General features: G+C 63.6%; 48 protein-coding genes (1 of these 48 running past the window's edge). 27 read left to right on the top strand and 21 right to left on the bottom strand.

Annotated features, from left to right (window positions below; all coding sequences use genetic code 11):
• Positions 1-571: amidohydrolase family protein (locus P24_RS10920; RefSeq protein WP_008944779.1), on the top strand; the 571-nt coding region annotated here is incomplete at its 5' end.
• An 18-nt stretch (positions 572-589) separates the two neighbouring features.
• Here the strand turns inward: P24_RS10920 and P24_RS10915 are convergent.
• Positions 590-1,531, bottom strand: a complete 942-nt coding sequence (locus P24_RS10915; RefSeq protein ID WP_008944778.1) for an AEC family transporter — start codon at positions 1,529-1,531, stop codon at positions 590-592.
• Positions 1,532-1,623: 92 nt separating this feature from the next.
• On the opposite strand from P24_RS10915, the gene P24_RS10910 reads away from it, so the two are divergent.
• Positions 1,624-2,799: an amidase gene (locus P24_RS10910; RefSeq protein WP_008944777.1), complete on the top strand. Its 1,176-nt coding sequence runs from the start codon at positions 1,624-1,626 to the stop codon at positions 2,797-2,799.
• On the top strand, positions 2,796-3,200 hold the full coding sequence (hpxZ, locus tag P24_RS10905) for an oxalurate catabolism protein HpxZ (RefSeq protein WP_008944776.1): 405 nt from the start codon (positions 2,796-2,798) through the stop codon (positions 3,198-3,200). Before P24_RS10910 ends, hpxZ begins: the two co-directional genes overlap by 4 nt.
• Positions 3,201-3,218: 18 nt before the next feature.
• Here hpxZ and P24_RS10900 read toward each other — a convergent pair whose 3' ends face one another.
• The 4 genes from P24_RS10900 to P24_RS10885 form a co-directional block, all read right to left on the bottom strand.
• Positions 3,219-4,913 carry a M48 family metallopeptidase gene (locus tag P24_RS10900; protein ID WP_083859704.1) on the bottom strand — a complete coding sequence of 565 codons (1,695 nt, stop codon included), beginning with the start codon at positions 4,911-4,913 and terminating at the stop codon, positions 3,219-3,221.
• A gap of 9 nt (positions 4,914-4,922) precedes the next feature.
• On the bottom strand, positions 4,923-5,285 hold the full coding sequence (locus P24_RS10895) for a hypothetical protein (RefSeq protein ID WP_147430927.1): 363 nt from the start codon (positions 5,283-5,285) through the stop codon (positions 4,923-4,925).
• 9 nt (positions 5,286-5,294) lie between these two features.
• Positions 5,295-6,941 carry a CHASE2 domain-containing protein gene (locus P24_RS10890; RefSeq protein WP_192813243.1) on the bottom strand — a complete coding sequence of 549 codons (1,647 nt, stop codon included), beginning with the start codon at positions 6,939-6,941 and terminating at the stop codon, positions 5,295-5,297.
• Positions 6,942-7,051: 110 nt separating this feature from the next.
• Complete coding sequence (locus P24_RS10885; RefSeq protein ID WP_008944772.1) at positions 7,052-8,665, bottom strand: alpha-glucosidase; 1,614 nt, start codon at positions 8,663-8,665, stop codon at positions 7,052-7,054.
• 319 nt (positions 8,666-8,984) lie between these two features.
• On the opposite strand from P24_RS10885, the gene P24_RS10880 reads away from it, so the two are divergent.
• The 7 genes from P24_RS10880 (at position 8,985) to P24_RS10850 (ending at position 16,475) form a co-directional block, all read left to right on the top strand.
• A complete protein-coding gene (locus P24_RS10880; protein ID WP_008944771.1) occupies positions 8,985-10,088 on the top strand; it encodes an NAD(P)H-dependent glycerol-3-phosphate dehydrogenase in 1,104 nt (367 codons plus the stop codon).
• Complete coding sequence (locus tag P24_RS10875; RefSeq protein ID WP_008944770.1) at positions 10,088-10,840, top strand: HAD-IIB family hydrolase; 753 nt, start codon at positions 10,088-10,090, stop codon at positions 10,838-10,840. Before P24_RS10880 ends, P24_RS10875 begins: the two co-directional genes overlap by 1 nt.
• Positions 10,837-12,354, top strand: coding sequence for a glucosylglycerol-phosphate synthase (gene ggpS / locus P24_RS10870; protein WP_008944769.1), 1,518 nt, complete (start codon positions 10,837-10,839; stop codon positions 12,352-12,354). The genes P24_RS10875 and ggpS overlap by 4 nt, the downstream gene beginning before the upstream one ends.
• A 142-nt stretch (positions 12,355-12,496) precedes the next feature.
• Positions 12,497-13,696: an ABC transporter substrate-binding protein gene (locus P24_RS10865; protein ID WP_237740189.1), complete on the top strand. Its 1,200-nt coding sequence runs from the start codon at positions 12,497-12,499 to the stop codon at positions 13,694-13,696.
• A 14-nt stretch (positions 13,697-13,710) separates the two neighbouring features.
• Positions 13,711-14,628 (top strand): carbohydrate ABC transporter permease, encoded by a 918-nt coding sequence (locus tag P24_RS10860; protein ID WP_008944767.1) that lies wholly within the window; start codon positions 13,711-13,713, stop codon positions 14,626-14,628.
• Positions 14,625-15,452, top strand: coding sequence for a carbohydrate ABC transporter permease (locus tag P24_RS10855; protein ID WP_008944766.1), 828 nt, complete (start codon positions 14,625-14,627; stop codon positions 15,450-15,452). The genes P24_RS10860 and P24_RS10855 overlap by 4 nt, the downstream gene beginning before the upstream one ends.
• 6 nt (positions 15,453-15,458) lie before the next feature.
• Positions 15,459-16,475: an ABC transporter ATP-binding protein gene (locus P24_RS10850; protein ID WP_008944765.1), complete on the top strand. Its 1,017-nt coding sequence runs from the start codon at positions 15,459-15,461 to the stop codon at positions 16,473-16,475.
• Here P24_RS10850 and P24_RS10845 read toward each other — a convergent pair.
• The gene (locus P24_RS10845) at positions 16,472-17,113 is read right to left on the bottom strand and encodes a uracil-DNA glycosylase (RefSeq protein WP_008944764.1); all 642 of its coding nucleotides are present in this window, start codon (positions 17,111-17,113) and stop codon (positions 16,472-16,474) included. The genes P24_RS10850 and P24_RS10845 overlap by 4 nt on opposite strands.
• Positions 17,110-17,757, bottom strand: coding sequence for a LabA-like NYN domain-containing protein (locus P24_RS10840; RefSeq protein WP_008944763.1), 648 nt, complete (start codon positions 17,755-17,757; stop codon positions 17,110-17,112). The genes P24_RS10845 and P24_RS10840 overlap by 4 nt, the downstream gene beginning before the upstream one ends.
• Positions 17,758-17,944: 187 nt before the next feature.
• Between P24_RS10840 and folK the strand changes: the two genes are divergently transcribed.
• The 12 genes from folK to P24_RS10780 all read left to right on the top strand — a co-directional run bounded on the left by folK (position 17,945) and on the right by P24_RS10780 (position 30,519).
• On the top strand, positions 17,945-18,445 hold the full coding sequence (gene folK, locus P24_RS10835; protein WP_008944762.1) for a 2-amino-4-hydroxy-6-hydroxymethyldihydropteridine diphosphokinase: 501 nt from the start codon (positions 17,945-17,947) through the stop codon (positions 18,443-18,445).
• A 90-nt stretch (positions 18,446-18,535) separates the two neighbouring features.
• Positions 18,536-18,949 carry a DNA-directed RNA polymerase subunit omega gene (rpoZ, locus tag P24_RS10830; protein WP_008944761.1) on the top strand — a complete coding sequence of 138 codons (414 nt, stop codon included), beginning with the start codon at positions 18,536-18,538 and terminating at the stop codon, positions 18,947-18,949.
• Between the two features lie 111 nt (positions 18,950-19,060).
• Positions 19,061-21,229, top strand: a complete 2,169-nt coding sequence (locus tag P24_RS10825) for a RelA/SpoT family protein (RefSeq protein ID WP_008944760.1) — start codon at positions 19,061-19,063, stop codon at positions 21,227-21,229.
• A 137-nt stretch (positions 21,230-21,366) separates the two neighbouring features.
• The gene (locus P24_RS10820) at positions 21,367-22,137 is read left to right on the top strand and encodes a pyridoxine 5'-phosphate synthase (protein WP_008944759.1); all 771 of its coding nucleotides are present in this window, start codon (positions 21,367-21,369) and stop codon (positions 22,135-22,137) included.
• Between the two features lie 112 nt (positions 22,138-22,249).
• A complete protein-coding gene (gene lepB, locus P24_RS10815) occupies positions 22,250-22,978 on the top strand; it encodes a signal peptidase I (RefSeq protein WP_008944758.1) in 729 nt (242 codons plus the stop codon).
• 15 nt (positions 22,979-22,993) lie between these two features.
• Positions 22,994-23,695 carry a ribonuclease III gene (rnc, locus tag P24_RS10810; protein WP_008944757.1) on the top strand — a complete coding sequence of 234 codons (702 nt, stop codon included), beginning with the start codon at positions 22,994-22,996 and terminating at the stop codon, positions 23,693-23,695.
• Positions 23,692-24,612 carry a GTPase Era gene (era, locus tag P24_RS10805; protein ID WP_008944756.1) on the top strand — a complete coding sequence of 307 codons (921 nt, stop codon included), beginning with the start codon at positions 23,692-23,694 and terminating at the stop codon, positions 24,610-24,612. Before rnc ends, era begins: the two co-directional genes overlap by 4 nt.
• 25 nt (positions 24,613-24,637) lie before the next feature.
• Positions 24,638-25,384 carry a DNA repair protein RecO gene (recO, locus tag P24_RS10800; RefSeq protein WP_008944755.1) on the top strand — a complete coding sequence of 249 codons (747 nt, stop codon included), beginning with the start codon at positions 24,638-24,640 and terminating at the stop codon, positions 25,382-25,384.
• Entirely contained in the window at positions 25,381-27,624 is a 2,244-nt protein-coding gene (parC, locus tag P24_RS10795; protein WP_008944754.1) for a DNA topoisomerase IV subunit A, read from the top strand. The genes recO and parC overlap by 4 nt, the downstream gene beginning before the upstream one ends.
• A 68-nt stretch (positions 27,625-27,692) precedes the next feature.
• Entirely contained in the window at positions 27,693-28,286 is a 594-nt protein-coding gene (locus P24_RS10790; RefSeq protein ID WP_202802385.1) for a biotin transporter BioY, read from the top strand.
• 172 nt (positions 28,287-28,458) lie between these two features.
• Positions 28,459-28,983 (top strand): TRAP transporter small permease subunit, encoded by a 525-nt coding sequence (locus P24_RS10785; protein ID WP_237740188.1) that lies wholly within the window; start codon positions 28,459-28,461, stop codon positions 28,981-28,983.
• A gap of 9 nt (positions 28,984-28,992) precedes the next feature.
• Positions 28,993-30,519, top strand: a complete 1,527-nt coding sequence (locus tag P24_RS10780) for a TRAP transporter large permease (protein WP_008944751.1) — start codon at positions 28,993-28,995, stop codon at positions 30,517-30,519.
• Positions 30,520-30,600: 81 nt separating this feature from the next.
• Here the strand turns inward: P24_RS10780 and P24_RS10775 are convergent, their stop codons facing one another.
• The 11 genes from P24_RS10775 to P24_RS10725 form a co-directional block, all read right to left on the bottom strand.
• Positions 30,601-31,707: a TRAP transporter substrate-binding protein gene (locus P24_RS10775; protein ID WP_008944750.1), complete on the bottom strand. Its 1,107-nt coding sequence runs from the start codon at positions 31,705-31,707 to the stop codon at positions 30,601-30,603.
• A 200-nt stretch (positions 31,708-31,907) separates the two neighbouring features.
• Positions 31,908-32,714, bottom strand: a complete 807-nt coding sequence (locus P24_RS10770; protein WP_008944749.1) for an arginyltransferase — start codon at positions 32,712-32,714, stop codon at positions 31,908-31,910.
• A gap of 9 nt (positions 32,715-32,723) precedes the next feature.
• Positions 32,724-33,668: an alpha-E domain-containing protein gene (locus P24_RS10765; RefSeq protein ID WP_008944748.1), complete on the bottom strand. Its 945-nt coding sequence runs from the start codon at positions 33,666-33,668 to the stop codon at positions 32,724-32,726.
• Positions 33,665-35,119, bottom strand: coding sequence for a circularly permuted type 2 ATP-grasp protein (locus P24_RS10760; protein ID WP_008944747.1), 1,455 nt, complete (start codon positions 35,117-35,119; stop codon positions 33,665-33,667). Before P24_RS10760 ends, P24_RS10765 begins: the two co-directional genes overlap by 4 nt.
• Before the next feature lie 136 nt (positions 35,120-35,255).
• Entirely contained in the window at positions 35,256-36,419 is a 1,164-nt protein-coding gene (locus P24_RS10755; RefSeq protein ID WP_008944746.1) for a flagellar motor protein MotB, read from the bottom strand.
• A gap of 44 nt (positions 36,420-36,463) precedes the next feature.
• Positions 36,464-37,324, bottom strand: a complete 861-nt coding sequence (gene motA / locus P24_RS10750) for a flagellar motor stator protein MotA (protein ID WP_008944745.1) — start codon at positions 37,322-37,324, stop codon at positions 36,464-36,466.
• A gap of 214 nt (positions 37,325-37,538) precedes the next feature.
• On the bottom strand, positions 37,539-38,762 hold the full coding sequence (locus P24_RS10745; RefSeq protein ID WP_008944744.1) for a threonine ammonia-lyase: 1,224 nt from the start codon (positions 38,760-38,762) through the stop codon (positions 37,539-37,541).
• Positions 38,763-38,810: 48 nt separating this feature from the next.
• Positions 38,811-41,186 (bottom strand): penicillin acylase family protein, encoded by a 2,376-nt coding sequence (locus P24_RS10740; protein ID WP_008944743.1) that lies wholly within the window; start codon positions 41,184-41,186, stop codon positions 38,811-38,813.
• Positions 41,187-41,256: 70 nt separating this feature from the next.
• Entirely contained in the window at positions 41,257-42,777 is a 1,521-nt protein-coding gene (locus P24_RS10735; protein ID WP_040707344.1) for a malonate--CoA ligase, read from the bottom strand.
• 124 nt (positions 42,778-42,901) lie between these two features.
• Positions 42,902-45,052 (bottom strand): TRAP transporter permease, encoded by a 2,151-nt coding sequence (locus tag P24_RS10730; protein WP_008944741.1) that lies wholly within the window; start codon positions 45,050-45,052, stop codon positions 42,902-42,904.
• A gap of 151 nt (positions 45,053-45,203) precedes the next feature.
• Entirely contained in the window at positions 45,204-46,202 is a 999-nt protein-coding gene (locus tag P24_RS10725; protein ID WP_040707342.1) for a TAXI family TRAP transporter solute-binding subunit, read from the bottom strand.
• 299 nt (positions 46,203-46,501) lie between these two features.
• Between P24_RS10725 and P24_RS10720 the strand changes: the two genes are divergently transcribed.
• Both P24_RS10720 and P24_RS10715 read left to right on the top strand, forming a co-directional pair.
• Entirely contained in the window at positions 46,502-47,434 is a 933-nt protein-coding gene (locus tag P24_RS10720) for an alpha/beta fold hydrolase (protein ID WP_008944739.1), read from the top strand.
• Between the two features lie 145 nt (positions 47,435-47,579).
• Entirely contained in the window at positions 47,580-48,434 is an 855-nt protein-coding gene (locus tag P24_RS10715; RefSeq protein WP_008944738.1) for a YheT family hydrolase, read from the top strand.
• Here the strand turns inward: P24_RS10715 and hemB are convergent.
• The 3 genes from hemB to P24_RS20710 all read right to left on the bottom strand — a co-directional run bounded on the left by hemB (position 48,424) and on the right by P24_RS20710 (position 50,634).
• Positions 48,424-49,389: a porphobilinogen synthase gene (hemB, locus tag P24_RS10710; RefSeq protein ID WP_008944737.1), complete on the bottom strand. Its 966-nt coding sequence runs from the start codon at positions 49,387-49,389 to the stop codon at positions 48,424-48,426. The genes P24_RS10715 and hemB overlap by 11 nt on opposite strands.
• A 230-nt stretch (positions 49,390-49,619) precedes the next feature.
• The gene (locus P24_RS10705) at positions 49,620-50,153 is read right to left on the bottom strand and encodes a PAS domain-containing protein (protein WP_040707337.1); all 534 of its coding nucleotides are present in this window, start codon (positions 50,151-50,153) and stop codon (positions 49,620-49,622) included.
• 235 nt (positions 50,154-50,388) lie between these two features.
• The gene (locus tag P24_RS20710; protein ID WP_083859697.1) at positions 50,389-50,634 is read right to left on the bottom strand and encodes a helix-turn-helix domain-containing protein; all 246 of its coding nucleotides are present in this window, start codon (positions 50,632-50,634) and stop codon (positions 50,389-50,391) included.
• A 171-nt stretch (positions 50,635-50,805) separates the two neighbouring features.
• Here P24_RS20710 and P24_RS10695 point away from each other — a divergent pair, with 171 nt between their 5' ends.
• The 3 genes from P24_RS10695 to P24_RS10685 form a co-directional block, all read left to right on the top strand.
• Positions 50,806-51,606 (top strand): S24 family peptidase, encoded by an 801-nt coding sequence (locus P24_RS10695; protein WP_083859694.1) that lies wholly within the window; start codon positions 50,806-50,808, stop codon positions 51,604-51,606.
• 96 nt (positions 51,607-51,702) lie between these two features.
• Entirely contained in the window at positions 51,703-52,848 is a 1,146-nt protein-coding gene (locus P24_RS10690; protein ID WP_008944733.1) for an isobutyryl-CoA dehydrogenase, read from the top strand.
• A gap of 22 nt (positions 52,849-52,870) precedes the next feature.
• On the top strand, positions 52,871-53,713 hold the 5' portion of the coding sequence (locus tag P24_RS10685) for an enoyl-CoA hydratase/isomerase family protein (RefSeq protein WP_008944732.1). 252 nt of this gene lie beyond the right edge of the window; only the first 843 of its 1,095 coding nucleotides appear in the window; the start codon lies at positions 52,871-52,873; its stop codon lies beyond the right edge, outside the window.

The following is a 53,713-nucleotide window of genomic DNA, read 5'->3' as shown; positions in this document are numbered from 1 at the left end:
GGATCACGCCGGCCTGCCGGTCATGGTGCATCTCGATTCGCCGCCGCCCTACCGCAGCGAGGTCATGCCGCGGCTGCGCAAGGGCGATATCCTGACGCACTGCTTCCGGCCCTTCCCGAACAGCCCGGTCGCCGGCGACATGAACATCCATGACGATGTGCTGGAGGCACGCGAACGCGGCGTGATCTTCGATATCGGCCATGGCAAGGGCAGCTTCGGCTTCGAGACCGCGCTGACGATGCTGAAGCACGGCTTCCTGCCGGATGTGATCTCCAGCGACGTGCATGTGCTGTCGATCCAGGGGCCGGCCTTCGACCAGCTCTCCACCATGTCGAAATTCATGGCCATCGGTGTGCCGCTGGTGGAGGTGATCCGCGCCAGCACGATCAACGCGGCAAAGGCAGTGAATCTCGACGATCGCGGCACGCTGAAGCCCGGCCTGCTGGGTGATGCGACGGTGCTGGAGGTCGAGGAGGGCAGCTTCGATTTCCGCGATTCGACCGGCGAGACGCACAAGGGCAAGCAGCATCTGCGCTGCGGCGGGATCGTGCTGAACGGGCGCTGGTGGTAGCGGGCGCGGGTGGTGAGGTCAGCGCACGCCCAGGAACGACAGCAGCAGGGTCATCGTCGCCACCGACAGGGTGGTGGACAGGATGATCGCGGTTGCCGCCTGCGCATCGCCGGCAGTGTAGCGCGCGCCGAACAGATAGACGTTCACGCCGACCGGTACCGAGGACACGATCACCGCGACATGCAGCCACAGCGGCTCCAGATCAAAGATGAAGTGGCCGATCAGGAACACCATCAGCGGGTGCAGCCCCAGCTTCAGAACCGTCATCAGCGTCGCCTCGCCCAGCACCGCGCCGCCGATGCGGTAGCCGGCCAGCGATGCCCCCATGGCGAAGATGGCGCAGGGCAGGGCGGCCCGGCCCAGCGTCGCGGTCAGCTGATCCACCACCTTCGGCAGCTCGAAGCCGCTGAAATGCCAGGCCAGCCCCAGCAGCACGGCGACGATGATCGGGTTGCGCACCAGCCCGTTGGCGATGTTGCGCGGAATCTGCCAAATCTCCTGTCGGTTGCCGCGCGAGCCCTCGATCAGGATGGTGATGACAGACATCAGCTGCCAGGAATGGAAAGCGATGATGAGGAACACCGGCAGCGCGCCTGCATCGCCATAGATCGTCAGGATCAGCGGGATACCCAGCAGCACCGTGTTGCCGAAGGCGCCACCCATGCCGACGATGGAGGCGGTCGCGAAATCGCGCTTGAACACATATTTGCTGACCAGCAGGCCGGTTGCCCAGGCGATGTAGCCGCCGCCGAAATAGGCGATCAGGAAGCCCCATTCGACTTCCTCGGGGAAGTCCTGCGTCGCCATGGCGCGGAACATCAGCGCCGGGATCGCGAAATTGAACACGAAGGTGCTGAGGCCCTTGGTGGCTCCCTCCGAGAACAGGCCGAATCGGGCGACGCCATAGCCCAGGAACACGATCCCGAAAACCGGGACGATGATATCGAGCAAGATCTCCATGAAGGGTCGCAATCCGGCTGCGGTTGGTTCGCTGCATCCTTCCGGCAGCTGTTCGTTTTGTCGAGGATCAATCACGCAGGGGAGGGTCGCAGGTGCAGGATCGGATAAACGCCTTCGTGCCGGGAACGTCGGTCAGGATCGAAGGCAAGCCGGGCGGGCCGCTCTCCGGCCTCAGCTTCGCGGCGAAGGATCTGTTCGATGTGGCGGGTCATCCGACCGGCGGCGGCAACCATGACTGGGCGAAGAACTATCGCGTTCCGACGGCGCATGCCTGGACGGTTCAGGCGCTGCTCGATGCCGGCGCCACGCTGATCGGCAAGACGATCACCGACGAGGTCTCGCTCGGTATTTTCGGCGAGAGTGCCTATGACGGCACGCCGCTGAACAGTGCCGCACCCGACCGGGTGCCTGGCGGGTCATCCTCTGGCTCCGCCGCCGCCGTGGCGGCCGGGCTGTGCGACACCGCGCTGGGGACCGATACCGGCGGGTCGGTGCGCGTGCCCTCCAGCTTCTGCGGGCTGTACGGCATCCGCCCGACGCATGGACGGGTCAGCGTCGCAGGTCTTATGCCGCAGGCACCGAGTTCCGATACAGCCGGCTGGTTTGCCCGCGACGCCGCAACCTTCGCGCGGGTGTCCGCGGTCCTGCTGCAGGAGGCGATACCGGAAGCGCTGCCCACGAAGCTGCTGATCGCGACCGACGCCTTCGGCTTCGCGGATGAGGCGCTCGCCGCCGCCCTGCGTCCGATGGTGGAGCGGCTCTCTTCGCTGCTCGGCGCTTCCGAGGAGGTGCTGATGGCGCCGCCGGGCCTGTCGGTCTGGGGGCGGGCGCAGCGCGTGCTGCAGCCCTATGAGGCGTGGCAGACCTTCCAGCCCTGGCTGGAATCCGCGAATCCGCGCCTGGCCTTTACCGTCGCGCGCGGGCTGATCGCCGGCTCGCAGGTGACGCAGGAGGAACGCAACTGGGCCAATCTGATGCGGCAGGAGGTGCGCGGCCGGCTGCGCTATCTGCTGCCGGCGGGCACCATCCTGTGCCTGCCGACGACGCCGTTCCCGGCGCCCTTGCGCGGGCGCAGCGTACCGGACCAGCAGGCCGACCGCGACCGCATCCTGTGCCTGTGCGCGCATGGTGGGCTGGCCGGCATGCCGCAGGTGAATTTGCCGGGCTCGATGGTGGACGGGCTGCCCATCGGCCTGTCGGTCCTGGGCGGCCCCGGTACCGACGCGACCCTGATTGCCGTAGCGAAAGCGATGGAGGAAAAGCGATGACCGACATGACCCCGAACATTCCCGAGGTGTTGGCCGAAGTGACGGCCTTGTTCGAGCGTTACGAGAAGGCGCTGGCGGAGAAGGATGTCGATGTGCTGGACGACACCTTCTGGAACAGTCCGCTGACCATCCGCTACGCCATGCACGAAAACGGCTATGGCTTCGATGAAATCCACCAGCACCGGGTGCGCCGGCCAAAGGGACCGGGCATCAAGGAAAAGCGGCTGCGCCTGGAGATTATGACGCTGGGCCGCGACTTCGCCACTACCAACCTGGAATTCAAGATCCGCGACAAGGATCTGATCGGCCGCCAGAGCCAGACCTGGGTGCGCTTCCCCGATGTCGGCTGGAAGGTCGTCGCCGCCCATGTCTCCACCATGGACAAGGCGCCGCTCTGGTAGCCGACCTACAGTCCGGCGCTAGCGCAGGGCCTGTAGCCAGCTCTGTGTCCTTGCCATGTCCGGGTCGCGGCCTTCCGCCGCGGTCCGGCAGATTTTCGCCACTTCGCGGTTCTTGAAGGCGCATTCGATGGCCAGTTCCTGCGCGCGCGCCTTTTCGCCCTTGCGCTGGTGGTGATGGATCAACGGCGGGTAGAGGGCCGCCGGGCGCTGGAATTCCTCCCAGGCGCTGGCCAGAACCCGCGCGGCGCTGTCCATGGAGCCGGCCTTGCGGTTCATCTTTTCCAGTTCGGTATAGACTGACAGCGGCACATAAGGGTCGTTCAGCGCCAGTTCAAGATTCTGCATCGCGCGGTCCCGGTGCCCCTGTTCCAGCCGCACCTTGTAGAAGGCATAGCGGGTCCAGGCGTGGTTCTTGTACGGGCCACTCACGGCGCTGCGGGCGGCTTTCTCGGCGGCGGACAGCTCGCCCTTTTCTGCAAGGTCCAGCGCCTCGCTGGCATCCTTGTAGGCCTCCGCGAATTCGATGAATTCCCTCGACTTGCGCACCTGTTCGAGCGGCAGGGCGGTCATGGCCGGCGGAATCTCGTCGGCATACTCCCGGTCGAAATAATCGCGGATGGATTCTAGCCTGTCCGTGGCGCTGCGATGATCGGCGGAGGCGCGATTGAGCGCGGTGCCGAATTCCAGCGTCGCCGCCTGCAGCACATTACCCAGCGCAGCACCGATATTGCCCTGGTTGGTTTGCTGCTGGATTTCCTCTTCCAGCGCCTTCCTGGCTTCCTGATAGGGATCGGGCTTGCTGGCTTCGATGAGTTCCGCTTCTTCCATCTTCTGCATCAGCGTGAACATGCCATCATAATTGTAGCCAGCGGCGATCAGCAGATCGAGCCCGAGCAGGTCCGCCTCATCCTCATGTTCGCGCGTCCAGCTGGGGAACAGTCCTTTGGAGGTCGCCGCCATGGTGGCCTCCGCCACGATCAGGATACGCGCGGCCTTGGCCGCCATCTCGTTGCCCTTGCCGACCTGCTGCGCGAGGCCTGAGGCAAGGCCCAGCATCAACTCTGCACCCGAGACGAGGTTGCCCTGGCGCTGCTCGAACCAGTCAAGGTCGTGATGGCCGCGCAGCACATGGCTGATTTCATGCGCCAGCAGGGCGGCCAGCTCGTCCTCGCTGTCCGCTTGCAGGATGGAGGCCATCGGGATGGCGATGGTGCCATCCGGCAGTGCCTTGGCTTCGCCATAGCGCTCGCTGGCGGTGACATAGACGGTGATCGGCGCACCGGTAATGGGCGAGGGTTCCAGCAGCCGCCGCGCGATGCCGGCAAGATAGGCGTCCAACGCCGGCAGAACGACGATTCCGCGTTCGTCCATGCGCAGCATGGTCAGGCCGGGAATTTCCTCGAATTCCGGCCGGATGGCATTTTTCGCCCCGATCTTGTCCTCGACAGAACTGACATCGTCGCCGCTGCCGCCGAAGCTGAAGCTGGACGGGGAGTCTGAGGATTTCTCCGCAGCTTCCCGCATCGCGGCTTCCAGCGGCGGCTTCCAGGCGCCGGGCGTCAGCGTGTCGATGAAGCGCCCGTCAAACTCGTCCTTGGTGTCGGTACTGGGCAGGATTCGGTCCAAAAAGGCGTGCGCGGCGTTGACCGGCCAGAGCGTGCCCAGTGCCAGGACGGCCGCGAGGACAAGTATCAAGGGGCGGGGAGATGTCATCGCTGGCTCCTAGGGCTTGCATTTTTCGAGGTTACCGCGTGTCGAGGCATAGCTCGACACCTGATCGCGGCAGCGGACCTCGACCGTGATTTTTTCGTCCGTTTCGACCTGGTGCGGCGCCAGCCAGTAAGGCTTGCCGCCGATCTCCACTTTCAGCCGGTTGTTCGGCGCGACTTCGAGGATGGCGATGGGCGTTTTTACCTGTTCGCCGGGCAGGGCCTCCACCCGTGGGCCATCGGCGGCCCCGTAAAGGTTCAGCTTCTTCGACTTAACAGCGAGCACCTGGGTCGGCTCCGCCATCGCTGGTGTCGCAACAAAGTGCAGCGTAATCACGCAGACGGCAGACAGGAGTGCGCGGGGAAAGAGCTTCATCGGTACCTCCTATGCAGATAGCCGGGAGCCGCCCCGGCGCGCGAGATAGCGCAGCAGGACAAGGCCACTCATGGCGGCCAGGCTCTTTGGCAGGTGGATGATGGTGCGGGCCGCTGTGGCGGTGAAGATGCCCCACAGGTTGATCGGGGCGAGTTTCAGCTGCTCGAAGGCGAACAGCGCGAGGGCGATCTTCGTGGCCCAGATTACGCCCAGGCCCATCAGGATGATAAGGGCGGTGAAGATCAGCCAACCGGCGGCGCCAAAAAGTACACGTCCGAAGCCCGCGCCGGATGGGAAGGAGAGCTTTGTTGCATCCAGTATCCTGAGGAAGATTGAGGTCAGGATCTGGATGATGATCAGCGTGACGATATTCATCGCCAGGCTGTGGGTCAGCGGCCCGAACAGGGTGGCGCTGTCATGGCGGACATAGCGGCTGCCGTCCGCCCCGTCGCCATAGACCAGAAGATTATCCAGTGCCATCGCGTGCCAGAACACGCCGGGCAGGGGCTGATGCGCCGGCAGGGCGATCAGATCGTCCGCCATGGCGAAGCTGCTGCCAATAAGGACGTACTTATCCGCGAGATGCCGTTCCAGCACATCGCCGCCCTGCCTGTGCAGGTCGCCCGCGGCAAGCGTCACATGCGGCGGGCAGGTCTGGCGATAGGGCGAACCGCTGGCCACATTCCTGGGGGCGATGCCGAGGAAGTCGAGGCCGGCCATCCCCAGAAAGGCGCCGATGACGCGCTGGATACGGCTTTCCGGCAGGTTGCGGCAGGCGAAGATGCCCGCCCCCTGGCTGCTGCTGCCGCGCGGCGGCCAGACCACTGACATAAGCTGGTTCGCGTCGTCATTGGCAATGCAGCTTTCGGGTGCTGCGAGATCGAGCCCCCTGCCGCTGCGAAACAGGGCGCAGGCCGCCGACAAACGGTCATTGCGGAAATCGTAGAGCGGATAATAGGCCGGGTTGTGCGTGACGCTGACCTCGGCGACGGACGGGCCGGGCAGATCGAAGATGATCGTGCGGTCCATGCCGTCACGTTTTTCGCCGCCCGAGAGGAACAGCGGCACCGGTTCGTCATGATAGATGATGTAATCATGCAGCACCGATTGCAGCCGGTCATATCCCGGCGCCTCCCGGCGGCTCAGGAAGCCGACATCGACAAACACCGTCTTCGGCTGGAAATCGAGGATCACCTCCAGCATGCGGGCATAGACGGAATAGGGCGGCGGCCAGACGCCCATCTCCGGCGATTCCTCGGCAAAGGATGCCAGATCCTGATCTGTCATCAGGATGACCGTGATGTCGTCGCGCGCCGTGTCGGGATAGTCTGGCCGGATGATCTGGTAGAAGAAGGCGTCCGATTCCAGCTGGGTTTTCTCGGTCAGCTCGAACGGGTCGAGAAGCGCGACCAGCAGGGTCAGCAAAATGGCGGGCAGGGCCGTCAGCCCGATAAGATCGGCCCAGCGGATGACCGGCGTGCCAAAGGGATACCAGTGCAGCGTGTAGACGGGCCGCGTCAGTGCCTGCCTCAGCCGGCGCCGCGCCCGCAGCACCTTGCGCAAGGGCCGGGACCGGCGGCGCGCCGGAGTGACTGACACTCCGGGATGCGTGGGCGAAGCACCGCCATTCGAGGTTTCGCCCTTGGCCACTGTCACGCTCCGTCCGGCAAGCCATCCGCGTGCCAGCCGGCACAAGACAAGGTTAGCCCATCTTTGGTTGTGAATTAACCATCAATACGCTTCAGGGTAAGATTTTTGGCCGGTGCCTATTTGAGCAGCGCAAAGAAGGCACCGAAGGGCGGCAGCTGTATCTGGCCATCCGTCACTTCGCCTTGTGGCAGGCCGTGGTTCAGCATCTCCTCCCGGACCGGTCCGGGAAGCGGCAGGGTGCGGGATGTGCCGTCAAGATTGAAGGCGGCAAGCAGCCTTTCCTCGCCCAGCGTCCGGGTGAAGGCCACTAGGTTTCGTTCCGTTGCCAGGAAGTCGATGCCGCCCAGGATCAGGGGCGCCTGGCCTTTTCGCCAGCGCAGGAAATTGCGGGTGAAGCTCAGTACCGAATCGGCGGTGGCCTCCTGCGCGCCGACGGAGCGGCGCAGATGCTCGTTCGGCACCGGCAGCCAGCCATCGACCGTGGAGAAGCCGGCATGCCGGTCATTATCGTCCCAGGGCATCGGCGTGCGGCAGCCGTCACGACCCGGAAAATCCGGAAAGAAGTTCAGGCCGTAAGGGTCCTTGATCTGCTCATAGGGGACATCGGCTTCGGGCAGGCCCAGCTCCTCGCCTTGATAGAGGAAGATCGTGCCGCGCAGGCAGGTCAGCATTGCGATCAGCAGCTTGCAATAGGCGTCTGGGGCATCGCGTCCGCCCCAGCGCGTGGCGACACGTGACACGTCATGGTTGCTGAACGCCCAGCTTGGCCAGCCATGCCGGCGGCTGTCGTGGAACGGGAAGAAGGTCTCCGGCAGCAGCTGCGTGTCCAGCGTCTCGCCCAGCAGCGCGAAGGAATAGGCGGTGTGCAGCGGGCCACCCAGGCCAGCATATTCCTGCATCACCTTCAGGCTGTCGTCGGCGGCGATCTCAGCAATCAGGACGATATCGCCATATTCCTGTGTCACGTTACGCAGATAGCGAAGAAAATCAAGAGCCTCCGGCTGGGTCTTGTCGTAAATATGAAGCTGCCGGTTATAAGGGTTGTTGGGCTTCACCCCGTCGGTCGGCGGTGCCTCCGGCGGGCGCGGCGGGTTGGCGCGCAGCAGCGGGTCATGCATCAGAAAGTTGCAGGCATCCAGCCGGAAACCGTCCACTCCACGTTCCAGCCAGAAACGGCATTCGGTGATCAGCGCCTCCTGCACCTCATGATTGTGCAGGTTCAGGTCCGGCTGCTCCGGCAGGAAATTATGCAGGTAATATTGCTCGCGGCGCGGCTCCCAGGTCCAGGCCGGCCCGCCGAACATCGACAGCCAGTTGTTCGGTGCGGTGCCATCAGGCCGGGGATCGGCCCATACATACCAGTCATCCTTGGGATTGCCGCGCGTGCGGCGGGATTCCTGAAACCAGCGATGCCGGATCGAGGTGTGGCTCAGAACCATGTCGATGATGACTTTCAGCCCGTGCCGGTGCGCGGCGGCCAGCAGCAGGTCGAAATCCTTCAGCGTGCCGAAGATCGGATCGACCTCCCGGTAATCCTCAATGTCATAGCCGAAATCGATCATGGGCGAGCGGTAGAAGGGGGATATCCAGATCGCATCGACACCAAGCTGGGCGACATAGGGAATGCGCCGCAGGATTCCGGGCAGGTCGCCAATGCCATCGGCGTTGCTGTCCTGGAAGCTTCTTGGATAAATCTGGTAAATAACGGCGCCACGCCACCAGTCGTTCATTAATCCTCCATAGAAAAATACAGCAATCGGCGTGCTGAATAATTAGATTATTCGGTAATCGATCTCAAAATATCCGCAATTAAAGTGTATATATTTTCATTCATTTATTTCGGTCTTTTCTCTGTGGAGCTCTTTCAGAAAGGGGTGAAACCGTAGGGGGTGGAAATTAACGAGGTTTCCACTATAATCATGGCAACCATCCTATTCGATATCGACTTTCAATGCTGCGCGACAAGGGAGAGCGGCCGTGACCGCCAACGGTTCAGCCATGGATACACGAGCCATGGATACACGAGAAGGCGAGGCCGACAACAGGCTTATGGCGGAGGCCCCGTTGGACAAGGTCGCGGTGATCGGCGCCGGGGCCTGGGGCACGGCGCTGGCGATGACGGCGCACCGCGCCGGTCGGCGCGTGTCGCTGTGGGCGCGGGAGGCCGACGTCGTTGAGGCGGTCGCGAGGGACCGCCGCAATCCGTTCCTGCCGGATTATCCCATACCAGCGGAGATTGCCGTCAGCGGCGATCTGTCCGCCGTGGTCGCGCAGGCCGGGCTGGTAATCCTCGTCGTGCCGTCGCAGTTCCTGCGGGGCATGGCGCGCGCTGTCGAGGCGGTGCTGGCCGCCGGCGTGCCGGTGGTGATCTGCGCCAAGGGCATCGAGACCGACAGCGGCAAGCTGATGTCTGATATCGTGGCGGAGGAAATGCCGGGCCGGCCGCAGGCCGTGCTGTCCGGCCCCAGTTTCGCGTCGGAAGTGGCGGAAGGCCAACCGACGGCGGTCACCGTGGCCTCCGAAGATGCTGCCGGCGGGGCAGAGGCGGCGAGTTCCAGCCTGGCGGCGAAGATCTGCCTGGCGCTCGGCAATGAGAGTTTCCGCCCCTACATCTCTGACGATCCGGTCGGTGTCGAAGTTGGCGGTGCGGTAAAGAACGTGCTCGCCATAGCCTGCGGCATTGCCGACGGGCTGGGTATGGGCTCCAACCCGCGCGCCGCGTTGATCACCCGTGGCCTGGCCGAGCTGAAACGCCTGGCCGAGGCGCTGGGAGGACGGCGCGAGACGGTGACCGGCCTGGCCGGCATCGGCGACCTGACACTGACCTGCTCCAGCACGCAGTCGCGCAACTTCTCCTTTGGCCGGGCGCTGGGGCAGGGGATGACCCCGGAAGAGGCACTTGCGGGTAAGAAATCGGTCGCGGAGGGGGCCGTGAATGCGCGCTCCGTTACCCAGCTCGCCCGCCGGCTTGGCGTCGAGATGCCGATCTGCGAGGCGGTGAATGCCATCCTGCATGACGGGCTGTCGATCCGCGACGCTGTGCAGGCACTGCTGACCCGGCCGATCAAGGCGGAATCCCGCGAACTGGAACCGCATGTAATCCTGCCGCACCCCTCGGCGGCGAATGATCTTCAAGCTAACGACATGGTGTAATGCAAAATCTCAATCTCATTCTGGCAACCGATCTTGACGGTACTTTTCTGGGCGGCAGCGACGAACAGCGCCGCGATCTCTACGAGCATCTGAATCAGCGCGACGACGCGCTGCTGATCTTCGTCACCGGCCGCGATCTCGACTTCATCCGCGGCCTCATCGCACAGCCGGGCATGCCACGGCCGCACTACATCATCGGCGATGTCGGCACCACCATTGTGAATGGCCAGGATTTCGCGCCGCTGGCCGAGGTGCAGGACGAGATTGGCGAACGCTGGGGCGATGCCGGCGACCGGGTGCGCAAGATGCTGGCGGACGAGCCGGGGCTGGAACTGCAGCCCACACCGTTTCACCGCCGGGTCAGCTATTACTATCAGCCGGATTCCCTGCGTCCCGAGACACTGCGCAAGATCGAGGAAGCCGGCTTCGACTGGCTGCTGTCGGCGGAAACCTTCCTGGATGTGCTGCCCAAGGGCGTGGCGAAGGGGCCGACGCTGCTGCGCACCGTCACGGCGCTGGGCCTGCCGCAGGACCGTGTGCTGGTCGCCGGTGACACGCTGAACGACCTGTCGCTGTTCGAGACAAAGCTGAAAGGGGTTGCCGTCGGCAATTCCGAACCGAAGCTGGTCGAGGCCATCGACGGCTATGACTGGGTCTATCGCAGCCCGCTGCCAGGGGCGGCGGGCATCGCCGATGCGTTGCGGCATTTCCGCATGCATCCGAAGGCACTGGAGGGGGAGAACATCTCATGACCAAATCGGATCTCGTCATCGTCTATCATCGCCAGCCCTATGAGGAGGCGGTGGAGAACGGTCGGCGGGTCTATCGGGAGAACAAGAGCCCGAACGGGATTGTCCCGACCCTGAAGAGTTTCTTCGGCCGAATTGCCGAGGGGCGCGGCGCCTGGGTTGCCTGGAAGCAGGTGTCGGCGAAGCAGCAGGAGAAGTTCGACCGCGTCATCCGCATCGAGGACAGCTACGGCAATTACGCGGTCTCCCGCCTGCCGCTGACGGCCGAGCAGGTGAAGAGCTTCTACCACGTCACTTCGAAGGAGGCGCTGTGGCCGATCCTGCACTCCTTCCCCTGGCTGTTCCGCTACGAGAATGCCGACTGGAATACCTTCCGCGAGGTGAACTGGCTGTTCGCCGAGGCCGCCGCCGCGCAGGCCGAGGACGACGCCCTGGTCTGGGTGCATGACTACAATCTGTGGCTGGTGCCGAAATATCTGCGGCAGATCAAGCCGTCGCTGAAGATCGCCTTCTTCCACCACACGCCTTTCCCATCTCCGGATGTGTTCAACGTGCTGCCCTGGCGGGCCGAGATTGTGGACAGCCTGCTGGACTGCGACCTCGTCGGCTTTCACATTCCGCGCTATTCCAAGAACTTCGCCGATGTCGCGCGCTCGCTGCGCGATGTTGAGGTGACGGAAACCGTACGCGTCGAGAGCGGCATGTCGCCGAGCGGGATGGCCTTGTCGGAGCCGGATGTGCCGGTGCGCCTCAGCCACAAGGGACGGAGCGTCAATCTCGATGCCTTCCCGGTCGGCACCAACCCGGAGATCATCACCGAACTGCTGAAGGGCGAGCCCAGCCGGCAGATCCAGAAGACCATCCGGGAGGAGCTGGAAGGCCAGCGGCTGATCCTGGCGGTGGGGCGGACCGACTACACCAAGGGCATGAAGGAAACCTTGCAGGCCTATGAACGGCTTCTGGAACGGCGCCCGGAACTGCATGGCAAAGTGAAGTTGCTGCTGGTCTCAGTGCAGGCGGCCAGCGGCATGAAGATCTACCGTGACACGCAGCGCGAGATCGAGGCGCTGGTCGGCCGCATCAATGGCCGTTTCACCAATCTGCGCTGGTCGCCGGTCTTCCTGTTCTCCAACGCCATCCCGTTCGACCGGCTGATTGCCTATTACAAGATGGCGGATGTCTGCCTGATCGCGCCGCTGCGCGACGGGCTGAACTTGGTCGCCAAGGAATATGTCGCGGCCAAGCAGGGCGATCTCGGCGTACTGGTGCTGTCGGAATTTACCGGCTGTGCCGTCGAACTGCCGCAGGCGGTCCTCGCCAATCCTTATTCGGCGCGAGCGATGGATGCCGCCCTCGACCAGGCGCTCGACATGCCGGAGGAAGAGAAGCGGGAGCGCATGCGCGCGATGCACCAGAATGTCCTGCATTACGACGTCTCGCGCTGGGCGCGCCATACGCTGGAACGCTTCGGCGAGATCGGCGAGGGGCTGCGCACCAAGCCGGAGGCGGCGGCCTGAGGCCGAGGCCTGCTGTAGAGGAGGAAAGAGGGACGGTTTCATGGGGTGTCCACCCGCCAGTATAGACGGCAGGGTTTTTGCCGTTCTTGCGGTGTCCTTGCTGGGCGTTTGCGGCCTTCCGGCCACGTCGTCCGCGCAGGGCGTGCAGATATCCATCTCCTGCGGTGCCGTCGGGGTGGAGCTGGAACTGTGCCGCGAAGGCGTTTCCGCCTGGGAGGAGCAGACCGGCAACCGGGTGGAGATCGTCTCCACCCCCAACTCCTCGACCGAGCGGCTGGCACTCTACCAGCAGATGCTGGCGGCCGGTGCCGACGATATCGACGTGTTCCAGATCGACATCGTCTGGCCGGGCATATTGGGCGGCTATTTCATCGACCTTGCGCCCTATAGCGACGGTGCGGAGAAGGCGCATTTCCCGAATCTGATCGAGAATGACACGGTGGATGGAAAGCTGGTGGCGCTGCCCTGGTGGACCGATGCCGGTGTGCTGTTCTACCGCCGTGACCTGCTGGAAAAGCATGATTTCGCGCCGCCGGAAACCTGGGCCGAACTGACCGCCATCGCCGGCACCGTGCAGCAGGCGGAACGCGAGGCCGGCAATGGTGATCTGTGGGGCTATGTCTGGCAGGGGCGGGCCTATGAAGGGCTGACCTGCAACGGGCTGGAATGGATCGATTCCTTCGGCGGCGGCACCATTGTCGCCGATGACGGCACGATCACCGTGAACAATTCGCGCGCGGCGGCGGCACTGGACCTTGCCGCCTCCTGGGTCGGCAGCATCTCCCCCCGCGGCGTGCTGAACTATGACGAGGAGGCCGCGCGCGGCGTGTTCCAGAGCGGCCGAGCCGTCTTCATGCGCAACTGGCCCTATGCCTGGTCGCTGGCACAGGGGCAGGACAGCCCGGTGCGCGGCAAGGTTGGCGTCGTGGCATTGCCCGCCGGATCGCCGGATGGCCAGCGCAGCGCCTGTCTCGGCGGCTGGCATCTGGCGGTATCGCGTTTCTCCGAACATCCGGCGGAGGCGGCCGATCTGGTGCTGTTCCTGACCAGCGCCGAGCGGCAGAAGGTGCGCGCGGTGCGTGGCTCCTACAACCCGACACGCCCGGCGCTCTATGAGGATCAGGAGGTGCTGGGCGTCAGCCCCTTCTTCGATACGCTGTACGAGACCTTCGAGACCGCTAATCCACGTCCGGCGCGGGCAACCGGCACACGCTACAACCGGGTGTCCTTCGCCTTCTCGCGGGCGATCCATGAAATCCTGTCGAAAGGCATCGAGCCCGCACCCCGCCTGGCCGAGCTGGAACGCGACCTGCTCCGGCTCAGCCGTGGCGGCCAGTGGTGAGGAGGGGGCAGAATATGACCAGTGACCTCACCCGCGCTCGCATCCGTTCTGCCTGGCTGTTCTTGGCGCCGATGCTGCTGGTGCTGGCGCTGGTCGCCGCCTGGCCGCTGGCACGCACCTTCTATTTCAGCCTGACCGATGCGGAGCTGTCGCGCTTCGGCGACTACGGCTTCATCGGCCTGGAGAATTTCCTGGCGGAGAGCAGGGGCGTCACCTACGGCATCCTGGCGGACCCGCTCTGGTGGGTTGCGGTCAAGAACACGCTGTTGTTCGCCCTGGTCTCGGTGTTTTTCGAGACGGTGTTCGGCGTCATCATCGCGCTGGTGCTGAATGCCAGCTTTCCCGGCCGGGCGCTGATGCGGGCCGCCGTGCTGATCCCCTGGGCGATCCCGACCGTGGTGTCGGCCAAGATGTGGGCCTGGATGCTGCACGACCAGTTCGGCATCGTGAATGATGCGCTGCTGCGGCTCGGCCTCATCTCGGCGCCGGTGGCCTGGCTGGCCTCCAGCGATCTGGCGCTGTGGTCGGTGGTGGCAGTCGATGTCTGGAAGACAACCCCCTTCGTCGCGCTGATGGTGCTGGCTGCGCTGCAGATGCTGCCACGCGACTGTTACGAGGCGGCCCGCGTGGACGGCATTCATCCGGTGAGGGTGTTCTTCCACGTTACCCTGCCGCTCATCAAGCCGGCGCTGATCGTTGCGGTGATCTTCCGGCTGCTGGATGCGATGCGGGTGTTTGACATCGTGTACATCATGACCGGCAATGCCGAGGCGACGATGACCATGTCGGTCTATGCCCGCCAGCAATTCGTCGATTTCCAGGATGTCGGCTTTGGTTCCGCCGCCTCGACACTGCTGTTCGCCGCCATCGCGCTGCTGACGGTGATCTATCTGATGGCGACCCGCGCCGATCTGGGCGGGAGGGCACGATGACCCGGCTGCTGAAAGGGGCGGGGTTCTGGCTGCTGGTCGCGGCGATCCTGTTCTACCTGCTGTTCCCGTTCTATTACGCGGTGCTGACCTCGCTGAAGAGTGGCTCGGCGGTGTTCCAGGTGTCCTACTGGCCGACAGAACTGGATTTCTCCAACTATGTCCGGGTTTTCACCGAACAGCCTTTCGCGCGGAACATCCTGAACTCGCTTCTGGTGTCTTTCGCTGTGGTGGCGCTGTCGCTGTCGCTGGGGCTGGGGGCGGCCTTCGCGCTCGGGCGGGTGCGATTCCGGGGCCGCTCGACGCTGTTGCTGACCATCCTCGGCGTGTCCATGTTCCCGCAGGTGGCCGTGCTGTCCGGCATGTTCGAGCTGGTGCGCGGCCTGGGCCTCTACAACAATCTGCTGAGCCTGGTGCTGTCCTACCTGATCTTCACCCTGCCATTCACGGTCTGGGTGCTGACTACCTTCATGCGCAACCTGCCGGGCGAGATCGAGGAAGCGGCGATTCTGGAGGGCGCCACGCCCTTCGTGCTGGTTACCCGCATCTTCCTGCCGCTGCTGTGGCCGGCGATGGTGACCACCGGCCTGCTGGCCTTCATCGTCGCCTGGAACGAGTTCCTGTTCGCGCTGACCTTCACGCTGACCAATACGCAGCGCACGGTGCCGGTCGCCATCGCGCTGATCACCGGCGGCAGCGAGCACGAGCTGCCCTGGGGCAACATCATGGCGGCCTCCGTCACCGTCACCGTGCCGCTGATCCTGCTGGTGCTGGTGTTCCAGCGCCGTCTGGTGGCCGGGCTGACGGCTGGCGCGGTCAAGGGATAGGGAAACATGGCGTCCGTCAGACTGGAAAAGCTCCGCAAATCCTTCGGCAGGACCGAGGTGATCCGGGATATCGACCTGGAGATCGCGGATGGCGAGTTCGTCGTCTTCGTCGGCCCGTCGGGCTGCGGCAAGTCCACACTGCTGCGGCTGATTGCCGGGCTGGAAGATGCGACCGGCGGCGATATCTGGATCGGGGAGGACAAGGTGACCGCCACGGAGCCGGCGAAGCGCGGCGTGTCCATGGTGTTCCAGTCCTATGCGCTCTACCCGCATATGACCGTCCGCAAGAACATCGCCTTCGGCCTCAGCCTGTCGGGTGCCGCGAAGGAGACGGTGAATGAACGGGTCGACCGTGTCGCCGGCATGCTGCAGATCGGCGAGTTGCTGGACCGCCGGCCGCGTGAGCTGTCGGGTGGGCAGCGCCAGCGCGTGGCCATCGCCCGCGCCATTGTGCGGGAGCCGCGCGTCTTCCTGTTCGACGAGCCGCTGTCTAACCTCGATGCCGCCTTGCGCGTGCAGACCCGTGTCGAGATTGCGAAGATGCATCAGGATCTGGGCGCCACCATGATCTATGTGACGCACGACCAGGTGGAGGCTATGACGCTGGCCGACCGCATGGTGGTGCTGAATGGCGGCCGGGTGGAACAGGCGGGGAAGCCGGCGGACCTCTACCACAAGCCGGATAATCTGTTCGTCGCGCGCTTCCTGGGGTCGCCGCCGATGAACCTGCTGCCGGTGAAGGCCGGGGCGGCCGGGCTTGATCTGCCGGGCCTGCGCAAGGCGGAGACTCTGGGGGTCCGCTCGGAGGACATCGCCTTTAACGCCGACGGGCCGTTGGAGGCGAAAGTGACGCTGGTGGAGGAGCTGGGCGAGACAAGGCTGGTGCATGCCACGCTGGACGATGGAACAGGACTCGCCTTCCGCCACCGCGAGGACCCGCCGCCAAAGCGGGGCGACAAGGTCAGGCTGGCGCTCGATCCGGCGCGCTGCCATTTGTTCGATAAGGAGGGGAAGCGGCTTTAGCCGATCTTTTTGGCAATCGCTCGGAACACATCCTCGAACATTTCCGGGGTTAGCCGTCCGGTGTTCGTGTTGTAGCGCGAGCAATGGTAGGAATCCGCCAGCAGCACCCCGCCGGGCATCTCATGCAGGGTGCCATGGCCGAAGGGATAGAGCACCTTGCGCACGCCATAGGCGGACAATACGGAGGTATGCGCGATGGAGCCCAGCGCCAGGATGACGCGCAAGCCGGGCAGGGCCGCCAGCTCCGACTTCAGATAGGGCCGGCAGGCATTGATTTCCGCCGGGGTCGGCTTGTTCTGCGGCGGCACACATTTCACTGCATTGGTGATGCGGCAGCCCGTAAGATGCAGCCCGTCGGCGGGATCGCGGCCATACTCGCCCTGCGCCCAGCCGAATTTCACCAGCGTGGGATAGAGCAGGTCGCCGGCATAGTCGCCGGTGAAGGGACGGCCAGTGCGGTTCGCCCCCTTTAACCCGGGGGCCAGCCCGACGATCAGCAGTTTCGCAGAGGCATCGCCGAAGGGCGGGACAGGGGCGTTGAAGAAGCCCTCATGCTTCTGGCGGTTCTCCGCCCGGAACGCGGCCAGCCTGGGGCAGATCTGGCAATCGCGTTCGGGCTGCAGGGCGCCCGGTATCACCGCCGGCCGCCGGTACGGTCCTGGAAGATCACCTCGGCCTCGTCCTCGCCATCCTCATCATCGAAGTCGTCGGGGCCGGCGAAGCGCTCCTGGCGGTCGTCGCGGCGCGGACCCTGATGCTGGCGGGCGATCTCGCCCTCGATATCCATCAGCTCGATGAAGCTGTCGGCCTGACGGCGCAGCTCGTCGGCGACCATCGGCGGGCTGGAGCGAACGGTGCTGACCACGGACACGCGCACACCCTTGCGCTGCACCGCCTCGACGAGCCGGCGGAAATCGCCATCGCCGGAAAACAGCACGATGTGATCGACATGCTCGGCCATTTCCATCACGTCTATGGCCAGCTCGATATCCATGTTGCCCTTCACCTTGCGGCGGCCGCTGGAGTCGGTGAACTCCTTCGTCGGCTTGGTGACCATGGTGTAGCCATTGTAATCCAGCCAGTCGATCAGCGGGCGGATTGGCGAATATTCGGCATCTTCCACCAGCGCCGTGTAGTAAAAGGCGCGAAGCAGACGACCCTTCTGCGAGAAATATCCGAGGAGCTTCTTGTAATCGATGTCGAATCCGAGCGCACGGGCGGCGGCGTAGAGATTCGACCCATCTATGAAGAGGGCGGTTTTTTCTTCTCTGTAAGAGATCATGTCCTGGCTTTCTTGAATATGAGCTTGGTCAAAAGAATTGAAGGTTAAATGCTTGGCTTTAACTTTTTTCTTTTCCCACGAAAATACTGATTTCCCATTTATCTAAGGTGCATAATTGGCTATGGCAAGGGCCGATGTCGGCTTTTGTCATGATGTCGGCAAAGCCGGGAACGGAGAACGGGACGCAATGATTCTGGTGGCGATAGGGTCCAACCTGCCGGGCGCAGGGTTCGATACACCGCGCGCGGTCTGCCTTGCCGCCCTGGAGATGCTGGAGCGTGATCCCGACATCCGGGTTGTCGCGCGGTCCCGGCTGTTCGAAAGCGCGCCGGTGCCGCTGTCGGATCAGCCCTGGTATGCGAATGGCGCCGTGCTTGTGGAAACTGCGCTGCCGCCAGCTGCGCTGCTGGCAAGGCTGCATGAGATCGAAGCGCAGTTCGGGCGCGTGCGGCAGGTCCGTAACGAGGCCCGAGTGCTGGACCTCGATCTGCTGGCCTATCATGATGTGCAGAATGACAGGGCGGAGGTGCCGCCGCTTCTGCCGCATCCACGCCTGCGGGAGCGGGCTTTCGTACTGCGGCCGCTGCTGGACATCGCGCGGGACTGGTGCCATCCCGGCGATAGCAGGGACATTCCCGCGCTGCTGGCGGCCCTGTCGCCCGGGCAGGCGCTTCACCCGATCCGCTAGGCGAGCATTTCTCAAGCTTTCCTTGTGTTGCGGTGCGGCAGCCGCTATATGTTTTCGTTCGTGACGAATTCCTACTTTCCGGAGAGTTGAATGGCCCGCGTTACGGTCGAAGATTGCGTTGAGCGGATTCCTAACCGGTTCGAGCTGGTGATGATGGCCAGCCATCGCGCGCGGCAGATCGCGTCCGGCGGATCGCTGACCATCGAACGGGACAATGACAAGAACCCCGTCGTGGCCCTGCGGGAGATCGCCGACGAGACCATCGAGCTTGAGGTGCTGAGCGAGGCGCTGGTGAAGCGCGAACAGCACACCCAGGAGCCGGATGAGCTGGTCGAGGACGATACGCTGGAGCTGATGGCGAGCGAGTCCGGTATTCTTGGCCCGCAGGGTGCCGATGACCGGCCGCGCGCCGCCGCCGAGGATGACGATTCCGAAGGCGAGGCCGAAGAGGCCGGCGCGCAGTTCGAGGATATCGACGACGATATGCTGCGCGACGAGCGCTGATTTTCTTATGCAAAGCCGGTCCTCCCTGCGCCATCGACATGGCAGGGAGGCCGGCTTTTCTTATATATTATGTATGAAAAGGTCTTCTCGTAACCGGCTGGACGGCGCGCCATGATGCGTCAATACGAATTGGTCGAGCGTGTTCGCTCCTACGATCCGCGTGCGGATGAGGCGAAGCTCGATCGCGCCTACGTCTATGCCATGAAGATGCACGGTTCGCAGAAGCGGGCCTCGGGCGATCCTTATTTCTCCCATCCCATCGAAGTCGCCGGCATCCTGACCGACCTGAAGCTGGATGGCGATTCTATCGTCACCGCGCTGCTGCACGACACCATCGAGGATACTGACGCCACGCTGGCGGATATCGAGCAGCTGTTCGGCAAGGAAGTCGCGCGCCTCGTCGATGGCGTGACGAAGCTGACCCGCATCGAGCTGCAGTCCGACCAGTCCAAGCAGGCGGAGAATTTCCGCAAGCTGGTGCTGGCGATGTCGGAGGATATCCGCGTCCTGCTGGTGAAGCTGGCCGACCGGCTGCACAATATGCGCACGCTGCACTTCGTGAAGAGCGAGGAGAAGCGCCGGCGCATCGCCCTGGAGACGCTGGAAATCTATGCGCCGCTGGCCGAGCGCATCGGCATCCACACCTGGAAGGACGAGCTGCAGGACCTGGCCTTCCGGCAGCTGCATCCCGACGCGCGGGAATCCATCGTCACCCGCCTGGCCTTTCTGCGCGAGCAGGGCGAGCCGCTGGTCAGCCGCATCATTGCCGAACTGAAGAAGCTTCTGGCCGAATATGGCCTACCGGGCATCGAGGTGTCGGGGCGGGAAAAATCGCCCTTCTCCATCTGGGAGAAGATGAAGCGCAAGAATGTCAGCTTCGAGCAGCTCTCCGACATCATGGCGTTCCGCGTCATCGTGGATTCGGTGGAGCATTGCTATCAGGCGCTCGGCATCATCCATGCGCAGTTCCCCACCGTGCCCGGTCGCTTCAAGGATTACATCTCGGTGCCGAAATCGAACGGCTACCGCTCGCTGCACACCGGTGTCATCGGGCCGGAGCGCCAGCGCATCGAGATCCAGATCCGCACGCGCGACATGCACCAGACGGCCGAACTGGGCGTGGCCGCGCACTGGGACTACAAGCAGCACAGCGGCGAGCATCAGAAGGAAGGCCGGAAGTACCGCTGGATACGCGAGCTTCTGGATATTCTGGAGAGTGCGGCCGGTCCCGAGGAGTTTCTTGAGCATACCAAGCTCGAAATGTACCAGGATCAGGTGTTCTGCTTCACGCCCAAGGGCGACCTGATCTCGCTTCCGCGTGGTGCCACCCCCATCGACTTCGCCTATGCCGTCCATTCCGAGATTGGCGACCGCTGCGTCGGCGCGAAGCTGAATGGCCGCCTCGTGCCGCTGCGCGCGCAGCTGAAGAATGGCGACCAGGTGGAGATCGTCACCTCCAAGTCGCAGTCGCCGTCGCCGACCTGGGAAGAATTCGTCGTCACCGGCAAGGCCAAGGCCTGCATCCGCCGCTTCATCCGCCAGCAGAAGCGCGACGAGTTCATGACTCTGGGGCGCACGATCACGGAAAAGGCGTTCCGGCAGGAGGGCATTCCCTTCACCGAAAAGGCGCTGGAGCGCGCGCCGCAGATCTTCAAGCTGGAGAAGCTGGACGATCTGTTCGCGCAGGTGGGCGAAGGGCTGCTGACCGGCCTGCATGTCGTCCACACGCTGTTCCCGGAGACCAAACGCAACCGGCCGGAGGCGAAACCCGCCGACGGCAAGGTGGTGCCGATCGCGCGGGCGCGCAACAAGGCGCGCAGCCGCGATGGCGCGGTCCCGATCCGCGGCCTGATCCCCGGTATGGCGATGCATTTCGCCAAATGCTGCCACCCGCTGCCTGGCGACCGTATCGTCGGCATCGTCACCACCGGCAAGGGGGTGACCATCCACACCATCGACTGTGAGGTGCTGGAGCAGTTCCACGACACTCCGGAACGCTGGCTGGATGTCGCCTGGGACGAGCCGGGCGAGGGGGCGGACCGTCATGTCGGCCGGCTGTCGGTCATCATCTCGAACGAGCCCGGCAGCCTTGGCAATTTGACCATGACCATCGGCAAGAATCGCGGCAATATCAATAATCTGAAGATTACCAACCGCTCGCAGGACTTCTTTGACATTCTGGTTGATGTCGAGGTTGAGGATGTGAAGCACCTGACCAACATCATCGCCGCGCTGCGCGCCAGCCCGATGATCAACTCCGTTGACCGCGCCCGGGGTTAGCGCTCAAAGACCGCGATTGTCCTGATGACATCGCTGGATGCGCGGCAGGCCTGCGGCAGGCGGGGCCTGCATGGCCTTTCCAATATCGGCTCCCTCATCATATCCTTGGCATTCCATTCGACCTGCGGAGAATGACCATGTCGGCCAATGCTGCTATCCGCCATCTGCGACTTGGCGTGAACATCGACCATGTGGCGACCATCCGTAATGCGCGCGGCGGCGGTCATCCCGATCCGGTGCGGGCGGCGAAGCAGGCCGCGCAGGCGGGTGCTGACGGCATCACCGCGCATCTGCGCGAGGACCGGCGCCACATCTCCGACAAGGATATCGACCGGCTGGTGGGGGAGATCGACCTGCCGCTGAACCTGGAGATGGCGGCAACGGAGGAGATGCTGGCCATCGCCTTGCGTCACAAGCCGCATGCTGCCTGCATCGTGCCGGAAAAACGTACCGAGGTGACGACCGAGGGCGGGCTGGATGCCGCCCGGCTGAAGGGCGAGCTGATGCGCTATACGCAGGAGCTGGGCGCTGCCGGCATCCGGGTGTCGCTGTTCATCGAGCCGGAGACGGCGCAGCTGGAGGCTGCTGTGGCCCTCGGCGCGCCGGTGGTGGAGCTGCATACCGGTGCCTATTGCGAGGCAACCGGGGCGGAGCGTGACCGCCATCTGGCCCGCATCGTTGCCGCCGCCCGGAAGGCGGAGGAGCTGGGGCTGGAATGCCATGCCGGCCATGGCCTCAGCTTCGATACGGTAGGGCCGGTGGCCGCCATCCCGACGATCCACGAGCTGAATATCGGCCATTTCCTGATCGGCGAGGCGATCTTCAGCGGGCTGGACAGCGCCATCAAGCGCATGCGCTCGCTGATGGACAAGGCCCGCGCCGAGGCGATTGGCGAACGCTCGGCCTGATCGCATTCTTTTGCCTGCAACCTTGTGATAGGGGCGCTTTTCGGGCATATGCTTGGGAAGCTCGTCCTTCGCCTTCCGCGAAGGCTATCCCCAACAGCATGGTTCTGGCACAGTGAGCAAATCTGGAGGGATCGGCGAAACGATCCGCACAGTCGTTTATGCGATACTCATCGCGCTTGGTATCCGCACTTTCGCCTACGAGCCGTTCAACATCCCGTCGGGGTCGATGATCCCGACCCTGCTGGTGGGCGATTACCTGTTTGTCAGCAAGTTTTCCTACGGCTACAGCCGCTATTCGCTGCCCTTCGGTCTGCCGCTGATCCCAGGGCGTATCCTGTTCACCGAGCCGGAGCGCGGCGATGTCGTGGTGTTCAAGCTGCCGCGCGATAACGAGACCGACTACATCAAGCGCATCGTCGGCCTGCCGGGGGATCGCATCCGCATGGTTGATGGCCGGCTCTACATCAATAATGAGCTGGTGAAGCGCGAACGGATCGAGGATTTCGTGCCGGAGGAGGCGCCCAACGTCCGCGTGACACAGTTTATCGAGACGCTGCCGAATGGCCGTCGCCACCGCATCCTCGAACGGTCGGACAATGGCATGCTGGACAACACGCCGGAATATGTCGTTCCGGCCGGCCATTATTTCGGCATGGGCGACAATCGCGACGATTCGGTGGACAGCCGCGTGCTGGCCGGCGTCGGCTATATTCCGCGCGAGAATCTGGTGGGCCGGGCGGATGTGCTGTTCTTCTCCACCAACGGCACGGCAGCCTTGTGGGAAATCTGGAAATGGCCCTTCGCGATCCGGTACGATCGGCTGTTCGATGGAATCCGCTGACCGGATGGCTTGACCATGGCGCAGGGCGCCACTGACACCGATATAGAGACGCTCTCTGCACGGCTGGGGCATGATTTCGCACGGCCGGCGTTGCTGACCGAGGCGCTGACCCATCTGAGCGCTACGGAGCGCCGCTCGGCGGCCTATGAGCGGCTGGAATTCCTGGGCGACCGGGTACTGGGGCTGGTCGTCGCTGAGGCGCTGTTGGAACGTTTCCCGAAGGAACGTGAGGGCGACATCGCCAAGCGGCATGTCGGGCTGGTGCGGCGCGAGGCGCTGGCCCAGGTGGCCAGGACAATCCGGCTGGGCGATCATCTGAAGCTGTCGCGCAGCGAGGCCGATGCCGGCGGGCGCGACAATGATGCGCTGCTGGCGGATGCGCTGGAGGCGGTCATCGCTGCCCTCTACCTCGATGGCGGGCTGGAGGCGGCCCGAAGCTTCGTGCTGCGCGAGTGGGAAGTGCAACTGGCGGATTCCGGCCGCCCGCCGCAGGATGCCAAGACGGGTCTGCAGGAATGGGCGCAGGGGCGGGGGCTGCCGCTGCCCAGCTACCGCGAGGTCGGGCGGGAAGGGCCGGCACACCAGCCGGTCTTCACCGTCGAGGTGACGGTGAAGGGCCAGGAACCAGCCGAGGGTACCGGCCCCTCGAAACGTGTTGCGGAACAGCAGGCAGCGCAGGCGCTGCTCGACAGGGTGACAAAGGGAAAAGGCACATGACCGACACAGCGGCTCCGGCCGGTACGCGCTGCGGCTATGTCGCGCTGGTCGGCGCGCCGAATGCCGGCAAATCCACGCTGATGAACGCGCTGATCGGCGGCAAGGTGTCCATCGTCAGCCCAAAGGTGCAGACCACCCGCACGCGGGTCACCGGCATCATCGCGGAAGGTGACAGCCAGATCATCTTCGTCGATACACCGGGCATCTTCGTGCCGAAGCGGCGGCTGGACCGCGCGATGGTGCGCGCCGCCTGGGACGGGGCGAAGGACGCGGACCGGATCGTGCTGCTGGTCGATGCCTCGCAGGCCCGGCTGGATGAGGATAGCGAGCGGATTATCGCCGAGCTTGAGAAGTCCGGCCAGACGGCCATGCTGGCGCTGAACAAGATCGACCTTGTGAAGCACCGTGAGGTCCTGCTGGCCAGGGCTCAGGCGCTGAATGAACGCTTCCCCTTCACCCGGATTTTCATGATCTCGGCGGCGACGGGTGACGGCATTGCCGATCTGCGCGCCCATCTCGCCGGCGAGATGCCGGAAGGACCGTGGCTCTATCCCGAGGATGAGATGACCGACATGCCGCTGCGCCTGCTGGCGGCGGAGGTCACCCGCGAGAAGCTGTTCCTGAACTACCATCAGGAAGTCCCTTACGGCCTCACCGTCGAGACCGAGAAGTGGGAGGATTTCAAGGACGGGTCGGTGAAGATCGACCAGACCATCTATGTCCAGCGCGACAACCACAAGGCCATCGTGCTGGGCAAGGGCGGGCAGGCGATCCGCCGGGTGCGCGAACAGTCACAAAGCGAGCTGGAAGCGATGATGGAGCGCAAGGTGCATCTCTTCCTGTTTGTGAAGGTCCGCGAATCCTGGGATGAGGACCCGGAGCGCTTCAAGCCCTGGGGGCTGGAATGGAACGCGTGAGCGGCCTGGCGACACCAGCTGACTGATGGACTGGACCGACGACGGAATCGTGCTGAGTACGCGGCCGCATGGCGAAGGCTCACTCGTCCTGTCGCTGCTGACAGTGGATCGTGGCCGCCATGCCGGGTTGGTGCGCGGCGGCGGATCGGGGCGCCAGCGCGGCATGTTCCAGCCGGGCAATCTGGTCCGGGCGAGCTGGCGGGCGCGCCTGGCTGAGCATCTGGGCAATTACAGCTGCGAGCTGCTACAGGCTCATGCCGCGGCCTATCTGGAAGACCCGCTGAAGCTCTCTGCGCTGGCCTCGGCCTGCGCCGTCGCCGATGGCGCGCTGGCCGAGCGGGAGCCGCATCCGGCGGTCTATGAGGGGTTGCTGGCGCTGATCGGGCTGCTGGACAGCGCGGTCTGGGCCGCCGCCTATGTGAAATGGGAAACCGGCCTGCTAGCCGATCTGGGCTTTGGGCTCGATCTTTCGCGCTGCGCCGCCACCGGCCTGAACGACGACCTGGCTTATGTCAGCCCGCGCACCGGCCGCGCGGTGTCGCTGTCGGCGGGCGAGCCTTACCGCGACCGGCTGCTGCGGCTGCCGGGCTTCCTGATCGGCCGAGGCGACGACACGCCGGAGGAAATACTGCACGGGCTGGATCTCACCGGCTTCTTTCTGGACCGGCATGTGTTCGGCCTGAATCATAAGCCGCTGCCGGCGGCGCGCATACGATTCATTGACCGGCTGCGGCAGTCGGCTACTATATCTGGTGGAGGTGTGACCGAATGACCAAGAGCCAGACAACCGGCGAAATCCGCGATACAGGCCTGGCGGAGGCGCTCAGCGAGCGCTACCTGTCCTATGCGCTCTCGACCATCATGTCGCGGTCGCTGCCCGATGTGCGCGACGGGCTGAAGCCGGTGCATCGCCGCCTGCTGTTCGCCATGCGCCAGCTGGGGCTGGTATCCAGCCAGGGACACAAGAAGTCGGCCCGCGTGGTCGGCGATGTCATCGGTAAATATCACCCGCATGGCGATTCGGCGATCTATGACGCGCTGGTCCGTCTGGCGCAGGATTTCGCGCAGCGCTATCCGCTGATCGACGGGCAGGGCAATTTCGGCAATATCGACGGCGATAACGCGGCGGCCATGCGGTACACCGAGGCGCGGCTGACACCGGTGGCCGAGCTGCTGCTGGAAGGCATCGACGAGGATGCCGTCGATTTCCGCCAGACCTACGACGGTGAGACGGAGGAGCCGGTGGTGCTGCCGGCGGCCTTCCCGAACCTGCTCGCCAATGGCAGCCAGGGCATCGCGGTCGGCATGGCGACAAGCATTCCGCCGCATAATGTGGCGGAGCTGTGCGGCGCGCTTAGCCATATCGTGAAGGAAGAGATGCTGGGCGGCGGCGGCCCGGTCTCCACGGCGTCGCTGCTGGCCCATATCAAGGGTCCGGACTTCCCGACCGGCGGGTCGATCGCCGAGGCGCCGGAGGCGATCCTGCAGGCCTATGAGACGGGGCGCGGCAGTTTCCGCGTGCGCGCCCGCTGGCAGGTCGAGAAGCTGAATCACGGGCTGTTCCAGATCGTCGTCACGGAAATTCCCTATCAGGTGCAGAAGTCCCGCCTGGTCGAGAAAATCGCCGAGCTGATGCAGGCGAAGAAGCTGGCCATGCTGGGCGATGTGCGCGACGAATCGACTGCCGATGTGCGCCTGGTGCTGGAGCCGAAATCGCGCAATGTCGATCCCGCCGTGCTGATGGAGAGCCTGTTCCGGCAGACCGAACTGGAAAACCGCATTTCGCTGAACATGAACCTGCTGGACCGCGAAGGCGTGCCCCGGGTCATGACCCTGCGCGAGGTACTGCGCGACTATCTGGCGCATCGCGAGGAGGTGCTGCGGCGCCGGACCGCGCACCGGCTGGAGCATATCGCGCGCCGGCTGGAAATCCTGGGCGGCTACCTGATTGCCTATCTGAACCTGGATGAGGTGATCCGCATCATCCGCGAGGAGGATGAGCCGAAGCAGGAGCTGATGACCCGCTTCGATCTGTCCGACCTGCAGGCCGAATCGATCCTCAACATGCGGCTGCGTGCCCTGCGCAAGCTGGAGGAAATCGAGATCCGCAAGGAGTTCGATGCGCTGACGGAAGAGCAGGCCGACCTCACCGACCTGATGGCGAAGGAACCCCGGCGCTGGAAGATCGTCGGCAAGCAGATCGCCGATCTGCAGAAGCGTTTCGGCCAGGATACGGCGCTGGGCAAGCGCCGCACCGACATCGAAGGCCCGCCCTCGGAAACGGTGGTCCCGCTGGAGGCGATGGTCGAGCGCGAGCCGGTGACCGTGCTGTGTTCCGCCAAGGGCTGGGTGCGCGCGCTGCGCGGCCACAATCTCGATGTTGCGGAGACCAAGTACAAGGAAGGGGACGAGGCGCGCTTCGCCATCCCCTGCGAGACGACGGACAAGCTGCTGGTGTTCACCGCCGATGGCCGGTTCTTCACCATCGGCGTGGACAAGCTGCCACGGGGCAGGGGCTTCGGCGAGCCGATCCGGCTGATGATTGATCTGGCGCAGGACAAGGACATTGTCGCCCTGATGGTCCACAAGCCGGGCCGCAGGCTGCTTGTGGCCTCCGATGACGGGCGCGGCTTCCTGGTGAAGGAAGAGGATGTGCTGGCGCAGACCCGCACCGGCCGGCAGGTCGTGAATCCGGGCGATGGGGCGTCGGCCACCATCTGCATCCCGGCGGAGGGTGACAGCGTTGCCGTGGTCGGCAGCAACCGCAAGCTGCTGATCTTCGCGCTGGAGGAAATCCCGGAGATGCAGCGCGGGCGCGGCGTGATCCTGCAGAAATATGCCGGTGGCAAGCTGACCGACGTGAAGGTGTTCAACCTGGCAGACGGCATCAGCTGGACCCTGAATGGCGGCCGGGTGCGGACCGAGACGGATCTGCTGACCTGGCGCATGAAGCGTGCCGGGGCAGGCCGCCTGGTGCCGCGCGGCTTCCCGCAGAACAATCGCTTCAACTGACGGCGCGCCGGCGCTATAAGGCCGGAACTTTCCGGCTGCAAGCCGGGCGTAAACGGGAGACATAAAAGATGACGAGCATGACCGGATCTCAGGCGCTGGTGCAGCGCTATTGGCCCGCGCGCGAACAGGCCGGAATGGCGCAGGGCGCTATCCGGGCGCTGGCACTGATCGCCTTCGGCAGCCTGTTCCTGGCCGTCATGGCGCAGGTGAAGGTACCGATGTGGCCGGTGCCGATCACCTTCCAGACCTTCGCCGTCCTGCTGCTGGGCCTGACCTATGGCGCGCGGCTGGGCACCGCGACCATTCTGGCGCATGTCGCGCAGGGTGCCATGGGCCTGCCGGTCTTTGCCGGTGGTGCGGGCGGCATCGCCGTGCTGATGGGGCCTACCGGCGGCTATATTGCCGGCTTCGTGCTGGCAGTCATGCTGACCGGCTGGCTGGCGGATCGCGGCTGGTCGCGGCGCATCCTGCCGGCCATCGCCGCACTGGTGCTGGGCAACCTGGCGATCTATGCGCTGGGGACCGGCTATCTGAACAGTGCCTTCATTGGCGACTGGCAGAAGACCCTGGCGGTCGGCGTTCTGCCCTTCCTGGTGGGCGATGCGCTGAAGATCGCCCTGGCGGTTTCGGTGCTGCAGCTGGGATGGCGCAGCCGGAATTGAAGCGATTGAAAGGCCCCGCATCAGTCGGGGCCTTTCTCTTATGGCTTTTTCAACGCCATTTCGCTAAATAGCTGCGCATAATATATCGCTGCATCCGCCGGCAAGAGCGGACAGCGGACAGTGGGTTGGTGAGTTGCGAGCGGGAGGCCATGTGAGCGCCCTGGAGTTTTTTGTGCGTCTGGTAGACTCGATGAACGAGTATATCGGGCGTTTCGTGTCCTGGTTTACCCTGGCCACGGTTGTCATCTGTTTCGTCGTCGTGGTCCTGCGCTATGCCTTCGGTATCGGCATATTGTGGCTGCAGGAACTGTATGTGTGGTCGCATGCCATCGTGTTCATGGTGGGCGCGGGCTACACCATGCTGCACGGCGGCCATGTCCGGGTCGATATCTTCTATGACCGGCTGGATGTCCGGAAGAAGGCCTGGACCAATATCTTCGGAACCATCGTCTTCCTGCTGCCCTGGCTGGCCGTGGTGGCCTATTACGGGGTGGGTTTCTTCGAGGCGTCCTACAGGGTCGGCGAATCCTCGCCGCAGGGCGGCGGCATGCCGGCGCTCTATGTGCTGAAGAGCCTGATCCTGGTGTTCTGCTTCCTGGTCGGCTTGCAGGGGCTGGCGCTGATGGGGCGCAGCATCCTGATCCTGAAGGGCCATGCCGGCTTCCTGCCGGAACCCGAAGAATTCACCAAGCGCTAGGACAGCACGATGGATAAGGCTCTTCTCGGCGAACTGATCGCCATGCTGATGTTCATCGTCACGATCTTCATCGTGCTGGTGGGCTACCCGGTTGCCTTCACCCTGGCCGGCACGGCGCTGATCTTCAGCGTCCTCGGCCATTTTCTGGGCGTCTTCGACTATGCCTTCCTGACCAGCCTGCCGGCCCGCTATTTCGGCACCATGATCAATGAGGTGCTGGTCGCGGTGCCGCTGTTCGTCTTCATGGGCGTGATGCTGGAACGCTCTCGTATCGCCGAGGCGCTGCTGGAGACGATGGGCCAGCTGTTCGGCACGCTGCGCGGCGGCCTCGGCATCTCGGTGATCCTGGTGGGCACGCTGCTGGCCGCTTCGACCGGCATTGTCGGTGCCACGGTCGTTACCATGGGGCTGCTCAGCCTGCCGGCGATGATGCGGGCGGGTTATGATCCGAAGCTGGCCAGCGGCATCATCTGCGCCTCGGGCACGCTGGGGCAGATCATCCCGCCCTCGACCGTGCTGATCTTCATCGGCGACATGCTGCAAGGCGCCAACCAGGCCGCGCAGCTGGCCAAGGGGAATCTGGCGCCGGATCCGGTGTCGGTCGGTGATCTGTTCGTTGGCGCACTGCTGCCAGGCCTGCTGCTTGTAGGGCTCTACATCATCTGGATTCTGATCCGCTCCGTCGTCAGCCCGCAAAGCTGCCCGGCCATTGAGATGACGGCGGCACAACGCCGTGGCCTGCCGTTGCGTGTGATCAAGGTGATGGTGCCGCCGCTGCTGCTCATCATCGCGGTGCTCGGCTCGATCCTTGCCGGTTTCGCCACGCCGACCGAATCGGCCTCCGTCGGCGCGGTCGGCGCGACCATCCTTGCGGCGGCCAACCGTCAGTTCAATCTCGGCATCCTGAAGCAGGTCATGCGCTCGACGATGACCATCACCTCGATGGTCTTCATCCTGCTGCTGGGTGCCTCTGTCTTCTCCGTCGTGTTCCGCGGCCTTGGTGGCGAGAAGGTGGTGGAGGACGTGCTGTCCAGCCTGCCGGGCGGCCAGTTCACCGCGATCCTGGCGGTCATGGCGCTGATGTTCCTGCTGGGCTTCTTCCTGGATACCTTCGAGATCATCTTCATCGTGGTGCCGATCACGGCCCCGGTGCTGCTGATGATGGGGGTCGATCCGGTCTGGCTCGGCGTGATGATCGGCGTGAATTTGCAGACCAGCTTCCTGACGCCACCCTTCGGCTTCGCGCTGTTCTATCTGCGCGGTGTGGCGGCAAAACTGGTCAGTACCGGAGCGATCTATCGCGGCGCGGTGCCGTTCGTCGCGATCCAGGTCATTGCCATCGCCATCCTGTGGGAGTTCCCGTCGCTGGCGACCTGGCTGCCGGAGATCGTGTTCGGCGAACCGGCGCCAGCGGCCGGCGTGCCGGGCTCGGACCAGCCGCCGCAGAGCCTGGAGGATATGCTGAAGGGCACCCAGGACACGCTGACGCCTGGTGGCGGGGACAGCTTCTCGGACCCGACCAGCCAGTTCAAATAAGCGCCGGCACCACCGAAAACAGGCAAAAGAAAACCCGCCCCGGTTGCCCGGGGCGGGTTTCTTGTTGGCGTGATGCCGCGATCAGCCCGGATATTTGAAGGGCAGCGACCGGGCGTTGGTGTAGCCCTGTTCCGTGATGCGGGTGTAGCTCATCAGCAGGCGGCGGGCCTTCAGATACTCCTCGGCGATCTTCTTCACCATCGGATCGTTGCTGGCCAGAATCTCTTCCATCAACTCGCCGGACTTGGTGCCGAAAGCCTCCAGGATCTCGCGCGAGAACTGCTTCAGCTGCACGCCATGATCGCGGATCAGCGTCTGCAGGGCCGGGCCTGAGCGCTGGTTGAACTCGGCCACCATCAACTCGTTCTCGGCGGCGCAGCAGGATTCGACGAGAATCTTCAGGTCATTCGGAAGCGCGTCGAACTTCGCCTTGTTGAAGGTCGCCTGGATGCCCGGGGCCGGCTCGTGGAAGCCCGGATAGTAGTAGAATTTTGCGACCTGGTGGAAGCCGAGCGACAGGTCGTTATAGGGGCCGACCCACTCGGTGCCGTCGATGGCGCCAGACTGCAGGGCCGGGAAAATCTCACCGCCCGGCAGCAGCACAACGGTGGCACCCAGCTTCTGCAGCACCTGGCCACCCTGGCCCGGCATGCGGAACTTCAGCCCCTTCAGATCGTCAACACTGGTGATTTCCTTGCGGAACCAGCCACCCATCTGCACACCGGTATTGCCGGCATGGAACGCCTTCAGGTTGAAGGGCGCGTAGAACTCGTCCCACAGCTGCTGTCCGCCGCCCCACTTGATCCAGGCGTTCAGCTCATGCGTGGTCATGCCGAACGGCACGGTCGAGAAGAACGGCGTGCCGGCCGACTTGCCCATGTGATAATAGGCTGCGTCATGGCCCATATCGGCGGTGCCGCTGGACACGGCGTCCCAGACCTGAAGGGCGGGGACCAACTCGCCGCCGGCGAAAACCTTGATGGTCAGGCGGCCGTCGCTGGCATCGGTGATGCGCTTGGCCAGGCGTTCAGCACCCGTGCCGAGGCCCGGAAGCCCCTTCGGCCAGCTGGTGACCATGCGCCATTCCATCTTGCCCTGGCTGAGGGCCGGGGCCGGGAAGGCCGCGGCGGTAGCCGCGACGCCAGCACCGCCAAGCGCAGCGCTCTTCAGAAATTTACGACGTTCCATACGTTTGCTCCCTGTTGCTGTCGGGTCTTGTGACCCGCGGTCTTGCTTATCTGCCGTGCGGTTTCTTGAGCCCGCAGAATCAAATATGCGCACGGATTATATTCGGTCCGAAAGCCGCCGCAACTGGCGACCGCGTCCGTGGGTGAAGTTTGTGGCAAACTTTATCCGCTGTCACGGATATAGGGGGCACGGATATAGGGTCACGGATATAGGCCGGGATTGGCGAACATGGTGGGGGCCGGCCGGTCGGTGCCGCAGCGCGACACTTCGGGGTTCTCCGGGTCCAGCAGTTCCCAACCATTCATGCCAAGGCCTTCCAGCGGCCTGAAGCGGGTCTTGTAGGCCATCTTCTGGCTGCCCTTGATCCAATAGCCGAGATAGAGATAGTCCAGCCCGGCCTGGAGGGTGCGGTTGACGGCATCCAGAATCATGAAGGTGCCGAGCCCGTGGCGCGGCGCCGCCGGATTGTAGAAGCTGTACACCGCCGACAGCCCGTCGCTCTGACGGTCCGCCAGCATGACCGCCACCAGCTTCTGGTCACGGTCGCGATATTCCACCAGCCAGGTGTCGATGGGCGACACCTCGACCATGTCCCGATAATCCTCATAGGTCATGAAGGACATCTCGCCGCCGAGATGCCGTCCGGCCTGATAGGCGGTGAACAGCCTGTACTGCTCCCAGCTGGCCGATGCGGGAACCGCTTCGCCATGCAGGTGGGCATTGGCGCGCAGAATCCGACGCTGGCTGCGGCTGGGCTGGAAATCGCGGGCGCGCAGGCGCACCGGCACACAGGCCTGGCATCCGGGGCAGGCCGGCCGATAGACCAGGTTCTGGCTGCGCCGGAAACCGGCGATGGCAAGCTGGTCATAATGCGCCTGGGTGACCGCCTTGCCCAGATCGGCGACCAGCCGCCGCTCCACCCGGTTGTTCAGGTAGGGACAGGGCATCGGCGCGGTCCGGAAGAAATAGACCGGCGCGGTCAGAATGTTGCGGTCTCCCAGGAACATGTCGTGCTCCTATACGAAAAATTCGCGCTGGATATCGCCGGCGATATCCATGGCCTGACGCTGAATCCAGTCCGCGAACTCGTGCAGCCCTTCCTTCAGGACGCTGTCGATCTTCTGCTCGTCGAGGGCGGCCCGGACCTCGTCCAGCCGCTCCAGCGCCGCCGCGCCACCGCGCAAGCCGTAGCGGCTGCGCATCCGGTGCAGCAGATCATCCACCATATGAAAGCACATGGTGACCGACCGTGGGAAGCTGCTGTCGAACAGCAGGAAGTCGGCAACCAGCGCCGGGCTGAAGCCCCGCGAATGCGCCCGCCGGAAAGCGTGGTAGCCGGCGACGGAACGCAGCAGCGCGTTCCACTGGCTGGTGTCGATGGCGGCACCCAGCGCCTGATTCGAGGGCGCCAGAAGATGGTACTTGATATCCAGGATGCGCGAGGTCTGGTCGGCGCGTTCCAGATATTTTCCAAGTAGATAGAAGTACCAGCTGGCATCGCGGTAGAAGGTACCCTCCGTGATGCCGAAATGGGTCTGGCAGTTTTCCTTGATCTGCGCGCAGGTCTGCGACACGCCGGCCATGGCGATGTCGGCCTGGGTCATCGCGTTCATATTGTTGTAGAACACGTTGATGTGGGTCCACATCTCGGTGCTGATCAGCGGCCGGAGCGTGCGCGCATTTTCCCGCGCGGCGCGGATCGACGACAGGATCGAGCTGGGATTGTCCCGATCCAGCAGGTAGAAATCGAGCACCGCCTTGGCGTTTGCCTGGGCATGACGTTCGTAGAAGCGGGCGTCGTCGGAATAAATGGAGACGACGGAACTCCAGTTAACGCTGCCGCTGCGATCACGCGTGAAGGTTTCGTGCACATCGAGGATACGGGCGAGATTCTCGGCCCGCTCCATATAGCGGGCCATCCAGAACACGCACTCGGCGTAACGGGAGAGCAGGACCGTCACGATTCCAGCACCCAGGTATCTTTGGAGCCGCCGCCCTGCGAAGAATTCACGACAAGCGATCCACGTTTCATGGCTACCCGGCTGAGACCGCCGGGCAGCACCCAGGTCTTCTGGCCGGTGACGGCGAAGGGGCGGAGGTCGACATGGCGTGGTTCCAGCGCCTGTTCGATCAGGGTTGGGCAGACTGACAGCTTCACCATCGGCTGACTGATGAAATTGGCCGGGTCCTTCAGCAGTTTCTCCCTTGTGTCGGCCAGCTCCTCAAGGCTGGCGCGCGGACCGATCATCACGCCATAGCCGCCCGATTCACCGACCGGCTTCACCACCAGCTGGGACAGGTGGTCCAGCGTGTAGCGCAAACCCTCGGGCTCCCGGCAGATATGGGTCTCGACATTGTTCAGGACCGGGTCCTCGCCGAGATAATATTTGATGATGCGCGGCATGTAGGCATAGACGGCCTTGTCGTCGGCAACGCCGGTGCCGACCGCATTCGCCAGCCCGAGATTGCCGGCGCGGTAGGCACGCATCAGGCCGGGTACGCCCAGCATGCTGTCCGGGCGGAACACCTCTGGATCGAGGAAATCATCGTCGATCCGGCGGTAGATCGTGTGAACCGGCTGCAGGCCGGAGATGGTGCGCATATAGACGCGGTCGTTCTCGACAACCAGGTCGCGGCCCTCGACCAGGGGCACGCCCATCTCTCGGGCCAGGAAGATGTGCTCGAAATAGGCCGAATTGTAAGTGCCGGGGGAGAGCAGCACGACAGTCGGGTCCTGGATGTCGGCCGGGGCAATGTCGGCGCAGGCTTCCAGCAGCATCTGGCCGTAATTGCCGACGGGACGGATGCCAACGCCGCCCATCAGGTCGGCGAAGGTGCGCTGCATCATGTGGCGGTTTTCCACCACATAGGATACGCCGGACGGGCAGCGCCCATTATCCTCCAGCACCAGGAACTCTCCGGCCTCGTCGCGTACCAGATCAACGCCGCAGACATGGACGTAGGTATCGTGGGCGACTTTCACGCCGACCATCTGCTGGCGGAAATTCTTGTTGCCGAAGATCAGATCGGCCGGCACGACGCCGTCCTTCAGGATCTTCTGGTCGCCGTAGATATCCTTCAGGAACAGGTTGAGCGCCGTCACCCGCTGGATGACGCCACGCTCTAGATGATCCCAGTCGGCCGCCGACAGGACGCGCGGAATCACGTCAAAGGGCAGGATACGGTCGATGGCGTCGCTTTCCGAATAGACGGTAAAGGTGATGCCAAGGTTGAACAGTTCGCGCTCCGCGGCACGGGCGCGGCGCACCAGCTCTTCCGTGCTCATACCCTGCAGTCGTTCGATCAGGCCGGCATTGTGCGTTGCAGGCCGGTCCGATGTGCCAAATAGCTCGCAGTAATAGCCTGAGGCTTCATAGTCGGAGAGCAGGGGCTGCGTCGCTGTTCCGTCCATCCTCACCTTTCCTCTCCGGGGCGGGCCGAACGCCACCCCGCGCCGCCAGCCATCCTGGGCGGCATCGGCGGCTGTTAAAATATATATTAAAGGGTTGGCTGAAACCGCCTGACAATCAAGCGGTTTCCGTCAGAACCTAGCGGGGCGCGGGCGCCTGGGCCTGCTGCGGGCGGGCCGGTGCCTCGGCTGCGGCGGTATTGGTGCGTTCACGATAGACCTGGTCGCGCAGCAGCACGATGCTGATGCGGCGGTTCTGTGCCGAGCGCGGGTCTTCAGGCACGAACGGGTCCTTGTCTGCCTTGCCGATAACCCAGCCGATACGGTCTTCCGGCAGGCCAGCATTGACCAGCGCACGCCGGCTGGCATTGGCGCGGTCGGCCGACAGTTCCCAGTTGGTGTAGCCATTGCCGGCGCGATAGGGCAGGGCGTCGGTGTGCCCGGTGATGGTGATCTTGTTGGGCAGGCGGCCGATGACCTGGCTGACCTTCTCCATCAGCTGCTGGGTGTAGTCGTACATGTTGGAGCCGCCCAGCGGGAACATGGCGCGCTCTTCCTGATCGACGATCTGGATGCGCAGCCCTTCGGGCGTCTGCTCAACGACGATATTCTCGTTCAAACCGGACAGGGAGGGGTCTGATTCGATAGCTGTGCGCAGCTGTTCCTCGGCGATCTCGAACTGCTGGCGCTCGCGCTCGGCCATGGCCTGTTCAAGCTGCTGTGCGTTCAGCTGCGCCTGGCGGCTCTTGCCGCTCCCGGATTCGGTTTCAGGCCCCTGGCCGACATTGGGCTCCTGGCCCTGGCCGCGGTTGCTCAGATCGCCGTCGGCTTCCTTGTCGCTGCTGCCGCGCCCCTTTTCCGGGCCGGACCCGATCTCGGAATAGCGGCTGCCGCTTTCCAGTTCCTGGCTGCCGAACTTGGATTCAATGTTCTCCGGATCGTCGGAATCCGGCTCGTTGGCCTCTGTGCGCTCGGCCTGCGGCCGGGTCTGCGCCGGGGTCGAGATCATCGGCGGCGAGGAGGCAGATTTCAGCGCGCCGGGCACGGTGACGGAGGTGCCGCCCAGCACACCGCCCGAACCGGACCGGCTGGAGCGCGAAATGGCGCTGGGATCGAAATAGTTGGAGATGCCCATCTTCTGCTCCTCCGTGGTTGCGTTCAGCAGCCACAGCAGGAGGAAGAACGCCATCATCGCGGTCACGAAGTCGGCATAGGCAACCTTCCAGGCGCCGCCATGGTGGCCGCCATGGCCACCCTTCTTGACCTTCTTGATGATAAGTTCTGGATGGTTGTCGCCAGCCATTCCGGTTCCGCTTTCCTATTCTTCCCTGATAGCCGTCCGCCGCCCTAGACGGGCGGCAGGGCGGCGACCGCCTCTTCAACTTCATAGAAGGTCGGGCGCACATGGCTCCACAGGGCCTTGCGGGCGAATTCCACCGACACGGCAGGGGCATAGCCGGACAGATGGGCCAGCAGTCCGGCCTTGATAACCGCCAGATACTTGGCATCCGCCTCGTTGGTGTTCTTGATGGCGCCAGCCAGCGGGCCGACGAAGCCGTAACACAGCAGAATGCCGAGGAAGGTGCCGACCAGCGCCGCGCCGATCAGTCCGCCCAGCACTTCCGGCGGCTCCGTGATCGAGGCCATGGTCTTGATGATGCCCAGCACGGCGGCCACGATACCCAGCGCCGGCAGGCCGTCCGCCATGGTCTGCACCGCGCCGCCGACGGTTTCGGCTTCATGGTGGTGGGTTTCCAGCTCCTCGTCGATCAGCGATTCCATCTCGTGCGGATTATCGGTGCCCAGCGTCATCATGCGCAGATAGTCGCAGAGGAATTCCATCGCATGATGGTCGGCGGCGAATTTCGGGAAGGACTGGAAGAGGGAGCTTTCCTCCGGGCGCTCGACATGGCTTTCGATCGCCAGCATGCCCTTGGTCTTGGCCAGCTTGAAGATGGCGTAGAGCAGGCTGAGCAACTCCAGATAGTCTTCCTTCTTGTATTTCGGCCCCTTCATCGCAATGCCGAAGGCCTTGCCGGTCTTGCCGAGGATATGCTTCGGATTGGCGACGACATAGGCGCAACAGGCGCTGCCGAAAATGAGGGTGAACTCGAAGGGCTGCCACAGCAGACCCATCTTGCCGCCCATCGCCATATAGCTGCCGAAGCAGAAGACCAGCACGCCAACCCAGCCGATTATGATGAACATGCCGTTGCTTCCTCTGTCTTGCCCATCCGCTCAGGATGCCCGTTCTGGACACCCGCCGCCCGCTCTGTCCGCGCCTTGATAAGGAGTCTTCGTTAATATTCTTTTATCACAAGAAACGATCGACGTCTTATCCTCGCGAAAAAGCGTGGCGCGGTACTTGCGCGCACCGATAATAAACGACGAAGCAAGGGTTATGCCATATACGGTATTAACCTCATTCTTCTGGCGTGGCACCGCCCAGAAGCCGTGTCGGAAAGCCAGCCTTATTAAGCCTTTCCACGATCTCGCGCACATGATCTGAGGTGCGCGTCTCGATGACGGCATCCAGCTCGGCCAGCTTCACCGGCACATTGTAGAACAGGCGCTGGTGGTAGATTTCGACGATATTGCCGCCGCTGTCCCCGATCAGTCCGGCAATTTTTGCCAGGGTGCCGGGGCTGTCGCTGATCTCGCTGCGGATGCGCACCAGCTTGCCGTCGCGGGCGAGACCGCGCAGCAGCACGGAAGACAGCATCCGCGTATCGATGTTGCCGCCGCAGATGACGGCGCCGACGCGGCGACCGCGAAACCGCTCCGGATGGGCCAGCAGTGCTGCTATTCCAGCCGCGCCCGCGCCCTCGGCGACAATCTTCTGGATTTCGACCAGCAGCTGGACGGCACGCTCGATGGCGCTCTCCTCCACCATCAGGATGTCGTCCACATGCTGGCGCACGATCTCCAGCGGCAGCGCGCCGGGAATCTTCACGGCAATACCCTCGGCCAGAGTCTGTCCGCCCGATGTCGGCGTCTCGCCGTGCAGCGCCTGATACATGGAGGGATATTGCGCGGCTTCGACGCCGATGATCTCGATGCCGGGCTTCAGCGCCTTGGCGGCGGTCGCAATGCCGGCGATCAGCCCACCGCCGCCAATCGGGACCACGAGGACATCAAGGCCCGGATTGTCGGCGAGCATTTCCAGCGCCAGCGTACCCTGGCCAGCGACGATGTCCGGGTCGTCATAGGGATGCACGAAGGTCAGTTTTTCGGCATCCGCCAGGTCACGGGCAAAGGTCGCGGATTCGCTCAGCGTCTCGCCCTTGAGAACGACCCGTGCGCCATAGCGGCGCGTCCGCTCGACCTTCATGAAGGGCGTGTTCTCCGGCATGACGATGGTCGCGGGGATGCCCAGTTCGCGCGCGACATAGGCAACGCCCTGCGCATGATTGCCCGCCGACATGGCGATCACACCATTGCGCGTGGCTTCCTTCGGCAGGCGGCTCATCTTCACAAAGGCGCCACGTGACTTGAAGGAGCCGGCACGCTGCAGATTCTCCAGCTTCAGATGCAGGTCGAGGCCCAGCTCCTCGTTGAGGCCAACCGCCGGGACCAGTGGGGTACGGACAAGCTTGCCTGCAAGCAGGGCGGCGGCTTGTTCGATATCGTGCAGCGTGACGGTCATGCCTAGCCTGAAATGGGTATCGGGATCGGATCGCGCAGCATAGTCCGATCAGGGGGCGGGTGTCAGGCGCAGTTCCCGCATGGCTTGTCCCTGTGGGGCAGTGACGCGCAGATAGCGCCCCACGCTCCAGTCCCCGGCCAGATCGTCATAATGCGGAGAGAAGGGATTGGCGGACTGCCCCGGCGCCTGGATGAACAGCGAGTCGTCGAGGCTGGACAGGTCGAATACCGCGCGCAGGCCGGCCCCATGCACATGGCGATAGGGGGCATCGTCGTTGTCGAGGCGGCTGGTCCCGCGATTGACCGTGGTGTTGCTGCCATCGGTCTCGACCACCACGTCGAACAGCGGGCCCAGCAGCGGAATGCGCCCCAGCACCATGCCGGAGAAACGCGCGCGATGCGCATCGCCCCAGCGCCACGCCATCATCTCCGCCCCATAGTCCGCCGAGAGTTCCGTTATCGCGTCGTCCAGCGCCGCCCGCGCAATATCGGTGCAGCTTTCCTGCCGGTCCGCTGTCGAGATGTCATCGCACCAGCCGCCATCGCCACGCAGCATGCCGGCAAGCTGATGATTGGCGAGCCATGGCACTTCCTGACCGCTAGGCGCAAACTCGTCCGCCAGCAGCCGTTTCGGCAAGTGCCGGAGCCAGCCGTGATACAGCAGCGGTTCCGGCCGGTCTCGCAGCATCTGCCCATCCCAGCCGGACAGCAGCTGGCGGGCCGGGCCGTCCGGCAGCATCGGCAGGATCACCGCCAGCAGTTCCGGCGCGGCGAGATCCAGCGCGTCATATTGCAGCGCTGTCATCGCCTGCACATCGGCCTTGTTTCCGCTCTCCAGCTGTTCGGCAATGCGACGGGCGCGGTGCGGCGTGTCGAAGCTGCGACCCAGATAATGCGGATAGTCCGGCCCGGTGACATCATTGTTGGCATTCATCACCCGGCCGGAAGGCGGGTTGAAATGCTGCGGCAATTCCTCGAAGGGCAGGAAGCTGGCCCAGTCATATTCCCCGGTCCAGCCGGGGGCTGGTAGGAAACCATCGCCGAACCGGCGGACCGGTACCTTGCCGGCGGTCACCATGCCGATGGAACCCTCGATATCGGCGAAGGCGATGTTCTGCTGCGGCGCATGGAAATCGCGCAGCGCCGTGCGGAAATCCACCGCGCTTTCCGCGCGGTTCATACGGAACAGCGCCTCCGCCGTGCGGTCATCGGGGTCAAGCAGGGTGGCGGAGAGGGCGAGGGCAAATTCCTCCGGTTTGCCATAGGCGGCGAGCGCCTGCCGGCTGCCGCCATGCGTGTCGGAGACGATCGGGCCATGCCGGCTGGCGCGGATCGTGACCGTAACCTCCTCACCGCCGCGCAGCTTTATGATCTCTTCGCGGCTCTCGAAGGGAACGCTGCCTTCGGGAGCCAGGTATCGGCCGGCATCCGCCGGGTCGATCTTCTCGATGAAGATGTCCGACGTATCGCCATGGGTGGTGGTGAAGCCCCAGGCGACTTTTCCATTGTGGCCGATCAGATGCATCGGCACGCCCGGCACGGTGGCGCCGGCCAGGGTGAGGCCGGGCACTTCGATCCGCGCCAGGTACCACAGCGCCGGGTTGGTCAGGCCGAGATGCGGATCGTTCGCCAGCAGCGGCTTGCCGCTAGCCGTGCGGTTGCCATCCAGCGCCCAGATGTTGGAGGCACGCCGGGGCGTCAGTGCCGGGGGCAGGGCCGCCAGCACGCGCGCTGCGAGGCCGGATGGCAGCGGCGCCATCGCTGCCGGAACATGCTGTGCTTCAGGAACGGTGCGCCAGAGCTGCTCGATCTGCTGTGGCGTGAAATACGGGGAGAGCTGGGCGCGCTTCAGCTCGGCGTGCCAGTTGCCAGTCAGCTGCATTGCCATCAGCTTGCCCCAGACCAGGCTGTCGGCAGGTCGCCAGGGTTCCGGCTGCTGGCGCAGCAGCACGAACTCCGGCGGCAAGGCGCCTTTATGGGTATCCAGCCAGGTGTTCACGCCCTCGGCATAGGCGTCCAGCACCTCCCGCAGAGCAGGCGACGCCTGTTCCACGCCGCGCTCCGCCAGGCGATAGAGGCCCAGCGTGCGCATCAGCCGGTCATATTCCAGCGTGGCGGCGCCAGTCAGTTCCGACAGGCGACCGGCGCCGAGACGGCGCATCTGCTCCATCTGCCACAGCCGGTCCTGGGCGTGGACATAGCCGAGCGCGCGGTAGGCATCGGCTTCGCTGGCCGCGCGGATGGTCGGGACGCCGTGTTCGTCGCGGATCACCGAAACATCGGCGGTCAGGCCGGGCAGGGGAGCATTGCCCTCTAGCTGTGGCAGCGAAGTGCGTAGCCAGAAGAAGAAGCCGGTTCCGGCGACAACCAGCAGCAGGAGCAGGATGCCTGCGGCGAGTCCGATTCGTTTCAGCCAGCGCCGCATGCCTGTTGCTCCCTTCTCCGCGTTCCCCGGAGATATGGGAGGAAAAACAGAAATGTCAGCGGGTTACCGGCTATTTTGCAAACAGCTCCTTGTACTGATCGCGCAGTAGGTTCTTTTGCACCTTGCCCATGCTGTTGCGCGGCAGTTCGGATACGAAGAATACCTGCTTCGGCACCTTGTAACCGGCGAGGCGGCCTTTCAGATGGGCGATGGCAGCCTCCGGCGCGGGCGGCGTCTGCCCGGCGCGTGCCGTCGCCACGGCGACCACGGCCTCGCCGAAATCCGGGTGCGGCACGCCGATGACAGCGGATTCCTCGACGCCGTCCAGCTGGTCGATCTCTTCCTCGACCTCCTTCGGATAGACGTTGAAGCCGCCGGAGATGATGAGGTCCTTGGCGCGGCCGGAAATCCAGACATAACCGCGTTCATCCACTCGTCCGACATCGCCGGTGATGAAGAAGCCATCCTCGCGGATTTCCGCCTTGGTCTTTTCCGGCATGCGCCAGTAGCCCTTGAAGACGTTGGGGCCGCGCACCTCGATCACGCCGGTCTCGCCGACGGGCAGCGCCGTGCCATTCTCGTCGGCGATGCGCACCTCGACATCGGGCAGGGCCATGCCGCAGCTGCCGGCCAGCCTGTCGCCCTCATAGGGATTGGAGGTCAGCATGCCGGTCTCGGTCATGCCATAGCGCTCCAGAATGGCCTGCCCGGTGCGCTCGCGGAACTGGTTGAAGGTGTCGGCCAGCAACGGCGCAGAACCGGCGACGAACAGCCGCATATGCTTGGTCAGGTCGCGGGTGAAGCCCTCATGTGCCAGCAGCCGGACATAGAAGGTCGGCACGCCCATCATCACGGTGGCGCGGGGCAGCAGCTTCACGATCTCGTCGGCATCGAACTTCGGCAGGAAGATCATCGAACTGCCGTTCAGCAGGATGCAGTTGGTGGCGACGAACAGCCCGTGGGTGTGGAAGATCGGCAGCGCGTGCAGCAGCACGTCGCCGGGCTGGAAATGCCAGACCTTGTGCAGCGTCAGCGCGTTGGAAGCCAGGTTCCAGTGCGTCAGCATGGCGCCCTTGGAGCGCCCGGTGGTGCCGGAAGTGTAGAGGATGGCCGCCAGATCGTCGCGCCCGCGCGCGACAGTGGCGAAGTCGGGCGACAGGTTTCTCGCCTGTTCGACCAGCGTGCCGTCCTGCGCACCGCCCAGCGTCAGCACATGCGGCGTGCCGGCTTTCTTCGCGCAGTCACCGATCCATGATTCGGTACCGGGGCGGCAGACCGCGACGCGCGGCTCGGCATCGGTCAGGAAATATTCGATTTCGGCCTGCTGATAGGCGGTATTCAGCGGCAGATAGGCGGCACCGACCCGCAGGCAGGCGAGATAGAGGAAGATGGCCTCCGGCGACTTATCCACCTGCACGGCGATGCGATCGCCCGGCGTGACGCCCAGCTTGACCAGCAGGTTGGCAATCCGGCCGCTCCAGCTCTCCAGGTCGGCATAGCTGTAGCGCCGCCCGTCACCGGTTTCGATGAACAGCTCCGCGCGGTCGGCGGGGAAACGGCTTTCGAACAGCTCGTACAGATTGTCGCTCATGGAGGCATCCACCCGGTGGGATCGTTTATTGCTAGCGTTGGTCTATAGCGAAAAGAGAAGGGGCGGCACAAGCAAAGCCTAAGCTCTTACCCGTACCGCCCCTTTGTCAGTCTTCGTTTTCCGGTCAGGCTTCCGCGTCAGCCTTCAGCGGTGCCTTCTCCGAGGGTTTCCGCGTCTTCTGCCAGAAGAACAGCACCGCTCCCATGACGATGCCGACGATATCGGTGATGAAACCGCCCGAAATCAGCATCAGGGCCGCGATGAACAGCACCACGCGCATCAGCATCGGCAGACGACCGTGGAACCAGTTCATCACCGCGCCGGACAGCATGTAGACGCCCACCGTGGCGGTTGCCGCGTTGCGCAGGATCACATGCCATTCGCCTTCCATCAGCAGCCCGTGGCTGTAGAAGAACATGTACGGCACGATGAAGGCGGCGAGGCCCAGCTTGAAGGCGGTGACCGAGGTCTTCATCGGGTCGGCACCGGCAATGGCACCACCGGCATAGGCAGCCAGCGCCACCGGCGGCGTGATGGCCGAGATGACGGCGTAGTAGAACACGAAGAAGTGCGCCACCAGCGGCGGGATGCCGAGCTGGATGAGGCCGGGTGCCACCACCGAGGCCGCCACCGCATAGGCCGCCGTTGTCGGCATGCCCATGCCCAGCACGATGGAGATCACCATCGCGAAGAACAGCGCGATCAGCTGGCTCTTGTCGGCAATGTCCAGCAGCAGCGATGAGAAGCGCAGGCCGACGCCGGTCAGGCCGATGACGCCGACGATGATGCCGGCGCAGGCGCAGACGGCGATCAGCTGGATCGACATCTTGGTCGTCGCTTCCAATGCCCGCAGCACGCCGATCGGCCCCATCTTGTTCGGGCTCAGCCAGCTCACCACCAGTGCGCTGACAAGCCCCAGCGTACCGGCCCGGATGACCGAATAGCCCATATAGAGCGCGCCGATCAGGATGATGATGGGCAGGAAGAGATAGATCTGCTTCATCAGCTTGGACAGTACCGGCAGCTCGTCCTGGCGCATGCCGCGCATGCCCATCTTGGCGGCCTCGAAATCCACCATGAAGAACACGGACATGAAGTACAGGCAGGCCGGAATCAGCGCGGCGACGATCAGCTCGGTGTAGGGGATGCCGGTGATCTCCGCCATGATGAAGGCGCCCGCACCCATGACCGGCGGCATGATCTGCCCGCCGGTGGAGGCTGCCGCCTCGATGGCGCCAGCGCTCTGCGGCCGGTAGCCGACCCGCTTCATCAGCGGAATGGTCAGCGAGCCCGTCGCCACCACATTGCCGGCGGAGGTGCCGTTGATCATGCCCATCAGGCCGCTGGCAAACACCGCCACCTTGGCGGGACCGCCACGGGCACGACCAGCAATCGCGAAGGCGAAGTTGACGAAATAGTCGCCGACCTTGGAAATCTGAAGGAAGGCGCCGAAAGCGATGAACAGGATGATGTAGGTGGAGGAAACCGCCGTTGTCGGCCCCAGAATACCGCTATCCGTATAGATGTAGCTGAAGAAGCGGTCCATCCGGTAGCCGTCATGATTCAGGATGCCCGGCAGGTAGGGGCCGGCGAAAGTGTAAACAATGAACAGGCCGGCAATCACCAGCAGCGCCATGCCGGCGACCCGGCGGGTCAGCTCCAGGATCAGCAGCACGCCGGCAATCGAGAACAGCATGTCGCTGGGAATCGGCATGACACCGGCGCGGAACTGCAGCGCCGCCAGGTTGAATAGCAGGTAGCCGGCAACCGACAGGCTGTTGATCGCCAGAATCCAGTCATACCAGCCGATGCGATGGTCGCGCGGCTTGAACAGCCAGCCGGCGCCAATGGCGACGACGGTGGACAGCACCAGCGGCCAGCCGGAGGTGCCGAAGATCCAGGGATCTGGCATCATCTCGTCGGCGGCGACGAAGGCATAGACGACACAGAAGAAACTGTAGCCGCCAAGACCAAGCGCGATCAGCAGGGGCGGGTATTCGATGGGCCTGATCCAGGTGCCATTGCCGTCAAGCCCGTCCGTGGTCCAGGCGGCGACCAGCAGATAGCCGATGGCCAGGGCCCCGGCGATGTGCATGATCCGGAAGCTCCACGTCTCAATCGGAAAGACGTTCAGCACCATCAGATGGAATGTCGCATAGCCGATGCACAGAACGGCGAGCAGCAGTTTCTGCCAGCCTTCCAGCTTCCGTTCGTTACTGGGGGGCGGCTCGTCCGCAGCCTGCACCAGAACTTCCGAATTCTTTTGGTCCTGCATCTTCCCCGCACTCTTGTTCGTTTATTAAGCCACGCGTCCGCAGCCTCCCTAGCCGCCGCGTGCCTTCTATAAAATAACGGCTCCCCCTCGGACTGGCGAGGAGGAGCCGTATCATACGCCTTTATACAGGCTGGGCCATCAGCCCTTATACTTAGCCCTTGTATTCCGGCGGCAGCAGCTTCTTGTCCACCGGCAGGTTCTTTTCCTTGTAGTAGCGGATCGCACCCGGGTGGAACCACATGAAGCTGTTATTCACGTAGTTCTCCGGCTTGGTATCCGCCGCCGACTTGTGGATCTGCATCATGCGGTCATTGTTGTCGAGGACGACCTTCATGACCTCATAGACCAGACTTTCCGGCATGTCCTTGTGGGCGATGCCGAAGTTCCACATGGCGACCGTGTGCTGCTCTTCCTTCTGGCTCTTGTAGGTGTTGGCCGGAATGGTGAAGGCGGACACGGACGGGAAAGCGTCGAGGATCTTCTTCTGCTCGTCCTTGGTGAAGGCGAACAGGCTGACCGGGACCTGGGCCTCGATCTGCGCGAAGGCGGCAATCGGCAGGCCGGCGCCAAAGGCGAAGCCGTCGATCAGACCGTCCTGCACCTGGCCGGCGAGGTCGTTCGCGCCGCCGAACTGCGGCTTCACATTCACGCCCAGCTCCTTGAACCAGAGCGGGAAGTAGGTGCCCGGCGTACCGCCGCGCGGGCCGACACCGACGGTCTTGCCCTCAAGGTCCTTGATGCCCTTCACGCCGGACTTTTCGAGCGCGACGATCTGGAACGGGGTCATGTACATCGGGAAGGTGGCGCGGACATTCTTCATCTCGACGCCCGGCGCGATCGGGCTCTTGCCGACCCAGCCATCATAGCCCGGACCCATGGTGGTCATGGCGAACTGCACGCCGCCGGAATTCACCAGCGCCATGTTCTGCACCGGGCCGCCGGTCACTTCCGAGCTGGTGTTGATGCCCAGCTTTTCCTGGACGAGGTTCGCCCAGCCAGCGCCATAGACGAAGTAGGTGCCGCCCTGCGAGGCGGTGCCGACCTTGATCGAGCTTGGCCAGCCGGCCTTGTCCTGCGCGTCGGCCGCTGCCGGAACAAACAGCGCAGCCGCCACGGCGATGGCGCTAAAACGCATTAGATTGAGCTTCATTGGGGCCTCCCTAAAGCCAACTTTCAATATCCGATGGGCGCCTTGCCACATATCCTGCGGTTCTCTCATGGCGCTTGGCACACCATCGGCACGCATCATTTAGTTAAACGAGTTGAGGAAATCTGCAACTGCTTTTGCCTTTCTGGCGTTACAGCGTATGCAATCAAGCTCGGTGAATCCGGGGTTCTGGTAACCCGGTAATCCCGCTGTTGTTGCGATATGGTATTGATATAAAAACATCATTAGACTGAGCCTACCGGCCAGACCTTCGCATCGCTGCGAAACCGAGGGAGACACCCATGAAACCCAGCCAGGGAAGTTTCGCAAGCACGGCGACGGGGGAAACCGTCTGGCTCGGCTTCACGGAATGGGGCGAACGCCGCATGGAAAGGGTGGCCATCTGCGCCCATGGCCTGACGCGCCAGGGACGGGATTTCGACCAGCTGGCCCAGGCGCTGCTCGGCGACTATCGGGTGATCTGCCCGGATGTGGCCGGCCGGGGCCGCAGCGGCTGGCTGTCTCAGAAGGAAGATTACCATTACGGCACCTATCTGAAGCATGCGAAGGATTTGCTGGCCTATCGCGGGCTTGGCGCCGTCGACTGGATTGGCACCTCGATGGGCGGGCTGATCGGCATGCTGCTGGCGGCGGAGGAAGACTCGCCGATCCGCCGGCTGGTGCTGAACGATGTCGGCCCCTTCATCCCGAAGCAGGCGCTGGAGCGCATCGGGCAATATGTCGGCGAGGAGCTGGTGTTTCCGAATCTGCAGGCAGTGGACGAACATTTCCGGAAGATCTATGCCAGCTATGGCGATCTCAGCGATTCGGAGTGGAGCGCCATGGTGCTCCACAGTGTCGAACGGCAACCCAATCACACCTATACGCTGCATCTCGACCCGGCCATCGGCGACGCATTCCGCAAGAACCCGCTGCAGGACATCGATATGTGGGCGATCTGGGACAAGATCGAATGCCCTGTCCTGGTCTTGCGCGGCGAGACATCGGACGTCTTGCTGCGCGAAACTGCCCAGGAAATGACGCGACGAGGCCCGAAGGCGAAACTGGTGGAGATTCCCGGGTGCGGCCACGCGCCCTCGCTGATGGTGGATGACCAGATCGCCATTGTCCGCGACTGGCTGCATTCCTGGGTCGAACGCGACAAGGCGGAAGAGGAAGCGGCGCGGGCCCGCGCCGAGGCCGAAGCGGCAGCCGATGGCAGGCAGAACGGTTAGTGCTCCCTCACACTATCCGGCGGGCTTTCCGCCCTTCCGACGCCGCGCACCCTGGTGGGGCGGTGACCTGCAGACGGTGCGCAACCTGCTGGTCGGCCGCGCGCCGGATCTGAGTGCCTATCCTGTTCGAGAGCTAAAGCTCCCGATGCGTGACAGCAGCGGCGACGTGCTGGCCGCGGCGCTGCAATACCCAGAACAGGGGATGTCGCAGCGTCCTCTTGTGGTGCTGATCCATGGGCTGACGGGCTGTCAGGACAGTCTGTACATGCTGCGCAGTGCCTCGGTCTTCCTGGCGGCGGGCTATCCGGTGCTTCGGCTCAGCCTGCGCGGTGCCGGCCCGTCCCGGCCGCTCTGCCGGTTCCAGTATCATGCCGGGCGCAGTGCCGACCTTGGGGATGCCTTGCTGGAACTGCCGCCGGAGCTTGCCGTGAACGGGCTGCTCCTCGTCGGCTATTCGCTGGGCGGGAATATGCTGCTGAAATTCCTGGCCGAACAGGGCCGGGACTTTCCGGTGCTGGCGGCGGGGTCGGTATCGGCGCCCATCGAACTTGCCGTATCCTCGCGCCGGTTCCTCGACCGCCGCAACTGGCTCTATCACCGCTGGCTGCTGGCGCGGATGAAGGAGGAGACGCTGGCCGGGCCGCCTGACGCCCTCTCAACGGCTGAATGGCAGGCCGTGCAGTCCGTGGCGACCGTGCTGGAATTTGATGACCGGCATGTCGCGCCGAGAAACGGTTTCGCCGGTGCCGCCGATTATTATGCCAAATGCAGCGCATTACATTTCCTGCCGGCCATTGAGGTGCCGACGCTGCTGATCCATGCCGAAGACGATCCCTGGATACCAGCTTTGTCTTACCGCAAGGCCATGCAGGCCGGAAATGACCGGCTGACCTGCCTGCTTGCGCCCAGCGGAGGTCATGTAGGCTTTCACGACGCCTCGCCGGTCGCCTGGCACGACCGGTGTCTCCTGCAGTTTTTCGAAGAAAGCCTCAGCGGTTGAGCAGTTTCGCCGCCTCGACCGCGAAATAGGTCAGCACGCCATCGGCACCGGCACGTTTGAAGGCCATCAGGCTTTCCAGAACGATGCGGTCATTGTCGAGCCAGCCATTCTGGATGGCGCCCTTCAGCATCGCGTATTCGCCGCTGACCTGATAGGCGAAGGTCGGCACGGCAAAGCTGCTCTTCACGCGCTGCACGATGTCGAGATAGGGCATGCCCGGCTTCACCATGACCATGTCCGCGCCCTCGGCAATGTCGAGCACAACTTCGCGGAGCGCTTCATCGGTATTCGCGGGGTCCATCTGGTAGGTAGACTTGCTGGCCTTGCCCAGGGTCTTGGCGGAGCCGACGGCATCGCGGAACGGACCATAGAAGGCGGAGGCGTATTTCGCCGCATAGGCCATGATCTGGATGTCCTGGCGGCCGGCAGCATCAAGGGCGCGGCGGATCGCACCGATCCGCCCATCCATCATGTCCGACGGCGCGATGATGTCGCAGCCGGCCTCGGCCTGGACCAGCGCCTGGCCGCACAGGATTTCCACCGTCTCGTCGTTCAGGATGCGGTCATCCTGCAATACGCCGTCATGGCCGTGATCGGTGAAGGGGTCCAGCGCCACATCGCACAGCACGCCGATATCGGGAACCGCATCCTTGATCGCCTTGATCGCCTGGCAGACCAGATTGTCCGGATTGGTGGCCTCTGTGCCGGAGATATTCTTCAGCGCCGGATCGATCTGCGGGAACAGTGCTATGGCCGGAATGCCCAGCGCCTGGGCCTCGCGCACGGCCTCGGCCAGCCGGTCCACGCTATGGCGCATAACACCTGGCATGGAGACAACCGGCTCGCTGGCGCCGCGACCGCCCATCACAAAGACCGGCCATATCAGGTCATCGACCGTCAGCGTGTTTTCGCGCACCATCCGGCGCGACCAGTCGCTCTGCCGGTTGCGGCGCATCCGTACCTGCGGGAACGCCGGCGCCACGGCGGAACCGGCAGAGGACGGTGCGCCCGTGTCGGCTGGCGTGCTGGCTGGAATGGACTGGCTGCCCCGCGCGAATGGTCCGTTCATTGAGCTGCTTCCCGGCTATCCATTATTCTCAGCGCATTCCAGCGCTTCTGCCGAACTATAGCGGCTGGCGACGGAACGGCGCAAGAAAGCCCTGGCGGCGGTAGGCGCGGGACTTGTTATGGAGAGAGCGGGAACTCGATTGTCTCGCAGGTGGGCGGCGTATCAAGCTTCTGGCCGGTTGCGCCGGTCCTCACGCCCGTTCCAGCCCCCATGTGAGACACGGTGGCGCCGACAATGATGGTGGGGGCTTCGCTCTGATCCAGCAAGGGCAGCAGCAGGCGCTCGCCACGCAGATAGGGGTGGGTCTTCGCATGGATGGCGCCGCGCACGTACAGAATGGCCGGTGTTTCAATGGCACGGCGGTATTTGGCGATCACATGGTCCTGCTGCACTTCCGGGAAAGTTTCGTCCAGATAGGTGCCGACCAGGTTCCGATGGTGGAACATGTTCATTTCCTCACCGGCGAGTCGGAAACGAAAGCGGCCGCTCTCGGCGATGTAATCGCACATCCACACAAAAGGCAGGACAGTCCATATGGCAACCGGATCGATATCCCGGCGGTTCGGGATGAGCGCACCCTTCCGTACCTGCAGCCAATGGTCGTAGAGCGTCTGCAATCTGGGGTCGATGTCGTTGGATAAAATACCCATCTATCGCGCCAAACGTGCCGTTTTTCTTTGTTTGTTATCTAAAAGTAGTGCTTTTGTAGATGTTAGTTACACTAAAAATGATTGTCCAGCCATTATTTTGCTAATCTGCGATTAACATAGACGATCACTGATGTGCGTGGCAATCAAAGTAGATAGTTTTGGTCGTCTTGAATAAAATAGTAAAATCTACTCTTCATAAGTTTTGAGGTGCCATTCGGTAACGAACGGGAATATTCTAGGCCTGATTGCGCTGGCGCCGGATACGAGAACCATCGGGTGTCCAACGTTCGGGCCAGAGCTCATGGAGTGGAACGTCGATGAACCGGCTTATGGCGATTTCGGCCTTTGCGTACTTGGTCAGTAAGGCTTTCCGGCAGGCCGATTCGCTGAGCCCGTGGGAGAGGGCAAGTGCCGTTAAGGTCATTCCCTTCTTTCTTACGGCAGCCGTGATGTCTGCCGGGTGCCAACCTGTTCGTGGCATGTTCAGCAACCCTTTTTAGTATTATTGCGAGATTCTATCCATATAGAGCAAGGGAGGTAAACATACGTGCAATGCAATTCTGACGTCAATTCCGAATGGAGAAGTCGACGGCAAAAGTTGCGTGAAATTTTTTGACTTTAGTGCAAATGGTAACAAGCTAAAGAAGTGGCTATGAGCTTCGATCCAATGGATGACGCAGAAAGCCCATCGTTACGACCATTGTCAAACGATGGTCGAAGCAGGACCGAAGGGTTCTCCGAACGGGTCATGATGCTGGCACAGAATGTTGGCGGCATCATGGAATTGGCAAAGCGGGCGGACCTGTCGCATCAGGTCGTCCGGAAATATGTGCGTGGGGTGTCCGACCCCTCGCGCCAGCGGCTTATTGCGCTGGCACGGGCCGGAAACGTGCGCCTGGAGTGGCTTGCTACCGGCGAGGGGGAGATGCTCGCCGGCGCGAACGACCCTCTTGCTGTTGATGGTAGGGCACGGACGAAAGCGGGACATGAAGGCCTTGTGCCGGTGCCGCTGATCGGGGTGAGCCCTGCCGGCCTCGATTGCGCCTTGCAGCCAACCGGCGAGCAGGTGGGGGATGCAAAGCCAAGCGGAAATGCGCCGGAGGGTGAGCCGGCGCTGATCTACCTCGACATGAAGCATATGCCCGAACTGCCGGGCCTGCAGGCATCGCAGCTGGCGATCCATGTGATGCGCGGCGACAGCATGGAACCGACAATCCCCGCCAACACGCCGGTCCTGATCGACCGCAGCGAGGATGGTGCCCGTCCGGCCGACGACGTCTTCGTCTTTTGCCTGGAAGGCCGCGTCCTGATGAAACGGCTGCAATGGCTGCCCGGGCGCCGATTGCGCGTGCGCAGCGATAATCCGACCTATGAGGGTTACGACATCGACCTCAGCGTCGATCAGCCCTTCCTGCTGATCGGACGGGCGCTCTACGCCTTGCGGCTGATCTGAGCGGCATGGCGCCGGATTGACAGCCAGTCACGCGCCCGTATGATCCGGCGAAAAGCGCCCGAAGAGCGCCCAAAAGCATCTGGGGGGCGTCCGCCCATGAATTTTCTGCTCGATGACGATCAGCGCCTCATCCAGGAGACGGCGCGGCAATTCGCCCTGGAGCGGATGGCCCCATCGGCGGCGGAATGGGACGAACAGCAGATATTTCCTGTCAATTGCCTGCGCGAGGCGGCGAGTCTCGGTTTCGCCGGCATCTATTGCGGCGAGGACCATGGCGGCAGCGGCCTTGGCCGGCTTGATGCCGCGCTGATCTTCGAGGAACTGGCCACGGGCTGCGTTTCCACGGCGGCCTATATCTCGATCCACAATATGGCGTCCTGGATGATCGACCGCTTCGGCAACGATGCGCAGCGGGCGCGCTTCCTGCCAAAACTCCTGACGATGGAGCATTTCGCCAGCTATTGCCTGACGGAGCCGGGGGCGGGATCGGATGCCGCCTCGCTGAAGACCCGCGCGGTCCTCGATGGCGATCATTATGTGCTGAATGGTTCCAAGGCCTTCATTTCGGGCGGCGGCGACAGCGACATCTATGTCGTGATGGTCCGCACCGGCGAGGCCGGGCCGAAGGGCATTTCCTGCCTCGTGGTCGAGAAGGGGACGCCCGGCCTGTCCTTCGGCCAGAAGGAACGCAAGATGGGCTGGAATAGCCAGCCGACCCGCGCCGTGATCTTCGAGGAATGCCGTGTGCCGGCCGCCAACCGGCTGGGCGCGGAAGGCGAGGGGTTCAATATCGCCATGAAGGGGCTGGATGGCGGACGAATCAATATCGGTGCCTGCTCGCTGGGCGGTGCCCGTGCGGCGCTGCAGGCAGCGCGCGAGCACATGCAGGTGCGCACCCAGTTCGGCCGCAAGCTGGGCGAGTTCCAGGTGCTGCAGTTCAAGCTGGCTGACATGGCGACGGAACTGGATGCCGCGCGTCTGATGGTGCATCGCGCGGCCTCCTCGCTGGATCGCGGCGATCCGGAAGCCACGCTGCACGCGGCCATGGCCAAAAGGTTTGCCACCGATGCCGGGTTCGCCGTCTGCAACGAGGCGCTGCAGATTCATGGTGGCTATGGATATATTCGGGATTATCCGGTCGAGCGCATCCTGCGGGACCTGCGGGTTCACCAAATCCTCGAAGGTACCAACGAAATCATGCGGGTCATCATTTCCCGCCAGATACTGAACAGCAATCAATAGACATGAACAGTCGGGACAGAAGATGACGCAGCCGTCGGACATTCAGCAGCAGGATATTTCCTTCACGGTCGAGGGGGGCGTCGGCATTGTCTCGCTGAACCGGCCCAGGGCTCTGAACGCGCTGACCCTGGAGATGATCCGCGCCTTCGATCCGCAGCTCGCCGCCTGGGAGACGGACCCGGCGGTGAAGGCGGTGCTGATCCGGGGCGAGGGGGGCAAGGCCTTCTGCGCCGGCGGTGATGTACGCGCGGTGTGGAAGTCGATCGTCGAGGATAATGGCGGCAAGCCCAGCGCGCTGTCGCGGGACTTCTTCATCAGTGAATACCGGCTGAACCGCCGCATCCATCATTTCAGCAAGCCCTATATCGCCCTGCTGGACGGCATCACCATGGGCGGCGGCGTCGGCCTGTCGCGCCATGGCGCCTTCCGCATCGTTACCGAGACCAGCATGATCGCCATGCCGGAGACCGCCATCGGCCTGTTTCCCGATGTCGGCGGCAGCTGGTTCCTGAACGAATGCCCCGGCTGGACCGGCTATTATCTGGCGCTGACCGGCGCACGGCTGGACGCAGCCGACGCGATCTATACCGAAATGGCGACGCATTTCGTGCCGCAGGCGAAACTGCCTGAGATGCAGGCGGCGCTCTGTGCGGCTGACTGGTCCGCCGGAACGGCTAAGGCTGTCGTGCGCAAGATTGTGCAGTCTTTCGCCGATGCTGCCGGCCAGCCGAAACTGGCGGCGAACCGTGCCATTATCGACATCTGCTTCCAGAAAGACAGCGTGCCGGCGATTCTGGCAGCGCTGGAAGCGCAGGGCGGTGCCTTCGCGCATGAGGCGCTGGAAACCTTGGCCCATCGTTCCCCC

Source organism: Oceanibaculum indicum P24, from assembly GCF_000299935.1.
GTDB lineage: Bacteria > Pseudomonadota > Alphaproteobacteria > Oceanibaculales > Oceanibaculaceae > Oceanibaculum > Oceanibaculum indicum.
Note: the sequence above shows the minus strand (reverse complement) of the source record. Positions and strands in the feature narration are given on the sequence as shown.

What these genes read in the sequence shown, in the direction of transcription:
- P24_RS10740 (WP_008944743.1), bottom strand. Translation starts at nt 41,186, where the DNA reads ATGCGGCGCTGGCTGAAACGAATCGGACTCGCCGCAGGCATCCTGCTC.
- P24_RS10725 (WP_040707342.1), bottom strand. Translation starts at nt 46,202, where the DNA reads ATGAAGCTCAATCTAATGCGTTTTAGCGCCATCGCCGTGGCGGCTGCG.
- era (WP_008944756.1), top strand. Translation starts at nt 23,692, where the DNA reads ATGACCGACACAGCGGCTCCGGCCGGTACGCGCTGCGGCTATGTCGCG.
- P24_RS10775 (WP_008944750.1), bottom strand. Translation starts at nt 31,707, where the DNA reads ATGGAACGTCGTAAATTTCTGAAGAGCGCTGCGCTTGGCGGTGCTGGC.
- rpoZ (WP_008944761.1), top strand. Translation starts at nt 18,536, where the DNA reads ATGGCCCGCGTTACGGTCGAAGATTGCGTTGAGCGGATTCCTAACCGG.
- hpxZ (WP_008944776.1), top strand. Translation starts at nt 2,796, where the DNA reads ATGACCGACATGACCCCGAACATTCCCGAGGTGTTGGCCGAAGTGACG.
- ggpS (WP_008944769.1), top strand. Translation starts at nt 10,837, where the DNA reads ATGACCAAATCGGATCTCGTCATCGTCTATCATCGCCAGCCCTATGAG.
- P24_RS10850 (WP_008944765.1), top strand. Translation starts at nt 15,459, where the DNA reads ATGGCGTCCGTCAGACTGGAAAAGCTCCGCAAATCCTTCGGCAGGACC.
- motA (WP_008944745.1), bottom strand. Translation starts at nt 37,324, where the DNA reads ATGTTCATCATAATCGGCTGGGTTGGCGTGCTGGTCTTCTGCTTCGGC.
- P24_RS10880 (WP_008944771.1), top strand. Translation starts at nt 8,985, where the DNA reads ATGGCGGAGGCCCCGTTGGACAAGGTCGCGGTGATCGGCGCCGGGGCC.
- hemB (WP_008944737.1), bottom strand. Translation starts at nt 49,389, where the DNA reads ATGCGCCGCAACCGGCAGAGCGACTGGTCGCGCCGGATGGTGCGCGAA.
- P24_RS10885 (WP_008944772.1), bottom strand. Translation starts at nt 8,665, where the DNA reads ATGAACGACTGGTGGCGTGGCGCCGTTATTTACCAGATTTATCCAAGA.
- P24_RS10825 (WP_008944760.1), top strand. Translation starts at nt 19,061, where the DNA reads ATGATGCGTCAATACGAATTGGTCGAGCGTGTTCGCTCCTACGATCCG.
- P24_RS10875 (WP_008944770.1), top strand. Translation starts at nt 10,088, where the DNA reads ATGCAAAATCTCAATCTCATTCTGGCAACCGATCTTGACGGTACTTTT.
- P24_RS10695 (WP_083859694.1), top strand. Translation starts at nt 50,806, where the DNA reads ATGAGCTTCGATCCAATGGATGACGCAGAAAGCCCATCGTTACGACCA.
- P24_RS10790 (WP_202802385.1), top strand. Translation starts at nt 27,693, where the DNA reads ATGACGAGCATGACCGGATCTCAGGCGCTGGTGCAGCGCTATTGGCCC.
- P24_RS20710 (WP_083859697.1), bottom strand. Translation starts at nt 50,634, where the DNA reads ATGCCACGAACAGGTTGGCACCCGGCAGACATCACGGCTGCCGTAAGA.
- rnc (WP_008944757.1), top strand. Translation starts at nt 22,994, where the DNA reads ATGGCGCAGGGCGCCACTGACACCGATATAGAGACGCTCTCTGCACGG.
- P24_RS10780 (WP_008944751.1), top strand. Translation starts at nt 28,993, where the DNA reads ATGGATAAGGCTCTTCTCGGCGAACTGATCGCCATGCTGATGTTCATC.
- P24_RS10745 (WP_008944744.1), bottom strand. Translation starts at nt 38,762, where the DNA reads ATGACCGTCACGCTGCACGATATCGAACAAGCCGCCGCCCTGCTTGCA.
- P24_RS10840 (WP_008944763.1), bottom strand. Translation starts at nt 17,757, where the DNA reads ATGATCTCTTACAGAGAAGAAAAAACCGCCCTCTTCATAGATGGGTCG.
- P24_RS10855 (WP_008944766.1), top strand. Translation starts at nt 14,625, where the DNA reads ATGACCCGGCTGCTGAAAGGGGCGGGGTTCTGGCTGCTGGTCGCGGCG.
- P24_RS10770 (WP_008944749.1), bottom strand. Translation starts at nt 32,714, where the DNA reads ATGTTCCTGGGAGACCGCAACATTCTGACCGCGCCGGTCTATTTCTTC.
- P24_RS10730 (WP_008944741.1), bottom strand. Translation starts at nt 45,052, where the DNA reads ATGCAGGACCAAAAGAATTCGGAAGTTCTGGTGCAGGCTGCGGACGAG.
- recO (WP_008944755.1), top strand. Translation starts at nt 24,638, where the DNA reads ATGGACTGGACCGACGACGGAATCGTGCTGAGTACGCGGCCGCATGGC.
- parC (WP_008944754.1), top strand. Translation starts at nt 25,381, where the DNA reads ATGACCAAGAGCCAGACAACCGGCGAAATCCGCGATACAGGCCTGGCG.
- P24_RS10900 (WP_083859704.1), bottom strand. Translation starts at nt 4,913, where the DNA reads ATGACATCTCCCCGCCCCTTGATACTTGTCCTCGCGGCCGTCCTGGCA.
- folK (WP_008944762.1), top strand. Translation starts at nt 17,945, where the DNA reads ATGATTCTGGTGGCGATAGGGTCCAACCTGCCGGGCGCAGGGTTCGAT.
- P24_RS10690 (WP_008944733.1), top strand. Translation starts at nt 51,703, where the DNA reads ATGAATTTTCTGCTCGATGACGATCAGCGCCTCATCCAGGAGACGGCG.
- P24_RS10735 (WP_040707344.1), bottom strand. Translation starts at nt 42,777, where the DNA reads ATGAGCGACAATCTGTACGAGCTGTTCGAAAGCCGTTTCCCCGCCGAC.
- P24_RS10720 (WP_008944739.1), top strand. Translation starts at nt 46,502, where the DNA reads ATGAAACCCAGCCAGGGAAGTTTCGCAAGCACGGCGACGGGGGAAACC.
- P24_RS10820 (WP_008944759.1), top strand. Translation starts at nt 21,367, where the DNA reads ATGTCGGCCAATGCTGCTATCCGCCATCTGCGACTTGGCGTGAACATC.
- P24_RS10860 (WP_008944767.1), top strand. Translation starts at nt 13,711, where the DNA reads ATGACCAGTGACCTCACCCGCGCTCGCATCCGTTCTGCCTGGCTGTTC.
- P24_RS10705 (WP_040707337.1), bottom strand. Translation starts at nt 50,153, where the DNA reads ATGGGTATTTTATCCAACGACATCGACCCCAGATTGCAGACGCTCTAC.
- P24_RS10755 (WP_008944746.1), bottom strand. Translation starts at nt 36,419, where the DNA reads ATGGCTGGCGACAACCATCCAGAACTTATCATCAAGAAGGTCAAGAAG.
- P24_RS10760 (WP_008944747.1), bottom strand. Translation starts at nt 35,119, where the DNA reads ATGGACGGAACAGCGACGCAGCCCCTGCTCTCCGACTATGAAGCCTCA.
- P24_RS10895 (WP_147430927.1), bottom strand. Translation starts at nt 5,285, where the DNA reads ATGAAGCTCTTTCCCCGCGCACTCCTGTCTGCCGTCTGCGTGATTACG.
- P24_RS10915 (WP_008944778.1), bottom strand. Translation starts at nt 1,531, where the DNA reads ATGGAGATCTTGCTCGATATCATCGTCCCGGTTTTCGGGATCGTGTTC.
- P24_RS10715 (WP_008944738.1), top strand. Translation starts at nt 47,580, where the DNA reads ATGCGTGACAGCAGCGGCGACGTGCTGGCCGCGGCGCTGCAATACCCA.